Origin of the sequence: Rahnella sp. WP5 (genome assembly GCF_000745615.1) — a bacterium.
GTDB classification, from domain to species: domain Bacteria; phylum Pseudomonadota; class Gammaproteobacteria; order Enterobacterales; family Enterobacteriaceae; genus Rahnella; species Rahnella aceris.
Map to the genome: position 1 here is coordinate 173,014 of NZ_JQJR01000007.1, position 57,671 is coordinate 230,684.

The 57,671-nt window shown below is 53.0% G+C and carries 51 protein-coding genes (2 of these 51 only partly in view); 25 read left to right on the forward strand and 26 right to left on the reverse strand.

What is annotated here, in order from left to right:
• Positions 1-809, forward strand: the 3' portion of a protein-coding gene (gorA, locus tag EX31_RS05175) for a glutathione-disulfide reductase (RefSeq protein WP_037033742.1). Its footprint begins 544 nt before the window's first position; only the last 809 of its 1,353 coding nucleotides appear in the window; the start codon falls outside the window, past its left edge; the stop codon is at positions 807-809.
• 66 nt (positions 810-875) lie between these two features.
• Here gorA and cho read toward each other — a convergent pair whose 3' ends face one another.
• Together cho and EX31_RS05185 are read right to left on the reverse strand one after the other, a co-directional pair.
• Positions 876-1,727 carry an excinuclease Cho gene (gene cho, locus EX31_RS05180; RefSeq protein WP_037033743.1) on the reverse strand — a complete coding sequence of 284 codons (852 nt, stop codon included), beginning with the start codon at positions 1,725-1,727 and terminating at the stop codon, positions 876-878.
• A 120-nt stretch (positions 1,728-1,847) separates the two neighbouring features.
• Complete coding sequence (locus EX31_RS05185) at positions 1,848-2,156, reverse strand: antibiotic biosynthesis monooxygenase (RefSeq protein WP_037033745.1); 309 nt, start codon at positions 2,154-2,156, stop codon at positions 1,848-1,850.
• A 138-nt stretch (positions 2,157-2,294) separates the two neighbouring features.
• Between EX31_RS05185 and EX31_RS05190 the strand changes: the two genes are divergently transcribed.
• Positions 2,295-3,203 carry a LysR family transcriptional regulator gene (locus tag EX31_RS05190; protein ID WP_013573516.1) on the forward strand — a complete coding sequence of 303 codons (909 nt, stop codon included), beginning with the start codon at positions 2,295-2,297 and terminating at the stop codon, positions 3,201-3,203.
• 37 nt (positions 3,204-3,240) lie between these two features.
• Here the strand turns inward: EX31_RS05190 and EX31_RS05195 are convergent, their stop codons facing one another.
• From EX31_RS05195 to EX31_RS05205, 3 genes are all read right to left on the reverse strand, one after another.
• The gene (locus EX31_RS05195) at positions 3,241-4,827 is read right to left on the reverse strand and encodes an MFS transporter (protein WP_037033747.1); all 1,587 of its coding nucleotides are present in this window, start codon (positions 4,825-4,827) and stop codon (positions 3,241-3,243) included.
• The gene (locus EX31_RS05200) at positions 4,824-5,243 is read right to left on the reverse strand and encodes a DoxX family protein (RefSeq protein ID WP_037033748.1); all 420 of its coding nucleotides are present in this window, start codon (positions 5,241-5,243) and stop codon (positions 4,824-4,826) included. Before EX31_RS05200 ends, EX31_RS05195 begins: the two co-directional genes overlap by 4 nt.
• A 62-nt stretch (positions 5,244-5,305) precedes the next feature.
• Positions 5,306-5,947 carry a hydrolase gene (locus EX31_RS05205; protein ID WP_013573513.1) on the reverse strand — a complete coding sequence of 214 codons (642 nt, stop codon included), beginning with the start codon at positions 5,945-5,947 and terminating at the stop codon, positions 5,306-5,308.
• Positions 5,948-6,274: 327 nt separating this feature from the next.
• Between EX31_RS05205 and EX31_RS05210 the strand changes: the two genes are divergently transcribed.
• The gene (locus EX31_RS05210) at positions 6,275-7,096 is read left to right on the forward strand and encodes an alpha/beta fold hydrolase (protein ID WP_037033750.1); all 822 of its coding nucleotides are present in this window, start codon (positions 6,275-6,277) and stop codon (positions 7,094-7,096) included.
• A 66-nt stretch (positions 7,097-7,162) separates the two neighbouring features.
• Here the strand turns inward: EX31_RS05210 and EX31_RS26275 are convergent, their stop codons facing one another.
• The 4 genes from EX31_RS26275 to EX31_RS05225 form a co-directional block, all read right to left on the reverse strand.
• Positions 7,163-8,089 carry an FKBP-type peptidyl-prolyl cis-trans isomerase N-terminal domain-containing protein gene (locus EX31_RS26275; RefSeq protein WP_231576032.1) on the reverse strand — a complete coding sequence of 309 codons (927 nt, stop codon included), beginning with the start codon at positions 8,087-8,089 and terminating at the stop codon, positions 7,163-7,165.
• A gap of 57 nt (positions 8,090-8,146) precedes the next feature.
• Positions 8,147-10,003 carry a coiled-coil domain-containing protein gene (locus tag EX31_RS26280; RefSeq protein WP_231576033.1) on the reverse strand — a complete coding sequence of 619 codons (1,857 nt, stop codon included), beginning with the start codon at positions 10,001-10,003 and terminating at the stop codon, positions 8,147-8,149.
• Between the two features lie 71 nt (positions 10,004-10,074).
• On the reverse strand, positions 10,075-10,443 hold the full coding sequence (locus tag EX31_RS05220) for a hypothetical protein (RefSeq protein WP_037033751.1): 369 nt from the start codon (positions 10,441-10,443) through the stop codon (positions 10,075-10,077).
• Positions 10,444-10,997: 554 nt separating this feature from the next.
• Entirely contained in the window at positions 10,998-11,930 is a 933-nt protein-coding gene (locus EX31_RS05225; protein WP_013573509.1) for a sugar-binding transcriptional regulator, read from the reverse strand.
• 233 nt (positions 11,931-12,163) lie between these two features.
• Between EX31_RS05225 and EX31_RS05230 the strand changes: the two genes are divergently transcribed.
• The 7 genes from EX31_RS05230 (at position 12,164) to EX31_RS05260 (ending at position 16,672) form a co-directional block, all read left to right on the forward strand.
• Complete coding sequence (locus tag EX31_RS05230) at positions 12,164-13,099, forward strand: tagatose-bisphosphate aldolase (protein WP_037033753.1); 936 nt, start codon at positions 12,164-12,166, stop codon at positions 13,097-13,099.
• On the forward strand, positions 13,092-13,688 hold the full coding sequence (locus tag EX31_RS05235) for a P-loop nucleotide/nucleoside kinase family protein (protein ID WP_013573507.1): 597 nt from the start codon (positions 13,092-13,094) through the stop codon (positions 13,686-13,688). Before EX31_RS05230 ends, EX31_RS05235 begins: the two co-directional genes overlap by 8 nt.
• Positions 13,689-13,894: 206 nt before the next feature.
• Positions 13,895-14,338 (forward strand): PTS sugar transporter subunit IIA, encoded by a 444-nt coding sequence (locus EX31_RS05240; RefSeq protein ID WP_013573506.1) that lies wholly within the window; start codon positions 13,895-13,897, stop codon positions 14,336-14,338.
• Between the two features lie 65 nt (positions 14,339-14,403).
• Positions 14,404-14,706 carry a PTS sugar transporter subunit IIB gene (locus tag EX31_RS05245; protein WP_013573505.1) on the forward strand — a complete coding sequence of 101 codons (303 nt, stop codon included), beginning with the start codon at positions 14,404-14,406 and terminating at the stop codon, positions 14,704-14,706.
• Between the two features lie 72 nt (positions 14,707-14,778).
• Positions 14,779-16,044: a PTS sugar transporter subunit IIC gene (locus tag EX31_RS05250; protein WP_013573504.1), complete on the forward strand. Its 1,266-nt coding sequence runs from the start codon at positions 14,779-14,781 to the stop codon at positions 16,042-16,044.
• A 20-nt stretch (positions 16,045-16,064) separates the two neighbouring features.
• Positions 16,065-16,370 carry a hypothetical protein gene (locus tag EX31_RS05255; RefSeq protein WP_037033755.1) on the forward strand — a complete coding sequence of 102 codons (306 nt, stop codon included), beginning with the start codon at positions 16,065-16,067 and terminating at the stop codon, positions 16,368-16,370.
• Between the two features lie 119 nt (positions 16,371-16,489).
• Positions 16,490-16,672, forward strand: coding sequence for a 4-oxalocrotonate tautomerase (locus EX31_RS05260; RefSeq protein WP_013573502.1), 183 nt, complete (start codon positions 16,490-16,492; stop codon positions 16,670-16,672).
• 69 nt (positions 16,673-16,741) lie between these two features.
• Here EX31_RS05260 and msrA read toward each other — a convergent pair whose 3' ends face one another.
• Positions 16,742-17,284 carry a peptide-methionine (S)-S-oxide reductase MsrA gene (msrA, locus tag EX31_RS05265; protein WP_013573501.1) on the reverse strand — a complete coding sequence of 181 codons (543 nt, stop codon included), beginning with the start codon at positions 17,282-17,284 and terminating at the stop codon, positions 16,742-16,744.
• A 221-nt stretch (positions 17,285-17,505) separates the two neighbouring features.
• Here msrA and EX31_RS05270 point away from each other — a divergent pair, with 221 nt between their 5' ends.
• Positions 17,506-18,141 carry a carbonic anhydrase gene (locus tag EX31_RS05270; RefSeq protein WP_037033757.1) on the forward strand — a complete coding sequence of 212 codons (636 nt, stop codon included), beginning with the start codon at positions 17,506-17,508 and terminating at the stop codon, positions 18,139-18,141.
• Between the two features lie 163 nt (positions 18,142-18,304).
• Positions 18,305-19,432 (forward strand): GNAT family N-acetyltransferase, encoded by a 1,128-nt coding sequence (locus tag EX31_RS05275; protein ID WP_037033759.1) that lies wholly within the window; start codon positions 18,305-18,307, stop codon positions 19,430-19,432.
• A 9-nt stretch (positions 19,433-19,441) separates the two neighbouring features.
• On the opposite strand, the gene EX31_RS05280 is transcribed toward EX31_RS05275, so the two are convergent.
• On the reverse strand, positions 19,442-21,289 hold the full coding sequence (locus EX31_RS05280) for an ABC transporter ATP-binding protein (protein ID WP_037033761.1): 1,848 nt from the start codon (positions 21,287-21,289) through the stop codon (positions 19,442-19,444).
• Positions 21,290-21,391: 102 nt separating this feature from the next.
• Complete coding sequence (locus EX31_RS05285; RefSeq protein WP_037033763.1) at positions 21,392-22,891, reverse strand: MDR family MFS transporter; 1,500 nt, start codon at positions 22,889-22,891, stop codon at positions 21,392-21,394.
• Between the two features lie 84 nt (positions 22,892-22,975).
• On the opposite strand from EX31_RS05285, the gene EX31_RS05290 reads away from it, so the two are divergent.
• A complete protein-coding gene (locus tag EX31_RS05290; protein WP_037033765.1) occupies positions 22,976-23,677 on the forward strand; it encodes a TetR/AcrR family transcriptional regulator in 702 nt (233 codons plus the stop codon).
• A 132-nt stretch (positions 23,678-23,809) separates the two neighbouring features.
• A complete protein-coding gene (locus EX31_RS05295) occupies positions 23,810-25,024 on the forward strand; it encodes an MFS transporter (RefSeq protein ID WP_013573493.1) in 1,215 nt (404 codons plus the stop codon).
• On the opposite strand, the gene EX31_RS05300 is transcribed toward EX31_RS05295, so the two are convergent.
• From EX31_RS05300 to dcp, 3 genes are all read right to left on the reverse strand, one after another.
• Positions 24,996-25,748 (reverse strand): isocitrate lyase/PEP mutase family protein, encoded by a 753-nt coding sequence (locus tag EX31_RS05300; RefSeq protein ID WP_037033767.1) that lies wholly within the window; start codon positions 25,746-25,748, stop codon positions 24,996-24,998. The two genes, EX31_RS05295 and EX31_RS05300, sit on opposite strands and share 29 nt — an antisense overlap.
• Before the next feature lie 14 nt (positions 25,749-25,762).
• Positions 25,763-26,821, reverse strand: coding sequence for a bifunctional transcriptional activator/DNA repair enzyme AdaA (locus EX31_RS05305; protein WP_037033769.1), 1,059 nt, complete (start codon positions 26,819-26,821; stop codon positions 25,763-25,765).
• A gap of 137 nt (positions 26,822-26,958) precedes the next feature.
• Positions 26,959-29,112: a peptidyl-dipeptidase Dcp gene (gene dcp / locus EX31_RS05310; RefSeq protein ID WP_037033771.1), complete on the reverse strand. Its 2,154-nt coding sequence runs from the start codon at positions 29,110-29,112 to the stop codon at positions 26,959-26,961.
• 187 nt (positions 29,113-29,299) lie between these two features.
• Between dcp and EX31_RS05315 the strand changes: the two genes are divergently transcribed.
• Positions 29,300-29,956, forward strand: coding sequence for a Qnr family pentapeptide repeat protein (locus tag EX31_RS05315; RefSeq protein ID WP_013573489.1), 657 nt, complete (start codon positions 29,300-29,302; stop codon positions 29,954-29,956).
• A 156-nt stretch (positions 29,957-30,112) separates the two neighbouring features.
• The gene (gene cytX, locus EX31_RS05320; protein WP_037033773.1) at positions 30,113-31,366 is read left to right on the forward strand and encodes a putative hydroxymethylpyrimidine transporter CytX; all 1,254 of its coding nucleotides are present in this window, start codon (positions 30,113-30,115) and stop codon (positions 31,364-31,366) included.
• A 531-nt stretch (positions 31,367-31,897) separates the two neighbouring features.
• On the opposite strand, the gene ygjK is transcribed toward cytX, so the two are convergent.
• Both ygjK and ygjJ read right to left on the reverse strand, forming a co-directional pair.
• On the reverse strand, positions 31,898-34,279 hold the full coding sequence (gene ygjK, locus EX31_RS05325; RefSeq protein ID WP_037033775.1) for an alpha-glucosidase: 2,382 nt from the start codon (positions 34,277-34,279) through the stop codon (positions 31,898-31,900).
• Positions 34,279-35,361, reverse strand: a complete 1,083-nt coding sequence (gene ygjJ / locus EX31_RS05330; RefSeq protein WP_037033777.1) for a protein YgjJ — start codon at positions 35,359-35,361, stop codon at positions 34,279-34,281. Before ygjJ ends, ygjK begins: the two co-directional genes overlap by 1 nt.
• A gap of 210 nt (positions 35,362-35,571) precedes the next feature.
• Here ygjJ and ebgR point away from each other — a divergent pair, with 210 nt between their 5' ends.
• From ebgR to EX31_RS05350, 4 genes are all read left to right on the forward strand, one after another.
• Entirely contained in the window at positions 35,572-36,552 is a 981-nt protein-coding gene (gene ebgR / locus EX31_RS05335) for a transcriptional regulator EbgR (protein WP_037033902.1), read from the forward strand.
• Positions 36,553-36,686: 134 nt separating this feature from the next.
• Complete coding sequence (gene ebgA, locus EX31_RS05340) at positions 36,687-39,743, forward strand: beta-galactosidase subunit alpha (protein ID WP_037033779.1); 3,057 nt, start codon at positions 36,687-36,689, stop codon at positions 39,741-39,743.
• Positions 39,743-40,195, forward strand: a complete 453-nt coding sequence (locus EX31_RS05345; RefSeq protein WP_037033781.1) for a beta-galactosidase subunit beta — start codon at positions 39,743-39,745, stop codon at positions 40,193-40,195. Before ebgA ends, EX31_RS05345 begins: the two co-directional genes overlap by 1 nt.
• Before the next feature lie 51 nt (positions 40,196-40,246).
• The gene (locus EX31_RS05350) at positions 40,247-41,746 is read left to right on the forward strand and encodes an amino acid permease (RefSeq protein ID WP_037033783.1); all 1,500 of its coding nucleotides are present in this window, start codon (positions 40,247-40,249) and stop codon (positions 41,744-41,746) included.
• A gap of 92 nt (positions 41,747-41,838) precedes the next feature.
• On the opposite strand, the gene mqo is transcribed toward EX31_RS05350, so the two are convergent.
• The 6 genes from mqo to EX31_RS05385 form a co-directional block, all read right to left on the reverse strand.
• Positions 41,839-43,491, reverse strand: coding sequence for a malate dehydrogenase (quinone) (gene mqo / locus EX31_RS05355; RefSeq protein ID WP_037033785.1), 1,653 nt, complete (start codon positions 43,489-43,491; stop codon positions 41,839-41,841).
• A 376-nt stretch (positions 43,492-43,867) separates the two neighbouring features.
• The gene (locus EX31_RS05365; protein ID WP_037033788.1) at positions 43,868-45,517 is read right to left on the reverse strand and encodes a malate:quinone oxidoreductase; all 1,650 of its coding nucleotides are present in this window, start codon (positions 45,515-45,517) and stop codon (positions 43,868-43,870) included.
• 306 nt (positions 45,518-45,823) lie between these two features.
• Positions 45,824-46,600, reverse strand: a complete 777-nt coding sequence (locus EX31_RS05370) for an anti-sigma factor family protein (protein WP_037033789.1) — start codon at positions 46,598-46,600, stop codon at positions 45,824-45,826.
• Positions 46,597-47,052, reverse strand: coding sequence for a sigma-70 family RNA polymerase sigma factor (locus tag EX31_RS05375; protein WP_037033790.1), 456 nt, complete (start codon positions 47,050-47,052; stop codon positions 46,597-46,599). The genes EX31_RS05370 and EX31_RS05375 overlap by 4 nt, the downstream gene beginning before the upstream one ends.
• An 80-nt stretch (positions 47,053-47,132) precedes the next feature.
• Positions 47,133-47,675 (reverse strand): tetratricopeptide repeat protein, encoded by a 543-nt coding sequence (locus EX31_RS05380; protein ID WP_013573473.1) that lies wholly within the window; start codon positions 47,673-47,675, stop codon positions 47,133-47,135.
• A 31-nt stretch (positions 47,676-47,706) separates the two neighbouring features.
• A complete protein-coding gene (locus EX31_RS05385) occupies positions 47,707-48,285 on the reverse strand; it encodes a cytochrome b (protein WP_037033793.1) in 579 nt (192 codons plus the stop codon).
• Between the two features lie 329 nt (positions 48,286-48,614).
• Here EX31_RS05385 and EX31_RS05390 point away from each other — a divergent pair, with 329 nt between their 5' ends.
• Entirely contained in the window at positions 48,615-49,361 is a 747-nt protein-coding gene (locus EX31_RS05390) for a flagellar brake protein (RefSeq protein WP_013573471.1), read from the forward strand.
• Between the two features lie 3 nt (positions 49,362-49,364).
• Here EX31_RS05390 and EX31_RS05395 read toward each other — a convergent pair whose 3' ends face one another.
• On the reverse strand, positions 49,365-50,123 hold the full coding sequence (locus EX31_RS05395; RefSeq protein ID WP_037033794.1) for an SDR family NAD(P)-dependent oxidoreductase: 759 nt from the start codon (positions 50,121-50,123) through the stop codon (positions 49,365-49,367).
• Positions 50,124-50,249: 126 nt separating this feature from the next.
• Between EX31_RS05395 and EX31_RS05400 the strand changes: the two genes are divergently transcribed.
• The 4 genes from EX31_RS05400 to EX31_RS05415 all read left to right on the forward strand — a co-directional run bounded on the left by EX31_RS05400 (position 50,250) and on the right by EX31_RS05415 (position 54,798).
• A complete protein-coding gene (locus EX31_RS05400) occupies positions 50,250-51,149 on the forward strand; it encodes a LysR family transcriptional regulator (RefSeq protein ID WP_037033795.1) in 900 nt (299 codons plus the stop codon).
• Positions 51,150-51,233: 84 nt separating this feature from the next.
• A complete protein-coding gene (yhjD, locus tag EX31_RS05405) occupies positions 51,234-52,358 on the forward strand; it encodes an inner membrane protein YhjD (RefSeq protein ID WP_037033796.1) in 1,125 nt (374 codons plus the stop codon).
• 287 nt (positions 52,359-52,645) lie between these two features.
• A complete protein-coding gene (locus tag EX31_RS05410) occupies positions 52,646-53,968 on the forward strand; it encodes an MFS transporter (protein WP_013573467.1) in 1,323 nt (440 codons plus the stop codon).
• A gap of 59 nt (positions 53,969-54,027) precedes the next feature.
• Positions 54,028-54,798: a CDP-diacylglycerol diphosphatase gene (locus tag EX31_RS05415; RefSeq protein ID WP_013573466.1), complete on the forward strand. Its 771-nt coding sequence runs from the start codon at positions 54,028-54,030 to the stop codon at positions 54,796-54,798.
• Positions 54,799-54,847: 49 nt separating this feature from the next.
• On the opposite strand, the gene EX31_RS05420 is transcribed toward EX31_RS05415, so the two are convergent.
• Positions 54,848-56,902, reverse strand: coding sequence for an AsmA family protein (locus EX31_RS05420; RefSeq protein WP_013573465.1), 2,055 nt, complete (start codon positions 56,900-56,902; stop codon positions 54,848-54,850).
• A gap of 211 nt (positions 56,903-57,113) precedes the next feature.
• Positions 57,114-57,671, reverse strand: the 3' portion of a protein-coding gene (pdeH, locus tag EX31_RS05425) for a cyclic-guanylate-specific phosphodiesterase (RefSeq protein ID WP_013573464.1). It continues 219 nt past the right edge of the window; only the last 558 of its 777 coding nucleotides appear in the window; its start codon lies off the right edge, out of view — the gene reads right to left on this strand; the stop codon is at positions 57,114-57,116.

Below are 57,671 nucleotides of genomic sequence, written 5' to 3' on the forward strand. Positions count from 1 at the left end.
TCGCCGGTGTGATGAACGCGCTGGGTGCTGAAACTCACCTGTTCGTGCGTAAACACGCGCCGCTGCGGACTTTCGATCCGCTGATCGTCGAGACGCTGGTGGAAGTGATGGAAACCGAAGGCCCGGCGCTGCATAAAGAATCCATTCCGAAAGAAGTGGTGAAAAATGCCGACGGCAGCCTGACGCTGAAGCTGGAAAACGGTCAGGAATTTGAAGTCGACAGCCTGGTCTGGGCAATTGGCCGCGAACCGGAAACCGATAACTTCAATCTGAAAGCGACCGGCGTGAAAACCAACGAAAAAGGTTACATCGTCGTCGATAAGTTCCAGAACACCAGCGTAAACGGGATTTACGCCGTTGGCGATAATACCGGTGCCGTTGAACTGACTCCGGTTGCCGTTGCTGCGGGTCGTCGTCTGTCTGAGCGTCTGTTTAACAACAAACCTGACGAACATCTGGATTACAGCAACATTGCGACCGTGGTATTCAGCCACCCGCCAATCGGTACGGTCGGTCTGACCGAGCCACAGGCGAAAGAGCAGTTCGGCGAAGATAACGTCAAAGTCTACAAATCTGCTTTCACCGCCATGTACACCGCCGTCACTCAACACCGCCAGCCGTGCCGCATGAAACTGGTGTGCGTCGGTGCTGAAGAGAAAATCGTCGGTATCCACGGCATCGGCTACGGTATGGATGAAATGTTGCAGGGCTTTGCGGTCGCACTGAAAATGGGCGCGACCAAGAAAGACTTCGACAACACCGTCGCCATCCACCCGACCGGTGCGGAAGAGTTTGTGACTATGCGTTAATTCGCGGGGCTTGCGCTGAGTCGCAATGCACTGAAAGGCTGCCGATCGGCAGCTTTTTTGTTGCCGTCAGTCCAGCAAAATCACTTTCGAACTCTCGGTCTCGAATAGCGGCTTACAGAGTATTTTATAACTGTCGCGGTCAAAGTGCGGCACAGCGATATCGAAGGCTTTGGCGTCTTCCAGAGTTTTGACCGTTCCCAGATAGAACCAGTGATTAATGACGTGATAATCGGTCAGCCCGTTGGCTTCTTCGGCGATGGCAATGCGCCCCGGATACGGCCAGCTGCGGATTTTCAGGGTGCTGAGTGCATTTCTGAGGCGCGCCTGATGGACGTCGGGCGTCTCTTTACCGCAACAGACACCGGCACATTTGCCGAGTGAAAAGCGGAAACACGCACGATTTTTTGCCAGTTTTTCCAGCCCCAGCGCGCCGTAACACAGCTTTTCCTGATCGGCGATATCCCGGATTTTTTCGACTGCCGACATTTTAGTTTTAAACAGGCCAAATAAATCTTCGCTGTGAGAAAAATCCACGTCATCGCTGAACACGATACTGGCCGTCAGCCCCTGAAGCCGGATCGAACACAGCTTGCGGGCGGTGCGCAGTCGCTTATTAAACAGCGGTCGTCGGGTTTTAATCAGATCCGATTCCAGCAGTAACGCCCCCACTTCACCGATCGTCTCAATGAATTCAATATCGCGGGTCATATGCAGAAGTTTGGCTTCGGCAGGATTGCGAAAATGCGACATCACGCGGCTGCGGATATTCACGCTTTTACCGATATAAAGCGGAAAGGCATTATCGTCGCCGTAAAAAATATAGACGCCGCTGCCGTTGGGTAAGTTTTCTAAGGTATGGCGAAGATGTTCAGGGTACTGATAAAGCTCGGTAAAAAACTCTATTTCGGGATTCCACAAAATAACTGACCTGCTTTAACCGGATAAACGTCGTATAGAAAACAGACGAATAATACTGGCGATTTATACAGTCTTCAACCTTTATGGAAAAAACCTTGTGTAAATGTTGGACGTCAGGATTTACGCCTGCGTACGCAGCTCAATATATTCCTGTCCGCTCAGTAAGTTGGCTAATGCCGCCTCACGGATTTCGCGCTGATCGGATTGTATCCAGAGATACAAATTATCGACGTTATCAAACCGCACCAGCACGGTATAGATAGTTTCGCCATGCACCGGGCGCAGAATATTCACATTCTGATAACCTGGAAACCGGGCCGCATCGGTCTTCAGCTGTTCCAGCCAGCGTTCATATTCCGTCAGCTTATCCCGCTGTACGCCGTGGGTGATCACCAGAGTAATGTGGTCAGGTTGATGAGGATAAGTCACAGGATGTTCCTTCTGATTAACCGTTGTTCTGGTTAACTGAATGTTGCGTTATATTCATGAACGATACGAAATCAACACGGCCATTCATAACGGAAATATTTTGGGTTGTTGTTAACAATTTTTGGGGTGGGGAAAATAATGCGATTAAGCCTTGAAGCGCTGCTGATCCTGGATGCGCTGGACAGACACGGCACTTTTGCCGCAGCGGCCGCCAGACTGTTTAAAACCGCTTCTGCACTGAGTTATACCGTGCAGAAAATGGAAAGTGACCTGAACATCAAACTTCTGGACCGCTCAGGCCATCGCGCGACATTCACACCAACAGGCCGTCTGATGCTGGAAAAAGGCCGTGTGCTGCTGCGTGCCGTCAGTGAGCTGGAACAACAAGCGCAGTACGTCGAAAGCGGCTGGGAAAGCAAACTGACCATCAGCGTCGATGCTTCCGTCCCCTTCGCGCTGCTTGCGCCGCTGATTGACCGTTTTTACGCAGAACATCAGCACACGCAGTTATTGTTCCGCCACGATGTACTGGCCGGTTGCTGGGAAGCGCTGAGTTATGGCGAAGCCGACATCGTATTTGGTGCCGTGCAGGAACCGGTGACGCGCAGCGGCATTGAATACCGTCCGATCGGCTGGCTGGAATATGTGTTTGCTGTCGCGCCGCATCACCCGCTCGCCTCGCTGCCGGAACCGCTGGTGCGTGAGCAAATCCGTCAGTATCGCGCCGTGGTGGTTCACGACACGTCCCGCCATGGCACAGGTGCGGATTTGCGCGTGCTCGATGAGCAGAAAATGCTCAGCGTTCATGATTTTAACGCCAAAGTTCACGCACAAATTGCCGGGCTGGGTTGTGGCTATCTGCCGCGTTATCTGGCCGCCCCCCATCTCGAAAGCGGTGCGCTGGTTGAACGTCGTCTGGATACCGAAACCCGCCGCGATCAGGCTTTTATGGCCTGGAACGAAAACGCGACCGGCAACGCTGCCATGTGGTGGCGCGAAAATTTACAGGATTTCGAGGGCATTGCGGCGGTGTACAGCCAGGCCTGAAAAACAAAAAGCCGCACAATGCGGCTTTTTACTGCGACTAACGCACCGACAGATAATGATGCACCTGAGGTTTATTTTCGCCACGGTGATAACGCGTCACTTCGCTTTGTAAATCGGCATCGGCATGTGACACACGCTGATGCTGACGCAAATGCTCATGCCAGGACTCCACCAGGAACCATTCCACCAGACGCGACGGGTCATCGCTGTGTTCGGTGATCCCCCACGCATAAGCACCGTCACGGCGGCGCGCCAGCGAAAGTTTCCGAATTTCCGCCAGAAACGCCGGGCGATCTTCTTGTGCAATCATGTATTCAATCTGGATCATCACCGGACCGCGGTCGCCCTGCACATCGCCTTCGACGACCGGATTTTCCCAGTGACCGGCAGGCTGTAAATCCGCCTCGCCTGCGGGCAGTTTCAGCCGCCAGCATACCAGCGCGGCGATCACCAGGCCGCTACCGGCGAGTAATAACGCCCCGACCAGACCGGTTTCCTGTGCGATTAACCCCCAGAACAGGCTGCCCGCCGCCATCGCGCCGTTAAATACCATCAGGTACACCGCCAGCCCGCGGCCACGTACCCAGTCAGGCAGCACCGCCTGCGCCACGCCGTTCATGGATGTCAGCGCGATAATCCAGCCAATCCCTAATACCACCATCAGCACCACGGCCAGCCATTTTGCCGGTGAGGTCGCCAGCAGTAACATCACGGCGGCGGACAGTAAGGCGGAAAGCAACACCAGCCCGTCAACACTCAGTTTCTGACGTAAACGGGGCAGCAACAGTGCACCGCAAATCGCGCCGACGCCCACTGCACCGAGCAGGATGCCGTAAAATCCGGCGGTACCGTGCAGCATATTGCGGGCAATCAGCGGCAACATCGCCCAGATCGCACTGGCGAAAGCGAAGTAAATCGCGGCACGCAGCAGCACACGATGAAGTTCCCGGCTGGCTTTGACATATCGCAGCCCGGCACGGAACGCGCCAAGAAAGTGTTCTGATAACTCATTTTTCGCTTTGACCGGACGCTTCCACCACAGTAATGCGCCAATCACAAAAACATAGCTCATCACATCTGCGCCATAAGCCGCACCGGCACCGAGACTGGCTAACAGCAAGCCACCGCCCGCAGGCCCTACTGCGCGGGCAATATTAATCCCAAGCGAGTTCAGGGCAACGGCATTTCGCAAATCAGAACGGGGCACCAGTTCCGGCACAATCGCCTGCCAGGCTGGCCCCATCAGCGCCGCACCGATACCGCCGATAAAGGTCAGCGCGACCAGATATTCCACGGTCAGCAAATTATTGTGCGACAACAGAAGCAAGGTTCCGCTGACGCCCGCCAGTAACAACTGAACAAAAATCAGCAGGCGGCGACGGTCAAGAATATCGGACAGCACACCCGCGGGGATCGCCAGCAAAAAAATCGGCAACGTTGCTGCGGTTTGCATCAGCGCCACCGCCGCAGGGTTTGATGACAGCCCGGTGACTAACCATGAGCTGGCCACATCACGCATAAAACTGCCGGTATTGCCGAGAATGGTTGCCACCCAAATCGTGGCAAACAGCCCCTGTTTGAGCGGCGAAAAAGCGCCGCCTGCCGCAGCATTATTCTGGCTCATGCCCGCTCCTTAAGGTCATTCCAGGCGACATAGATAAAAGCGCCGACCAGCCCGATGTGCTCGAAGAAACCGTTCATCATCATGGCGCGTTCATGGCCGGAAACCTGCCAGTACGCATTCGCCATAAAGTTGGCGCTGAAAGTGAACAGCGCCAGTGCCAGCGCGCCAGTCCAGCGAAAGCGCCCGGAAAGAATCAGCGCTGAAGCGCCCAGTTCCAGCACAATCACGGCCACGGCCATGGGCGCCGCGGGCGATAAGCCGAAATGCTGCATCTCAGCAATCGCGCCGGGAAAATCGAACAGTTTGACGATACCGCCCTGCAAATACGCGGCACACAAGGCCAGCAGGGCCAACCAGCGGATAACCGCGAAAGGGATAACAGGTGCCGACAGGCGGGAAACAGGGGCATGACGCATGATGTCTCTCCTGCCGGAACCCGCCTGAGCACGGTTCCGGCTTAATGGATAAATGAAGAAGGTTACGCTTTGCGCTGAGGGGCTTTGTGCACCATGGTGTAGGCATAATCGACGCCCATACCGTACGCACCGCTGTGCTCGCGAACCAGATTCATCACATCGTCGTAAGTCTCTTTGCGTGACCAGTCGCGCTGGTATTCGAGCAGAACTTGCTGCCAGGTCACCGGCACCGCACCGGCCTGCACCATACGGTCAATGGAACGTTCGTGTGCATCCACGCTGGTGCCGCCGGAAGTGTCGGTCACCACATACACTTCATACCCTTCTTTCAGCGCCATCAGTGCCGGGAATGTCAGACACACTTCAGTCCACAGGGCCGAGATAATCAGTTTCTTACGGCCAGTGGCTTCAACAGCTTTCACGAATGCCGCGTCTTCCCAGGAGTTCATTGAGGTACGCTCAATCGGTTTCACATCCGGATGTACCGCCAGTAATTCCGGCCAGATATAGCCGCTGAAGCTTTCCGTTTCAACCGAGGTGTAAATCACCGGCACGTTAAAAACTTTGCCCGCTTTAGCGAGAGCGACCGTATTATTTTTAAGCTGCTGGCGATCGATATTCGCAACGCCGAATGACATTTGTGGCTGATGGTCGATGAAAATCAGGGTGGAGTTCTGTGGGTCCAGCAGATCGAATTTAGACATTTTCATTTCCTCTCAGAGTGCATTGTTGGGTTGTGTGTTTGTATTTCACGTTGTGTTGTTGTGCTGCTGGAATTAACAATAGGTCAGGACATCAAAAGCGGATAGCGGAAAGAATTTGGCAACTTGTTCAGATTTTTTTGACAGGCATTTCCCTCTCTATACCGTCGTAAATCCCTATTAATTTCAGACTGATAGAAGCAACAAAATCTTTTAACGACTTGTCAAAAATAACCCATTATCAATATTTCTCTGCCATGCCTAATGTTGTTTGCAACACAACACACAACCTGTTTAAAACCTGCAAATAACCGCTGAGGAAATATAAAAATGAGCACATTTAATACCCAAGACGGCACTCAAATTTATTTTAAAGACTGGGGTAAAGGTAAGCCGGTGTTATTCAGCCACGGCTGGCCGCTGGATGCCGATATGTGGGACAGCCAGATGAATTTCCTGGCCGATCGTGGCTACCGCGTTATCGCTTTTGACCGTCGTGGTTTTGGCCGTTCAGAGCAGCCCTGGGAAGGTTACAACTACGACACTTTCGCCTCTGACATCAACGATCTGATTGAACATCTCGACCTGCACGACGTTACACTGGTCGGCTTCTCGATGGGCGGCGGCGACGTCACCCGCTACATCAGCCGTTACGGTTCAGAACGCGTCACCAGCCTGGTATTGCTCGGCGCGGTCACCCCGCTGTTTATTAAAACGGATGATCATCCGCAGGGCGTGGATAAATCAGTATTTGACGGCATCCGGGCCGGTTTACTGAAAGACCGCGCACAGTTCATCAGCGACTTTGCGACGCCGTTCTACGGCACTAACCAGGGGATGACCGTTTCCGACGGCGTGATGACCCAGACGCTGAACATCGCGCTGATGGCATCGCTGAAAGGCACCGTCGATTGTGTCACGGCCTTCTCTGAAACAGATTTCCGCCCGGATATGGCGAAAATTACCGTGCCGACGCTGGTGATCCACGGCAGCGCGGATCAGATAGTGCCGTTCGAAGCCACCGGCAAGCTGGCGGCGGAAATGATTAAAAATGCAGAACTGAAAATCTATGAAGGCGCACCGCACGGTTTTGCCGTCACGCATCAGGATCAACTGAACGACGATTTGCTGGCATTCCTGGGCGGAAAATAAATCAGGCCGCAGAAATAAAAAAGGCAGGTGATCTGACAATCGCCTGCCTTTTTTATGCGGCCACTCTTACTTGTCTTTCATACCTAATATTTTGATATTCATGATGGAAAGTGAATTCGGCGGAATTTTACCCGGAATGCCGTCTTTGCCATACGCCAGTTCAGGTGGAATATACAGTGTCGCTTCGCCTTGCAAACCCAGCTTCAGCACGACTTCCTGAAGCACTGCCGGGATTTCTGTTACGGACGCGCTGATCACATTATTGTCTTTTTCGCTGGCAATGACTTTACCGTCGCCCAACGTCTCAATAATCTGCAAACGAATGCCCTTATCCATCGTCACTTTAGGTGCAGAACCTGGCTTAGTAATCTGGTAAATAAAGCCAGACTTGGCTTTCACCGCGCCTTTAGCCTTGCCCGCTTTATCGAGGATTTTCTGGTTATTCTCTACATTTGACGTTTTTTGCTTTTCCTGACGAGAGCGGATATCACTGTCCAGACTGTTCAGCGACTCCCGCATGTCTTCAGTCGACATGCTGGACAGCTCATTCATCCGGTCAACAAAGCCTTTAACAATCACATTGCGATCAATTTTCTCACCGGCGGATACCACCTGCTCGATTTTTGAATTCGCTGCCTGCCCCAGCAAATACCCGACAGAATAAGAACGCCCGGTTTTCTTGCTTTCTTTCGCCTGCAACGTTTTAAGTTCTGCATCACTGATCAACTCTCCGCCAGATTGCGTCACGGCAGCAATACTGTGTGAGGCCAGGTCTTTCTTCGTTTTATCCAGTTCGGCTGTCAGCTTATTTTTTTCTTCAGTGACTTTGGTCGCCGCCAGCTGACTCTCGCTGAGCTGGGCTGTCAGACGTTTCACATCCTCAGAAGATTTTGATAATGCCGTTTGTGACGCCTGATAATCACTTTGCGACTTTTTGTTCGCGGCCTCAGACGCCACCAGTTTTTCCGCCTGCGCTGCGCTCTGTTTCTGCAAATCTGCCAGTTGAGTACTCAGTTGCGCTTTATCATCCGTGGCTTGTTTCAGGGTTTTCTACAAGGCCAGATAATCTGCCTGAGATTTCTTATTGGCGGCTTGTGAAACGGACAACTTTTCATTTTGTGCCGCGCCTTGTTTCTGCAACTCCGCCAGTTGGGTTTTCATTTGCGCATTTTCATCAGCGGCTTGTTTCACGCTTTTCTGCAAGACCAGATAGTCAGCCTGTGACTTTTTGATGGTCGCCTCATACACGGACAGTTTGCCATTCTGTGCGGTGCCCTGTTTTTGCAAGTCTGCCAATTGAGTTTTCATTTGCACATTCTCATCAGCGGCCTGTTTCAGGATTTTCTGCAGAGCGACATAGTCGGCCTGAGATTTTTTAACCGCCGTCTCTGACACTGACAATTTTCCGGTCTGCGCAGCAGTTTCTTTTTGCGATGCCGCCAGTTGGTTTTTCAACCCGGCATTTTCATCGGTCGCCTGTTTGAGGGTTTTCTGCAAAGCCACGTAGTCAGCCTGAGATTTCTTATTCACAGCATCTGAAACTGACAGTTTGTCATTACGTACAGCATCCTGTTTCTGCAAGTCTGCAAGCTGCGATTTCAATTGCGCATTCTCATCAGTGGCCTGTTTAAGGGACTTTTGCAGTAGCTGATTTTCATTGAGGGATTTGTTATTGGCCTCGACAGCGAACGCTATTTTTTCATTCTGGCTGGCGCCTTGCTTTTGCAGGCTGGCCAGCTGCGTTTTCAGTTGAACATTTTCAGCAGCAGCTTGTTTTGCCGTCGTCTGCAACTCAACCACATTAGCCTGAGATTTATTGCCCGTGCTTTGTAAAGCCTGCAATTTATCGGCCTGTGCAGTCGACTGCTTTTGTAGTGTCTCAAACTGCGTTTTAAGCTTATGATTTTCTTCTGTCGCCTGCTGTAATGTCGCATTCAGCACGGCGAATTCTGCCAGAGATTTACCGTTAGCGTGTTCGGATGAGACCAGTTGTTCGATGCGTGCCGAGGATTGCTTTTTCACGGTATCGAGTTGCGTTTTGAGCTGTGTATTCTCACTGCTTAATTTTTTAAAGCTCGCCTCCAGAGCAGCGAATTCTTTCTGGGCTTTTTTAGTCGCCAATTGAGAGGCAGCTACCTGTTCGGAGGATTTTTTGACTGAGCCGTCCTGACTGGTTTTGAATGCGGTTAACTGTGCTTTCAACCGGGCATTTTCACCCATAGTCTTTTTCAAAGATTGCTGAATATCTGCCACTTCGTCCTGGTATTTTTTTGTCGCCGTCTGCGCCACGGAAAGTTTTTCCGTCAGACTTTCAGCGTGTTTCTGGCTGCTCTTTAGCTTCTGCAACTGAGTGGTAATCTGCTGGTTTTCTTGTTGTGTATTTTTCAGCGAATTTTGCAGTTTTTTCAGTTCATCCTGCGTTTTTTTCTGCGCAAGTTTTTGATCTGCCGACGGCGGGATGACCACAGGTTTGGCTTTTAACGCCGCGATCTGCGTTTGTAGTTGTTGATTTTCTTTTTGTGTATCCGCATAAGATTTTTGCAAAGCCGCGTATTGATCACGGGATTTTTCTGCCGTGGATTTTGCTGTCTCAAGGGATTTTTTGAGCTGCTCATTGGCCTTTTTCTGGGTGTCGCTGACATTCGCAGTAGCAGGCACCGCAGGTGCAGACTGAGTGCTCGCAGGCTGAAGCGCTTTAGGGGCTTTCCTGACTGGCGCTGGCGTCGGTTTAGGTCGCGGTTTTTGCGCTACCGGTTTTTCAACAAGGGCTTTCGGCACGACGATATTTTTTGGAGGCTGGATCAGCGGAGAGGAAGTCTTATCTTTTTCCGCAAAAACAGACGGTTCTGGAGCAGAAATTAAATTTTCACTCTGCAACTGATCCAAAAGACCCAGGTTAGCATCCACCGGCTCTTCAGCATGAGCTCCCTGTATATTGATCAGGAGCAGAATTAAGAAGAAAGACTTCACTCGCGCCATCATATTTTATTCACTTCCTGAGAGCGCTCGTCCATGCTCTTAAAGGCCGCCCCTTTAACTCTTGCGCAAATAAGTTTTAATTTAGAATCCAGCTCTATGTTCAGGATCTCCTGAGCATCTTTATTTATCAAACCTTTATTGGTTTTATAGACATCATAAGATTTTGTCAGTTGATTAAACTGCTTCTGATATAGATCAAAATCGTGAGGAGAGAGACGTTGCAATGCTTTGAATTCATTAACGCACGTATTATTCGAGCTTTTATTTACTGATACCTCTTTTATCGTAGCCACATTATTTTTAGTGCTACAAGCAGTCAATGCGATTAACGCAATGAGAGTCAAAGACATTAAGCAAGGCTTATTCATGGGGATTATCCTGTAGGGTTTTACTGCTAGAACACATTATTTTCCCAGCAAAGTACCCCGTGGAACACCCACTTTTACTGAAATGATCATTTAGCAAACACCACATAAAATAAAAACAAAATAAAATCAATAAGTTAAATTAATAAAAATGAAGAAAACTTTTCTTTTTTATGCGTAAAAGAAAATAATTCGTCGTTGTAACGATGTCTTAATGGATAAATAATTTGTGAAAATTGACATATATCATTATTTATTTTTCAGAAATCCCGCGAAATCCTCAAATATCAATTAACATTTCTGGATAAAACGGAATGCTCCTCAATCACGATTAGGATTATTGGTAGCTTTAATTTTCAAACCACCTTCCCTGCATCCAAACGTTCAACAAGAAAATCAATCATACTACGGGGAAACTGCAATGCTCATCAGGGCACGGTATTTCCGACGGTGCGGTGTGATAGCATAGATGCAGAAACGAAAAGGCATTCCCGCAAAGGAATGCCTTTTTCTTTTAAGCATATTTTTTAAGCACTGCTTTTTTAAGCAAGCAGGCGTCAGACCACCGGCAGTTTATCCAGAATCGCCTGTGCAGTATTCACGTCTGTCACTAATGAATTAATCATGCCTGAACGCACGGCACCGATAATCCCTGCCGCTTTTTCCGGCGTTGCCGCCACGCCGATGGTCAGCGGCGTATTGCGTAGCTGTTCAACCGAGGCCGCAATCATTCGCTCCTCGCCTTCCCAGTGCAATAACTCGCCGGTTCCCGTGAAGTAATGGCGCAGCACATCGCCTGCGGCATCGCTCAATGCCTGTTCACCGGGCGTCGCGGTAGTGGATTCACTCGGTTTCGGGGTATGCGTCAGACCCACACCAACAATCGCCGCATCGAGTTTGTCCCACAGTGAAATGATTTCCTGCACGCTCGGGTCCGAGAGAAACGCATCACGCAGTTCCGCCGAAGAAAGATAAGGGGCATGAAGAAAATAGGGTGTGCCTTCCATCTGTTCTGCCGCACGGCGCACGAACTCGGTTATCTGAAAATGCGGCGCAGATTGTTGCATCCCGCCGTTGAGCGCCACGGTCATGATCCCCGGCAGACGGGGCATACCGGCCAGCGTGACTTCGCGCACTGCTCTTCCCCAGCCAATACCGAGCACCGATCCCGCGCCTAAACCGGCTTCCTGTAACAGAGAAGCCAGCGGCGTCGCCAGCGCGCCGAGCACATTGCCCGGCGGTGCATCCACGACATACGCATGTTTCAGCCCGAGACGTTTTATCAGGTCTGCTGTCATGTCTTCCGGTGACGATAATCCCACCACTTCGATGCGCACAATCCCCGCCGCGCGGGCTTTATTCAACAACCGGGAAATGGTTGCCGTCGACACATCCAGCTTGCGTGCAATCTCCACCTGAGACATATCAGACTCGTAATGCAGCTTCGCCACCAGATGCATCATGGCACGCGTTGCTGCAATATCTTGCAAAATTGGCTCTTTCAGCTTGAAATTCCTTTCAGTAATGAATTACACTCAAATCGTCGATTGAGGGATTATTGCGCAACACCTGTAAAAATGCAATGTGCCGGATCGGGCTTCAACCCTTGTAATACGGCATGTTACGCGATTTTCCGCCCCGTTTTTTCAGGGGGGAAAGACAGAACGTCCAGTGTAATCGAGATTTTTTAATCTGTAATAAATTTCACGCAAAGGAGAGTTCCATGTCAAAGATGTCTACCTCAGAACTACGCAGCTACCAGCAGATTTGCGGCAAAAATGGCGCGATGCTGGTGATCGCCTGTGACCAGCGCGGTGCCATGCGCAGCCTGCTCGCCAGCGACCCGCAACAGCAATCTGCCATTTCAGAACACGAACTCGGGCTGATTAAAGCCGACATCACGCAATATCTTGCCAGCAAAGCCTCCTGCGTACTGGTCGATCCGGTCTGTGCCGTTCCGCAACTGGTGGACAACGGCATTATTGCCCGCGACACCGCGCTGCTGATTGGCCTGGATGCGTCGGGCTGGGACAGTTCGCCGGAAGGCTACCGCCTGTCACGGCTGGTGGAGAATGTCGATGCACGTCGTGTGCGTGAACTCGGTGCGACCGGCGGCAAAATCATGGTGTATCTGCGTTCAGACCTGGAAGCAGCAAACCGTCATAACATTGATATTCTGCGCCAGAGCATTGAGGATTTCGCCCGCGAAGACCTGCTGCTGGTGGTGGAGTTTCTGACCTATAAACTCGACAACGAAACCGAGGAAGAATATAAAGAAAAAGTCCCGTCTCTGATTTATGGCGGCACCAAGATTTGTCTGGAATGCGGCGCGAAGGTGCTGAAACTGCCTTATCCTGGCTCAAAACAAGCCTGTGCTGACATCACAAAACTCGCTGGCGACGTGCCGTGGGCCGTACTTTCTGCCGGGGTTGACCATTCCACCTTCCTCAAACAAGTGGCAGATGCCATGAGCGAAGGCGCATCAGGCGTTATCGCAGGCCGTTCATTATGGAAAGACTGCATCTCACTGGACCGCAACGCGACGAAATCCCGTCTTGAATCGCTGGCGGTACCGCGTCTGAACGAACTTCAGGCCGTCATTGAACAGTATTTCCATGCACCGTCACACAACCAGACACAACAGGTGGAACATGTCTGAAAACAGAAATGCCTCACGAAATGGCTCAACCGGCAAACGCGTCATCCTGGTGAACGGGATCCCGGCGTCAGGTAAAAGCCGGCTCGCCGTTGAGCTTTCTGCATACAGCGGCTGGCTGCAACTGTCGCTTGATGGCATTAAAAATCCGTTTCTTCAGCGATTAGAGAATGTTGACCGCCCTTTTAACCGCGTACTCGGGCTGGCAAGTTATCAGGTTATCTGGGACATCATCGGCGGCGCGCCCGAAGGCAGCACCTTTATTGTCGATGCCTGGTTTGGTTTTCAGCCCAAAGAGGTATTGCAGGATTATCTGCAACGGGCGGGCATATCGCAGGTGGTGGAAATCTGGTGCCAGATTGATGCTGAACTGGCGGCCGAACGATTTTCCTCACGGCTGGGCGAGCGTTTACCGGGACATGTCGGGGCAGAATATATTCCCGAATTAAAAATTCTCGCAGGAAAAGCACGACCAATAACCCCGGGACCAGTTTATTCTGTTGACCAGAATGTTATCGGCCAAAATAAGCCTGTAAATATTGTTGATATTCATGCGTGGATAATCAATTCATTCAATACGCAAATTCAATAAATACTGAGCGGAGGAAATATTCATTTACTGAAAAAGTAAGTTAATTCTGATATCAGGACCTTGTTAAACCTCTACTATCATTCATTCTTTCAGGTCTTTTGAAATTATTATCTTTCATTGATGGCTAATAGGATTGGATAGATCACAGTTTTTATTTTAATTAAATATCATACTGAGAAAAGACCCTATTCATATGAAGAGGTATTATGTTAAGCGACTGGATTAATGAAAACAACACGCAAATCATTAGCAAAATAGATGACTGGAAAAGTGCCGTGGCATTTGCCGTGCAACCATTAATTGATTCGGGCGCAGCGGAAAGTCGTTATCTTCAGGCTATATATGATATGCACCGGGAAATCGGGCCTTATTATGTTTTGGGCGAAGGTATTGCGATGCCGCACGCCCGGCCGGAAGAAGGGGTTAACCGAACGGCACTGTCTTTGGTCATTGTTTCAGAAGGCGTTGAGTTTGGCAGTGAAGATAATGATCCGGTTTACGTTATCTTCGCGCTGGCCGCGGTGGACAGCCATTCACACATCGAAATGATTGCCAGCCTTTCCCATCTGTTCTGTGATGACGAGGCAGCGGAACGATTAAAACGCAGTAAAAACAAGCAGGAAGCATTAGAGATTATCCGACAGTTTTAGACGTGAAGTGAAAAAAGATAAACATAACCCTTTATGAACACCTACAAAGAACGTAAGGAAAAATGATGAAAAAGCTATCAATCCTGGCGGTATGCGGTGCGGGTCTGGGCAGCAGTTTTGCCTGTGAAATGAGTATCGAAGCGGCACTGAAGGATCTGGGTGTGGAAGCCGATTTATCACATTGTGATATTTCAAGCGCCACGTCTTCAAGAGCCGACATTATTATGACCGGCGAAAATTTCAGATCGCAATTCCAGCATTACACCATCAACGCCAATATTATTTACCTGAAAAGACTGGTCGATAAAAATGAAATAAAGAGCAAGCTGACGCCTATTCTTCAGGAGATGGGTCACCTGGCCACTTAATAACAGACCCACTCAATTCACAATACTTATAAATCGATAAAACAATTACCGTGAACTCTACAGGGGACGCTTATGTCTTTCCTTCACTTTATTGTCAATGATGTATTAGGCCAGGCATCAATTTTAATCTCACTGATCGCCATGATTGGTCTGATCGCATTAAAGAAAAGCACCGGCCAGATCATTACCGGTACATTAAAAACGCTGCTGGGTTTTCTGGTTCTGCTTTCCGGGGCCAGCATTATTGTTAATGCCCTGACCTTTCTGGGTGAAATATTCCAGAAAGGGTTTCATATGCGCGGGATTGTTACCGACGTCGGTTCTATTGCCGGTATCGCACAACAAACTCTCGGCCGTGAAACCGCATTAATTATGGTCCTGGCGTTTATCGTTAATATCCTGATTGCCCGCCTGACCCGTTTCAAATATATCTTTCTCACCGGACAAGCATCGCTGTGGATGGCCACGGTGTGTTCCGTTATCGGTTATATGGGCGGCTTGCGCGGCACGGAACTGATCCTGACTGGCGGCATTATTGCGGGTGTCATGGCCGTCGGGATGCCGGTGCTGGCTCAGCCGATTGTGCGTAAAATCACCGGGTCCGATGATATTGCACTCGGCCATTTTTGCACCATCGGCTATATCGTGCAGGCAGGCGTGGCGAAAATCACCGGCGATGTCAGTAAAAGCACCGAAGATTTCGAGCTGCCGCAATCTTTCTCTTTCCTGCAGGACACCTACCTGTCGATGATGGTGGTGATGATCCCGATTTACCTGATCCCGGCGATTGCCGCAGGCCCGGAAGTCGTCGCGCCTTACGCCAACAGCGTTAATTATCTGGTCTATTCGTTCCTGCAATCCATTCAGTTTGTGGTCGGTGTTTACGTTCTGCTGTCGGGTGTGCGCCTGTTGCTGGCGGAAATCGTACCGGCATTTCGCGGCATCGCCCTGCGCATCGTCCCGAATGCCATTCCGGCACTCGATTGTCCGGTGCTTTTCCCGTACGCACCGAACGCCGTCATTATCGGTTTCATCTCTACCACCATTGGCTCCATCATCGGTATGTTCCTGTTCCCGAGTCTCGGGCTGGCGATGATTTTACCGGGCATGCTGACCAACTTCTTCGCGGGCGGCACGGCGGGAATCTTCGGCAATGCAGTCGGCGGACGACGCGGCGCGATTATCGGCGGTATCTTCCACGGCCTGTTTATCACCCTGCTGCCTGCGCTGTTGCTGCCGCTGCTGGGCAAGTTCGGCTTCTCGAACGTGACATTCAGTGACTCAGACGTGATCAGCGTCGGGCTGGTATTCGGCCATATTCTCAACTTCTTCCACTAAGCAAGCCGGAGGTCATGGTTATGGACACACGCATTGAGCAAATTCTGGCGCAGCAACTGCCGCCGCAGGAGTCGGCGAAAGCGCTGAATGAGCTGGGAAAACAGTATCAGGAAAAGCAGGATCTGGACGCGGCCATTGCCTGCTGGGAGCAAAGCATGGCCTGTTACGGCAAGCCGGGTTTTGCACAGGCACAGCTGATGAAAGCCTACAATGCGCGACGGCGGCAGTGCTCTGAAGCCGGTGACGGCAAAGGGCTGGAGCGATTTTCCGAAAAAATCGATGCACTGATGCAGCAAAGTAAGGATGCAATCCGCTACGGATTCTGAGGCAATTAAAAGCCAGAACAGAGGTTCTGGCTTTTGTTTTGCACGTCTTTATTCTTCCCAATCCTTACGTAGAATAGAGGCTGCCCCCGCCGTGAGGGCCTAATCACTAAGGATTTACTATGCCGATGATCCGTCTGGAAATGTTTCCTGGCCGTACCCCCGAACAAAAACGTGACTTTGTCCGCGAAGTGACCCGCCTGGCAGCAGAAACCCTGAAATGTAAACCTGAAAGTGTGGATGTAGTGATCACTGAAATACCGAAATCACATTGGGCAAAAGGGGGAGTGTTGCCGGAAGAATAACAGGCGGAGATGAATCGTCGTCAGCCAGCACGCATTAATGTGCTGGCTGCGCAACGGATAAGGGTGTTTTTACTGCTGTAACGATTTCGTCCGCTGCGCAAAACTCTTGCGCAACTTTTGCAGTTTCGGCGGGATCACCGCCATGCAATAACGGTTCTGCTGCCCCGCACCATCCCAGTAGTTCTGGTGATAGCCTTCGGCCACATACACTTCGCCGAGTGGTTCGATGCTGGTCACAATCGGATCACTGTGATCGTGCTGCGCGCGCAGTATCGCCGCTTCCGCCTCTGCTTTTTGCTGTTCATTGGCCGGGAAAATCGCCGAACGGTATTGCGTGCCGACGTCATTCCCCTGGCGGTTAAGCTGGGTCGGATCGTGCGTCACAAAGTGAATATCCAGCAAATCGCCGTAAGTCAGTTTTTCCGGGTCAAACCCCACGCGGATGGCTTCCGCATGACCGGTCGTGCCGGTACAGACCTGCTCATAATTTGGGTTCGGGCGACGCCCGCCGGTGTAGACACTTTCCACCGACTCCACGCCAATGACGTCTTTGAACACCGCTTCTGTACACCAGAAACAGCCGCCACCGAAAATAGCGTATTCGATTGTCATACAGACTCCTTCACTGAGGGGGTAGAGGAAATATGGGGACGAATAATGCTGAGATAAAGGTATGGCATTAAAAAAACAGAATGTGAAATTCTTATCGCCGGTAAATGATATTATTTTGTGCCTGCTTATTTCCCTGTAAATAGTGTTGATATTGTGTCTGATTGATCTGACTTTTTTTTCGTGGCAGACTCACTGGCATTGAAATACATGGAATTCCCCCTATGAAAGATGTCATTGAAGGTTTCCTCAGATTCCAGAAAGAGGCGTTCCCACAGCGTTCTAAGTTATTCAAAGAACTGGCGTTAAACCAAAATCCTAAGACCCTGTTTATATCCTGTTCTGACAGCCGGTTAGTGCCGGAATTAGTCACGCAGCGTGAACCGGGCGAACTGTTTGTTATCCGTAATGCCGGTAATATTGTGCCGCCATTCGGGCCGGAACCGGGCGGCGTTTCCGCCACGGTGGAGTACGCCGTCATGGCGCTGGGCGTAAAAGATATCGTCATCTGCGGGCACTCCAACTGCGGCGCAATGAGCGCGATTGCCAACTGCACCTGTCTGGATCACATGCCAGCGGTCGCACACTGGCTGCGTTATTCCGATGCCGCAAAAGCCATCAATGAATCCGTCGAACACGAAAACCCAGAGGCACGCGTCAACGGCATGGTGCACCAGAACGTCGTGGCCCAGCTGAGTAATCTGCGCACGCATCCTTGCGTAGCGGTCGCCCTGGCGAAAGGGGAAATTACCTTGCACGGCTGGGTGTATGATATTGAATCGGGTTGCATCGAAGCCTTTGATGCGAAAAGCGGAACCTTTATTTCGCTGTCCGATAACCCGGAAGTACGCGCCAGTTAATTGCCAGCTAAATAAAACATCCGGAACATTTTTAAATAATGTTCCGGATGATAAATCAGCGACTTAAGTCTTATTATATTGTTATCTTAACCTCTGCCGTAATATCCCCCTGCCTGCACGACAGTTAACTGATTTCTCTTTTACGCCACAGCGAGAATAATTGATGCCTGTTATCACGTTAAACCGTCTGGCTGATTTGCCAGCCGCACAGTGGGATGCGCTGGTGCCTGCGCAGCAGCCTTTCCTCAGCTATGCATTTTTATCCGCGCTGGAAGACAGCGGCAGCCTCGGGCCGCATTCCGGCTGGCATCCGCAGCATCTTCTCTGGCAGGAAAACGGGGAAATCCGCGCCGCCATTCCCGGCTATCGCAAACGCCATTCTTACGGTGAATACGTGTTTGATCAGGGCTGGGCGGATGCCTGCCAGCGTTCAGGTATTGCCTATTACCCGAAATGGCTGGGCGCGGTGCCGTTCAGCCCGGTGACCGGCGCACGGCTGCTGGGCGATGAACCGGCGGCAGTCAGTCTGTTGCAGGCACTGCCGGATTTTCTGCAAGAAAATGGCCTGACCGGCGCACACATCAATTTTACCGATGAACGCGCCAACCGGATTATCGGGGCGGAACCCGTCTGGCAGCACCGGCAGGGCCTGCAATATCACTGGCAGAACCGCGGTTATCGCGATTTTCAGGATTACCTCGACGCACTCACCTCACGCAAGCGCAAACAGTTTCGCAAAGAGCGCGAACAGGTGGCCGCGCAGGGCATTGATTTTGTCTGGCTGAAAGGCGCGCAGGTGACTGAAGCGCAATGGGATTTCGTTTATTCCTGCTACAGCAATACCTATGCGGTACGCGGCCAGTCACCGTATCTGACCCGCGCATTTTTCAGCCTGCTGGCGGAAAGAATGCCGGAGGCGATCCGCGTGGTATTCGCGCAGCAAAATGGCCGTGATGTCGCCATGGCGTTCAGTTTAATCAGCGGTGATACGTTTTATGGCCGCTACTGGGGATGCGTGGCGGAATTCGACCGGCTGCATTTTGAAACCTGTTTTTATCAGGGAATGGAATACGCGATTGCCAGCGGCCTCAAACGGTTTGATGCGGGCGCACAGGGCGAACACAAACTGCTGCGTGGCTTTGAGCCGGTGATCACCGACTCATGGCACTATTTACGGCATCCGGGTTTGCGTGACGCCGTGGAAGATTTTTTAGTGGAAGAGCGTGCCGCCGTGCAGCGCTGGGCGGACGAAGCCCGCGAAGTGCTGCCCTACCGGCACGACGTCTGTTAAGTTCGGGCCCTAATCCATGCCGACAAATCCACCGGTCTGGTGTTGCCACAAGCGCGCATAAAGCCCGCCGTGCGCCAGCAGCTCGGCGTGATTGCCCGTCTCAACAATCTGCCCTTTTTCCAGCACCACCAGGCGGTCCATTTTGGCAATCGTCGATAAGCGGTGCGCAATGGCAATCACCGTTTTACCGCCCATCAGCGTCTCCAGACTTTCCTGAATCGCCGCTTCCACTTCGGAATCCAGCGCCGACGTGGCTTCATCCATGATCAGGATCGGTGCGTTTTTCAGTAATACGCGGGCAATCGCAATACGCTGACGCTGGCCGCCGGAAAGTTTGACGCCGCGCTCACCGACATGCGCATCCAGCCCGGTACGGCCCAGCGAATCATAAAGTTGCGGAATGAATTCATCGGCACGCGCCTGACGAATTGCCAGTTGCAACGCCTCTTCCGTCGCGCCCGGCCTGCCGTACAGCAGGTTGTCGCGGATGGAACGATGTAGCAGCGAGGTGTCCTGGGTAATCATACCGATTTGCGCGCGCAGGCTTTCCTGCGTGACGTCGGCAATATTTTGCTGATCAATCAGAATGCGACCGCTGTCGATGTCATACAGACGCAGCAGCAGATTCACCAGCGTGGATTTCCCCGCGCCGGAAGGCCCGATCAGGCCGATCTTCTCGCCGGGACGGATTGCCAGATCCAGATTGGGGATCACCCTGCCGCCTTCTCCGGAATTCTCTTTGCCGTAATTAAACTGAATGTGATCAAAGTGGATCGCCCCCTGATCCACTTTCAGCGCTTTCGCCTGCGGGATATCCGTTACCGTCAATGGCCGCGCAATGGTGTGCAGGCCGTCCTGCACCATGCCGATATTTTCGAAAATACCGTTCACCACCCACATGATCCAGCCGGACATATTCACAATACGAATAACCAGACCCGTCGCCAGCGCGATAGCCCCGACGCTTATCAGCGACTGGGTCCACAGCCACAAGGCCAGACCGGTGGTGCTGACAATCAGCAACCCGTTCAGCGTGGTGACCGACACGTCCATGCCGGTGACCAGACGCCCTGCCAGTTGGGTTTTCTCGGTCTGTTCGCTAATCGCTTCGCGCGCGTATTTTTGCTCGAGATCGGTATGCGCAAACAGTTTCAGCGTCGTGATGTTGGTGTAACCGTCGACGATGCAGCCCATCAGTTTTGAGCGCGCTTCCGATGACTGCACCGAGCGTTGTTTCACACGCGGCACGAAATAACGCAGGCAAACGCCGTAACCGAAGATCCAGATAATCAGCGGGATCATCAGCCGCCAGTCCGCCTCGGCAAACAGGAACAGCGCACTGGCGGCGTAAATCACCACATGCCAGATGGCATCCACCGCCTGCACCGCCGAATCGCGCAACGAGTTACCGGTCTGCATAATGCGCTGGGCAATGCGCCCGGCGAAATCGCTCTGGAAAAAGTTCAGGCTCTGTTTGAGGACATACTTATGATTCTGCCAGCGGATCATGCTGGTCATGCCGGGGCTGATAGCCTGGTGAACCAGCAAATCATGCAACCCGATAAACACCGGCCGCAGGATCATCGCCACCGCCGCCATCCATAAAAGCTCGCCCATATGGTCGGTGAAAAAACTGCCCGGCGGTGTGTCTTTGGTCAGGTCGATAATCTGGCTGAGATAGCTGAACAGCGAAACCTCAATCAGCGCACCGATCAGTCCCACCACCAGTAAAACGGCGAAACTCGGCCAGACCTGACGCAGATAATAAAGATAGAAAGGCAGAACCTGATCCGGCGGCTCAGCAGCCGGTGCCTCACGGAAGATGTCGATCATTCGCTCGAAACGGCGAAACAGCATAGCGATCCCCTTTATGATATCCCTGCCGGCGTTGCTGGTTTCCATGCCATTTCAACGCCGTAAAGGGGAAAGCTTAGTGCAAATCGCCGGAATTGCGGCCGGTTATTTCTTCAGCACCGCATCTTTTTGCAGCAGCGACAGGACAAACGCCAGCACCATCACGCACGCGGCAATCAGATATACCGAGTGCAGCGCCGAGCCAAATGCCTGCAAATAATCAGCGCGGATGGCGGCCGGTAATTCCTGCACCGCCTGCGCGCTGAGTGAGCGGGGAAGCACCGTGCCTTCGGGGATCAGCGCCACCAGTTGATCACGCAGAACGTGGGTGAAAATCGCCCCAAACATTGCCACGCCGATGGAACCCCCAATCGAACGAAACAGTGTCACACCGGAGGTCGCCACGCCCATTTGTTTCATCGATACCGAGTTTTGTACCGCCAGCACCAGCACCTGCATCACCATCCCCAGGCCGAAACCGAGCACGCCGATGTAGAGATACAGCATATGTACCGGCGTGCTGACTTTCAGAAAGCCCAGCAGCACCATACCGGCGAAACTCAGTAAGGTGCCGATAATCGGAAAAATACGATAACGGCCAATACGGCTGATCAGACGCCCGCTGACGATCGAACTGAACAGCAATGCGCCCATCAGCGGCAGCAATTGCATCCCCGCTTCTGACGGCGACGAGCCTTTCACCACCTGCAGATACAGCGGCAGGAAGGTCATCGACCCCATCAGTGACATGCCGATAATAAAACTGATTGCGCAACTGAGCAGGAAGGTGCGGTCGCGGAACAGACCCAGCGGAATGATCGGCTCGGCCGCCAGCGTTTCTTCATAAATAAAGCCACCAAGGGTCACCAGCCCGAACGCCAGAATGCACCACAGTTGCGGATCCGACCACTGATACACCGTGCCGCCTTCGCTGGTGAACAAGATGATGCAGGTCAGCGCCGCCGCGAGATAACCCGCGCCGAGAAAATCGATTTCATGGCGGATGCGTGCAGTCTGCGATTTCAGCGCCACGCCAATCACCAGCAGGGCGAAAATCCCCAGCGGCAGATTGATGTAGAAAATCCAGCGCCAGGAAATATGTTCAACCAGAAAACCACCGATCAGCGGCCCGATAACCGTCGCCAGACCAAATACCCCGCCGAACAGCCCCTGATATTTTCCGCGCTCGGACGGCGGAATAACGTCGCCGACGGCAGCCATACTGACCACCATCAGCCCGCCGCCGCCCAGCCCCTGCAGGGCGCGCATCAGAATCAGCTGCGTCATGTTCTGCGCCAGCCCGCACAATACTGAACCGAGCAGGAACACAATAATCGCCGTTTGCAGCACGATTTTGCGACCGAGCAGATCACCAAACTTACCGTAGAGCGGCACCACAATGGTGGAGGCCAGCAGATAAGAGGTCACCACCCACGAAAGCTGATCCAGGCCACCGAGCTCGCTGACGATAGTCGGCAGCGCGGTGGACACAATCGTCTGGTCGAGGGCGGCCAGCAGCATCACCAGCATCAGCGCGGAGAACAGCAGCTTTATCGAAGGCTTCTGTTCCGCCGCCTCGCTCTGTGCCGAATTTATTGTCGTCATGAATGACATCCTGACTTGTAATTAATTAACTGTATAATTAATATTGAAGCATCAAATTCATCTGGTCAATGGATCGCTCTCCTTATGGCAGACAGAAAAATCTCAGAAACGCCAGGATCCGCACAAAAGGATCAAAACGAAGCCAATACGCCCGTGCGTCGTCCGGGTCGTCCGCGCAGTGCAAAATCCGGAACGGATAAGCGTGAACTGCTGCTGGACGCCGCCCTGAAACTGTTTGCCCAATACGGCATCGCCGAAACGCCGCTGAGCATGATCGCCAAAGAAGCAGGCGTCACTACTGCCATGCTGCATTACTATTTCAAGACCCGCGAACAACTGCTGGACGTGATGATCGACGAACGTTTTCAGCCAGTCCGTGCCGGGTTTACTGATATTTTCCAAACACATGCCGACGATCCGCTTCTGGCGATCACTAATATGGCGCAGTGCATGATTGATGCGGCAGAAAAATACCCGTGGGTGGCACCGCTGTGGGTGCGGGAAGTCATCAGCGAAAGCGGTATGCTGAAAAAACGCATGGAAGAACGTAACGGCGACAAAAACCGCAAAATCGTACAGGAATGCATTACCCGCTGGCAGGCGGAAGGAAAACTGAATCCGGATCTCAATCCGGCATTGCTGTTCATTTCCCTGTTCGGTCTGACGCTGTTCCCGATGGCATCAATGAAAATGAGACGGGAAGGCGCGTCGCCCATTTCCCCCGATATGTTGCGTAAACACGTCGCCCTTTTGCTGTTCCACGGTGTTGCGCCGCAGAAGTTATAAGCCGGGCCACGACCTGTGCGGGTTATCCCGTGCAACTCTCTTAAATCCCTCTTTTTTGTAATGAAAAATACTGTGCAGACTCCTTTATGATGTAACGAAAATGTTGCTGTTACTCAGGGAATGCCATTCAACATGAAGGGAATGCCGCCATTAATTCTCGCGCTGTTAGCCAGTTCGTTAGTACTCACTATCGGACGTGGCGTCACACTGCCGTTTATCACTATTTATCTGACTGAGCACTATCATCTGCTGCCCAAAAGCGTCGGGATCATTCTCGGTGCCAGCCTGGCAATCGGGATTCTCAGTAGTCTGTACGGCGGCTATCTGGTGGATAAATTCAATCACCGGACGCTGATTACCGTCTCCATCAGCCTGTTCGGGCTGAGCTTTTTACTGTTGCCGTTTCTGCCGAATGTGACCGGCGTGCTGCTGGTACTGGCGCTGCTCAATGCCGCTTACGCCCTGCTCAGCATCACGCTCAAAGCCTGTATCGCCAGCTGGTTGCCGGTAGAAAAAAGGGTGAAGGCATTTTCGATGAATTACACGCTGGTGAATGTCGGCTGGGCGGTGGGCTCGTCGCTGGGCGTGTGGCTGGCGGGTTTCAGCCCGCTGCTGCCGTTCGTGATTTCCGGCGTACTGGCGCTCGGTACCGTGATTTCCCTGACCTGGGGATTGCGCAATATCCCGCATAAACCGCCGCAAACAGAACAGGAACAGAAACCCCTGCCAAAACCGAACCTTCGCCAGACACTGAGCATTCTGGCCCATGACCGTCGTCTGATTTACTTCACGCTGGGCAGCACGCTGGGTTCGGTGGTGTTCGGGCAATTCGCCGGTTATCTTTCTCAGTACCTGATTCTGGTCTCAAACGCCGCTTTTGCGTACAAAATCATCGGCGCAGTGATGATCACCAACGCCGTGATTGTTATCACCTTCCAGTACGTATTAAGCAGCCGGATGAAACAAAACAGCCTGCTGAAATGGCTGCTTCTCGGCACGATTTTCTTCATCATCGGCCTGATCGGCTTTATGACCGCCGGACAATCGGTGTTGCTTTGGGTGATCGCGATGGCGATTTTCAGCTTTGGCGAACTGATTGTTATCCCGGTGGAATACATGTTTATCGACTTTATCGCGCCGGAAAATATGAAGGGCAGCTATTACGGCATGCAGAACCTGAGCAATCTGGGTGGCGCGATAAACCCGGTCATGTGTGGTTTTCTGCTCAGTTACACCGCTCCGCCGGTGATGTTTATCGCGCTGATTGCCGCCTCGGTTGGCGGCCTGCTGTTCTTCTGGATGGGGCACCGTCTGGCGGCTAATACAGCACAGCCGCGTGCTGTTTAAGGGTTTCCATCAGCCCGATATAAGGATGCGGACCATAGCTTATCCGGCTGACACCCGCCGCAGTGAGTTCAGCCAGCGGCGGCGTCAGGCTGCTGGCCATAATGTTCACCGGCAGCGCTGATACCTCACAGAGTTCGGCAATCAGTGTCAGGTCACTCAAACCGGGGGCAAAAAAACCGCTGGCTCCCGCATCCTTATAGGCAGTCAGCCGCTTTTTAGCTTCCGCCATCAGCACCGGATGCCGCGTGGCGTCGGGTTCCTGTAAAAAGACATCGGTGCGCGCATTGATAAATAACGCCATTCCCTGAGTTTCCGCCACCTGACGAAGCGAGTTCAGAATCTCGCATTGTTCACGGACGCCGTTCAGCGCGGATAATCCCATTTGCTGATCCTCAACATTAATACCCACGACACCCGCCTGCAAAAGTGCGCTCAGGTTGTCGCGGCGATCCGCACCATAACCGGTCTCGAAATCCACCGTGAGCGGCAGACTGATCACAGAGGCAATGCGTTGCACCGTCCGTAACAGGCTGGAAAAAGGCATGGCTTCGCCATCCTGATACCCCTGCGCCGCCGCACACGACCAGCTTCCGGTAGCGATGGCTTTTGCCCCCGACTGCGCCACCGCCAGCGCGCTGCCCGCATCCCAGATGTTGTATAAAATGACCGGATTGTGCTTCTGGTGAAGTTGTGAAAATGCCAGTGCCCGACTTTGCTGATTCATACCCTGCTCCTCGTTTAGCGGCTCAACGCCATTCTTCGTTCGTGTTCAATCAGCCACCGCTTGCGCCATAATCCGCCGCCGTAACCGGTCAGCGAACCATCAGCACCAATGACGCGATGACAAGGGATCAGGATTGAAATCTGGTTAGCCCCGTTGGCACGGGCGACTGCGCGGGAAGCCGTGGCCTGCCCGATATCCGCCGCCAGCGCGGAGTAACTGCGCAGTTCACCCGCCGGAATAGCCCTGAGCGCATCCCAGACTTTACGGGTAAACAATGAACCGAATTCCGCCAGTGGCGTGATAAATGTGTGCTTTTCGCCCGCGAAATACGCCGCCAGTTCCAGTTCGAGCTGATCAATCAGCGGCGTTCGTCCAAAAATAATTTCAGAGGACGTCAGCTGTTTCAGCCACTCAATTTCATTAGGTAATGCCGGACGATCAATAAACTCCAGCAGATACAGTGCGTCGTGGCTGGCGATCGCCAGCATGGAACCGATCGGCGTATCCAGCCAGTCAGCCTTCAGAAACTGATGCTTTCTGGCCTGGCTCGGGTTCAGCCCGATTTGACGGGTGATCGCCGCTCGAAATCCGCTGCCGGATTCAAAACTCGCATCCAGTTGGGCATCAATTACCGGCCCTCCCCCGGCCAGCGCATCGACACCCTTGCCGATTCTGCGTAAGCGCGCCATTTCCAGAAAAGTGATGCCAAACTGTCGTTTAAAGGCGCGGCGGACAGTGGAAGGATCAACGTTCATCGCCTGCACATCGCCCTCGCTCCACTTTTTGTCTGGCTCGTTTTCCAGCGCAGCCAGCAATTTCAGCACCAGCGGGTCTTTTTCTCCGCCCTGCATCAGCGGCCGGCAGCGTTTACAGGGCCGGAATCCGGCTTCCATCGCGCTGACCATCGACGGATAAAATACCGAGTTCTCGCGCTTAGGTTTTCGTGCCGGGCAGGTCAGGCGGCAAAAAATACCGGTGCTTTTGACGCCGACAAAAGCAAAGCCGTCATAGGCCGGATCACGGGCAATCAGCGCAGCATAAAGCACATCATCGTCAGGTAAATCGAACAGCATGATTTCACTCGCAGACCGGAAACATGGGGAAAAGCATAGGGGAATTTCAGCGGGAGAAGCGACGTTTTTCGGGCGTTGATTTTAAATATTCACAGCAAGAGTGTCCGTGCCCGGCGTGATACCGGGCACGGCTATTTTTACTCCTCCAGTCCGCGGTTTTTTAGCATCGGCTCAATTGACGGGGCCTTGCCACGCCAGGTTTCGTAGAGTTTTTCCAGATCTTCGCTGTTACCGCGCGAGAGGATCTGATCACGGAATTTCTGACCGTTCTCCCGCGTCAGCCCGCCCTGCTCAGTGATACCGGCAAAGGCATCATCAGCCAGCATTTCGGTCCACAGATAGGCGTAATATCCGGCGGCATAGCCGTTACCCCAGATGTGCTGGAAATAGCTGGAACGGTAGCGCGGCGGCACATACGCCAGATTCACTTTATCTTTCACCAGCGACTCCGCTTCAAACTTATCAACATCCTGCTGCGGTGCGTCCGCGCTCAGGCTGTGCCAGTGCATATCCAGTAACGCAGCCGCCAGCAGTTCGGTCATGTCATAGCCTTTGTTGAACTTGCTGGCCTTCTCGATTTTGTCCTGCAAAGCCTGCGGCATCACTTCACCGGTCTGATAATGTTTGGCGAAGTGAGTAAACACTTTCGGATCGCTCGCCCAGTGCTCGTTAAACTGCGACGGGAATTCGACAAAATCACGCGGCGTCGCGGTACCGGAAAGACCCGGATATTCCTGATCGGCAAACAGGCCATGCAGCGTGTGACCAAATTCGTGGAACATAGTGATAACGTCGTCCCACGACAGCAGCGCCGGTTGCCCCGCCGCCGGTTTCTGGAAATTCGCCACGTTGTAAATCACCGGTTTCGTGCCCAGCAATTTCGACTGATCGACGTAGTTGCTCATCCATGCGCCGCCGCCTTTATTATCGCGCTGATAATAATCGGCGTAGAACAGCGCCATCGATTTACCGTCTTTATCGAACACCTCAAAAACCCGCACATCAGGATTGTAAACCGGCAGGTCTTTGCGTTCTTTAAAGGTGATGCCATACAGCAAGTTAGCGGCATAAAACACGCCGTTTTCCAGCACATTATTCAGCTCGAAATAGGGTTTGATCTGCGCGTCGTCCAGATCATATTTCTCTTTGCGAACCTGCTGGGCGTAGTGCTGCCAGTCCCAGGCAGTCACTTTGAAGCCGCCCTTCTGTTTATCGATTTCTGCCTGAATATCCTGCGCTTCACGCTGCGCGCGGGCGGTCGCGGCTGGCACAATTTTGTGCATGAAATCCAGTGCAACCTGCGGCGTTTTCGCCATCTGATCTTCCAGTTTCCACGCGGCATAACTCGGGAAACCCAGCACCTGAGCCTGCTGCGCGCGGACCTTTGCCAGCTTCGCAATCAGCTCACGGGTGTCGTTGGCATCGCCTTTTTCAGCGCGATTGATTGAGGCCTCATACAGTGCCTGGCGCGTGTCGCGGTCATCCAGTGACTGTAACAACGGCTGCTGCGTGGTGTTTTGCAACACCAGAAGCCAGGCATTATCCAGCTTGCGGTCTTTGGCGGCCTGCGCGGCTGCCGATAATTCGGCGTCACTCAGCCCGGCAAGCTGCGCTTTATCTTTCACCGTCAGCCCGCCCGCTTTGGTGGCGGCCAGCAATTTATTAGTGAACTGCGTGCTGAGCGTCGCCGCCTGTTGATTCAGCGCTTTGAGTTTGTCTTTATCCGCATCCGAAAGATTGGCACCTGACAGCTCGAAATCCTTAAAAGTCACCTCAATCAGGCGCTGTGATTCGGGGGAAATTTTCAGGCTGCTGCGCTGGTCATAGACCGCTTTCAGCCGCGCAAACAGCTTGCTGTTGAGATGAATGCTGTCATCCATCGCCGCCAGTTTTGGCGAGGTATCTTCGTCAATTTTTTGCAGCGTATCGTTGGTATTCGCGCCGGTCATCGCGCCAAAAACGTTTTGCACGCGTTGCAGCATGACGCCAGATTTTTCCAGGGCCACATAAGTATTTTCAAAGGTTGGCGGCGCGCTGTCGCTGGCAATTTTATCGACTTCAGCCAGTTTCTGGCGGATGCCTTCGAGGATCGCCGGTTCATAATCGCTGTCTTTATAGAGATTAAATTGCGGCGCCTGATATTCCAGCGGGCTGGGTTTCAGAAATGGGTTATCGGCATTAATAGCGTGATTCATGACGTGCTCCTGAGTGGCGGGCTGTGCGGTTTCCGCAGCCCCTGCAAACTGGCTGACAGCCAGGCTGGTTGCCAAAAAGAGAGATGACAAACGCATTCCAGTCTTCCTTATCTGAGTGAGAGAAGTGCTCCGTTAAGTCATTGAGAATAGACCTCACTCAGCGATCCGGCAAAAGGCAAACGTAGGTAAATCGTGTTATTACGAGGCGGATTCCATATTTTCGATAAAACTTTTCTGTCAGGATACCGGCCTTAGCAGGGCATAAAAGATGACAGAGGTTCCGATGATCAAAGACCAGACTTTCAGTGACCAGCGTTTTAGCGTGAAGCAGTTTACCGGCGAGACACTGGAGAACTGCCGCTTTTACCGCTGCCGTTTTGACAGCACCGATCTGTCAGAAACGGCGTTCGTCGATTGTCTGTTTTACGATGATGGGGAACAAAAAGGCTGCTCTTTCCAGCATGCAAAATTGCAGGATGCCAGCTTTAAACGCTGTGATCTGACGATGGCTGATTTCAAAAACATTCAGGCACTGGGTTGTGAAATCCGTGAATGCAAAGCCACTGGCGCAGATTTCAGCGGCGCGAGTTTTATGAATATGATCACTTCACGCACCTGGTTTTGCAGCGCCTTCATGACCAAAAATAACTTCAGCTACGCGAACTTCAGCAAAGTCATTCTGGAGAAATGCGAGTTATGGGAAAACCGCTGGACCGGCGCGAACGTGCAGGGCGCAAACTTCAGCGGCTCCGACCTTTCCGGCGGCGAATTCACCGAGTTCGACTGGAATAACGTCAACATTACCCATTGCGACCTGACGAACTCCGATCTGGGTGAGCTGAATATCCGTAAAGTCGATCTCGATGGCGTGAAAATCGACGACTGGCAGCAAAGCCATTTGCTGGAAAAATTGGGGATGATTGTGATCCACTCGAAATGACAGGATACGATATAAAAAACCGCTCTCTGAAGCGGCTTTTTTGTGCCTGAAATCCCCAGGCTGCCCGCCGGAAAGTGCGCTTCCGCTCCGCCCTTCATCAGAATCTCACCGCAATATGCTATAACAGACCTTCGCTTTAGCCACGAAATTAACCTCATGAAAGATAATAGTATTTATTCGCCTCAGGCGTCTGTACCGGAAAAATCACGGGTGCTGGGCTGGTCTGATTTATTCTCGCTGTGGTTCTCGCTCGGTATGGGTCTGATGGTATTGCAGGCCGGTGCCATTCTGGCTCCGGGCCTCGGGCTGGCGGGCTCGCTGGCAGCCATTGTGCTGGGGTCTGCCGTCGGCGTTGCGCTGCTGGCGCTGGTCGGGGTGACCGGCGGGCAGACGGGCATGTCGTCGATGGCATCGCTGAGGCTGAGCCTCGGCAAACGCGGCGTGGCACTGCCGGTGCTGTTCAATCTGATCCAGTTGATCGGCTGGGGCGCGTTCGAAATTGTGGTGATGCGCGATGCGGCCAGTCTGCTGGCAAAACGCGCCTGGGGCGACGACAGTTTTTGGGCGAATCCGACCCTCTGGACGTTTATTTTCGGCGTCGTTGCCACCTTGCTGGCGGCCAGCGGGCCGCTGGCGTTTATCCGCCTGGTACTGCGCCGCTGGGGGATCTGGCTGTTGCTGGCGAGCTGTGCGTGGCTGACCGGTTATCTGTTCCTGCACGCCGATTTATCCACACTGTGGCATAAAGCCGGGGACGGTTCGATGCCGTTCGCGCTGGCCTGCGATATTGTGGTGTCGATGGCATTTTCGTGGCTGCCACTGGTGTCGGATTACACCCGTTTTGGCAAATCTGCGCGGCAAAACTTCTGGGGAACGGCCTGCGGATATTTCCTCGGCAGCGTGTGGATGATGGCGCTCGGCGTGGCGTATACGCTGGCGTTTGTCAGCACCTCGACCGATGCCAATGCGCTGCTGCTGGCGCTTTCCGGGATCGCACTGGGTATTCCGCTGTTACTGATTCTGGTGGATGAGCATGAAAATGCCTTTGCGGATATTCACTCAGCGGCGGTGTCGGCGGGGACTTCCCTGCCGGTCAGCGTGGGTAAACTGACGCTGGGTATCGGCCTGCTGTGTACGCTGATCGCCTGGGCCGTTCCGCTGACGCAATACGAAAACTTCCTGCTGCTGATTGGCTCCGTGTTTGCGCCGCTGTTTGGTGTGGTGCTGACGCATCATTTTGTTCTGCGCAGGCAGACACAAAAAGACCTGAATATACGTTCCCTCGCAGCCTGGATTACCGGCATTGTGGTTTATCATCTGATGGCAAATCTGCTGCCGGATATCGGTGCGACAATTCCGTCGCTGCTGGTGGCGGGGCTGGTGTGCTGGGGATTAGGGCGTAAAGCCTGAGATAAAAAAACCGCCCCGAAGGGCGGTTTCTCTACTGCTACAAACCCGGGCCCGTGCTGACATTGATGTTGATATGAGAAACATTAACGTTCCATCCATCACCAGCAGTTGTCATCAAAGAACCCAGTACAACGATCAGTGCATAAATACACTTATTCATTGATGCGGCCTTTTACAACCGCGTTTCACCAATAAGCACCGGGACCGACTGGAGAAGGACAAGCAGTGTTTGGGTTGCCTGTCCGCGCGGTACTCAAGTGCTAATTTCAAGCCCGGTGACCCGTCGCTAAACGGGCAAACTAGCCCCGCGCAGATGCTACCACCAAGACCATAAAAACAATAAGGATATGTGTATAGAATTTAAACTTGCTGCCTTCCCACCCCTGGTGTAAGTTAGTGGCGTTTGGGTTGCCTGATCCCGCTTATTATTAAAGCGTGAAACTGGGTTGATTTAGCGCTAACTGAATCACCCAACAAAAAAACCGCTCTCTGAAGCGGTTTTTTTGTGCCTGAAATTCAGCCCTTACCGTCTCATTTCCCCTGGCCGAAAAAGTCGTTGTACAGCATGTAAAGATGCGCCGCACTCCATGAGAAGTTAGGTGCGCCCTGCTGCTGGCCGTTGAGCGGATTGTAGTTTTCCCGGATAGGCGCATCCGAAACCAGACCATCGGCGTGATCAAAGAAGGCCTGTGCCATTTTCACAGCATCTTCGCGGTAACCGTATTGCTCCATGCCTTTCAGGCCGAAATATAACTGATCGACCCAGACCCTGCCGCGCCAGTAAATGTCTGCACCGAACGCCGGATTGGTCAGTGCGGCGGTGCCCAGTGGCACATAGGTGTTAAATTCGCGCACATCTTTCATCACTTTCACCACGGCGTCGGCATGCGCCTGCGTCGCTGCGCCGTTAAACAACGGTGACCAGCCTTCCGGGCCTTTGCCGCGTTCGACAATCGGTTTGCCCGCGCAGCCGTTGGCCAGCGGTTTGTCTTCAATGCGGATGTCATAGAAGAAGCCGCTGCGGCTGTCGAACATGCAGGTGTTGATGTATCCGGCCAGTTTGACGGCTTTCGCGCGGAAATCTGCGGCGGCTGTTTTCTTGCCCAAAATGTCGGCGATTTCGGCCATGTATTTGTTGTCGCTGTACATATAGCTGGCTTCATCGACGGATTCCTGTAACAGCGAATACCCCAGCAACGTTCCGTCATCCGAACGGTTTTCGGCGAATTTGACCTGCCAGTCCTGTTTTTTACCGCCATTTTTGATGTATTTCGTCAGCTGATCGGCATCGATAAAACCGAAGGCCGCCGCATCATCCCGCCCCGATTCCCACGAAGCCGCCACCTGCGCCGGGATTTCGATGCTGTCGTACTGACCGGATTTCACCACGCGGTCATAGTTTTTCAGCCCGGATTCGGTCTGTTCTTTCTGCCCTTCCCTGACGGTAAACAACATTTTGCCGTCAGCGGTGTTATGCGCTTTATCGCGCGTGGCGCCATATTCCGGCACGCCGTTATGGTTGTGGTCACGGTTGTGCAGCCACCAGTCGTGATAAGCGACCAGTTTAGGGTACATCTCCGCCAGCCATTGTTTATCACCGGTCGTTTTGTAGATTTCCATCACCGACCACGCCGCCAGACTCGGTTTCGTGTTGCGCTCATTCCAGTTGGTGCCATCGCCGCCACGTTCCGGACCCGGGTTATAGGCAATCAGATCAGGTACAAAACCGGCATCCCACGGACGAACCGGATCACCGGGCTGGATCTGAAAGGCAAACACGGCGCGGATATTGTTTTTCGCCACCTCGGGATTGAAATGCGCCATCGCATACGCCTGTTTCCAGGTGTCCCACGGCCAGGTCTGATTGCCGGAGAACCAGCGGCCAGTCACCGATGGCGTCACCGAATCAAACTTCATCGCACCTGCCGCCCCGCGCCAGTTACCGGTTAATGTTTCGATGGCTTTCACCGCCACACGTTCCTGATCTTTGGTTGCTTTCGGGTTTGTCAGACCGGCATTCAGGTAGCCTTCCCAGCGTTTTTGCGAGGCATCCAGATAAGGCTGGGGATGCGCCAGAATATCCTGGATTTTCGGCTGCTCTTTCTGAACCTCAGCGGCCGTCAGCAGATGCGAATAAGTGGTGTAAAACGTGGTGGAACCGGCGATTTTGGCTTTGCCGGTAAACTGATGGCCTGTAACCGTCATCTGCATCGGCAGGGATTTGTGGATCTGATATTCGGACTCGCCGGAGGTCATCAGGCTCGAGGCCTCGCGCACTTTGCCGAAAATCACGCGCAGGCCGTCAGCAACCGGCAGGATCTGGCGCGTATACCCCGGATATTCCTGCACGATGGTTTTATCCGATGGTGGTTTTCCTTCCTGAGCGCGGAGCTTTTCCAGCAGTTCGCCGTCCCAGACCAGTTCCAGCGGGGAATCCGTGGTGATTTTAGTTTCCAGCAAAGAAGTGCGGGACGTCACGAAACGCAGGGTCATGTCGATGCGGATGCCGGGCGCGGTCAGCGTCTGGATAAGCGCCCCGGGAATGCTGTAAGCGGTCATGCTCAGCGCGACTTTTTGTCCGGCTTTATACACCGTCAGCCGGTCAAAGTTATCGGCCATAAAGTTGATATATTCTTCGGTCAACAGCGCCGGTCCAGGGAATCCGCCCATACCTTGCGGGCCAGACGGCAGTAAATGCCCATGCCAGGCACCCTCATCAAATAAAGGATTAAAACGCTGATGCTCGTCGAAATCATAATCGAGCATATATTGCGGCGCGCCGGTACGGTTAATAACGTTTTTAAACGAATCAGCCCGCAAAGTATCGGCGTTTTCTGCCTGTGCGTGTGCAGAAATAAATAAAGCAGCGCAGATAATTAAACTGAGCGGCCGGTGCGGATTAATTTTTTTCATTATGATCTTCCCCAGTAGAAATATTGCATAAGAAATACCGAGTTGCTGGCGCCGGTATTGTCATTGCTCATATAGAATTTGCTGTCTAATGCGGTCGCGAACCGGCCACCGTAATATTCGTACCAGATACCGGCCTGTGCGTAAGACGTGGTGGTATCGAAAGTAGTATCCCGCGAATGTTCGGCATAACTGTACGCGGTGGATAAATACAGTCCGGTGACCGCTTCAACCATGGCGCTGACCATCATTCCTGATTCGTGGCCGGAATGGCTGCTGTCGCCTTTGCCGGTGTGATGCCAGACGCGCCCTGCCAGATTTTTACCCTGCAAACCCGCGAGGAATAGCTGCCCGGTGCCATCGGTCAGTTCCAGACCGTTGAGCAGCGTCAGCCCTTCCATCAGATCATATTGCGTGTAGCCGTTGACCATCGCCTGATAGGTGTATTTATCTGAATAACGGTCGTATTTTCCGAAATGGAGCAATGCAGTACTTTCATTAACACGGCTTTGCGGTGCGGCGGTCAGGCTGTAACGAAACTTGCCGGTCAGGTTTTGCACCTTCACTGCCTGCGTTAAATCGCGGGTATTAGGAATCACGTAGCCGTATTCCGGCGTGAAATCGCCCCACCATTGCAGGTCATCCAGCGAGGAATCGTTGCGCATACTGAGGATAAATTCGGTGCCCCGATCAGTACGATAACCACCGTAAAAACGGTTTAAGCCGCCTTCGAATCCGCCCCAGCGGTGATCAGGCACCCAGGCGTTTCCCTGATGATCGGCCTGTACCGTCCAGCCTTCGCCGTAAATAAGCCCGAACCAGTTACCGTGTTTTATTTCCAGACCACCTTCGATATAGGTTCCGTCGCTGTATTTATGCTGATCTTTGCCATTTAAATACACGCTGCCGCCGCCGCCCATTTCGCCATAAAAGCGATAAGCAGTGGCGTCACGGCTGACCGGCGTTATTTCCGGTGGTGCTGATTCATTATGTTCGGCGGGGACAACCGGTTCCTGCGCCCGCAAATTCATTGATAAGGAAAATAATAAAAGTACTAATATTTTATTTAATGATGTGTTCTTCATCGGTATGCGCTTCTTTGTTTGGTTATTATGAACAGGAAAGCAGAAGTAAAACGCATACTAGTAAATATTTTACTAAAATATACTTAAAATTAGGTAAAGCGTTAACTCTGTCACAGTGAGATTTTGCGGGCCGGAAGGCCGGTGAGCGGTGTACATAAGGCACTGATCACATTAAGCTACGGCTTTGGTTTACCTGATGATGAGACGCTGATGGCTACTTTGAAGGAAATCGCTGAGGCCGCGAACGTGTCCGTTGCGACGGTTTCACGTGTGCTCAATGACGATCCGAGCCTGAGCGTGAAAGCGCAGACCCGCCAGAAGATTTTAGAAACGGCGGAACGCCTGGAATACAAAGTCTCGCCTTCCCGCCGCAATGCCACGCAACGCATGACGTTTGCCGCATTGTTTACTTACCGGCAGGGGCTGGAAATAGACGATCCTTATTATCTTTCCATGCGCTATGGCATTGAAACACAATGCGAAAAACTGGGTATCACCCTGATTTCCGGCTATGACTTTACCGGCGAAAAAGCGCTGCCTCCGGCGGACGGTTTTCTGGTTATCGGACAACCTCAGGCCGCACTGCATACGCAGCTCGCACAACAATCCACGCCGGTCGTTTTCATTGATGGCGTAATGGAAGACCCGCAATCAGACTGCGTTAATGTGGATTTATTTAAGATCAGCCAGAAGGTCATCGACTTCTTTATCGGTCAGGGCTATTCGCGCATCGGCTTTATCGGCGGCCGCGATCACCCTGAATTCCCGGATCAGCGCGAGCAGGCCTTTGTGGAATATGGCCGTCTGAAAAACGTCGTCCAGCCGGACGATATCTGGTACGGCAATTTCACCAGCCAGTCCGGCTATCAGTGCGCCAGGAAAATGTTGCAGCAAAATGCGCCTTATCCCCCGGCGTTGCTGATTGCCACCGATACCATTGCGCTGGGCGTGACCCGTGCGCTACTGGAACACGGCGTTAAAATCCCCGAGCAAATCGCGCTGATCAGCGTTAATGACATTCCGACAGCCCGCTTTGTGTTCCCTTCTTTATCGACCGTTCGCATCCATTCCGAAACCATGGGCGCACAGGCGGTCAACCTGCTGACCGAACGTCTGCGCGATGAACGCACCGTACCGCTGTCGGTATTTGTGCCGGGATCGCTGCAACTCCGGGACACCACCCGCCGGTAAAATTTAACTGCATGATCCTCAAACCGATTTTTTATTTTTTGTGATCGCCCTGACAACCAGTAAAAATTTTTAGTTATTTTTACTAAATGTTTACTATCTTCTCTCCCATAGAAACACGTCTCAGGAGAGATCACGTGAATAATTGGGAAAATATCGAGAAGCAGTCGGAGAACCGTTTACCGCCACGCGCCTCCTTTTTCAGCTATGAAAATCCACAGGCGGCGCTGTGTTTCGATCGCGCAGCCAGTCACGGCTTTCAGTTGCTCAGCGGCCGCTGGCAGTTCCGCTTTTTCGAGCACCCGGCGTTAGTCCCGGATGAATTCTACAATCAGCCGATGACTGAATGGGGCCACATCACCGTCCCCGGCATGTGGCAGATGGAAGGCCACGGTCAGCTGCAATATACCGATGAAGGTTTCCCCTTCCCGATCGACGTTCCTTACGTTCCCACTAATAACCCGACCGGCGCGTATCAGCAGCGTTTTACCCTCGATGCAGCCTGGGCAGGCAAACAAACGCTGATCAAATTTGACGGCGTGGAAACCTATTTCGAGGTGTATGTGAACGGGCACTACGTCGGATTCAGCAAAGGCAGCCGCCTGTGCGCAGAGTTCGATATCAGCGCCAGCGTGAAACCGGGTGAAAACCTGCTGTCGGTGCGTGTTTTACAGTGGGCGGATTCAACATATATCGAAGATCAGGATATGTGGTGGATGGCGGGAATTTTCCGCGATGTGTATCTCATCGGTCAGGATCCGGTTCATCTTAACGATTTCACCGTAGTCACCACATTCGATGAAAACTACTGCGACGCCGTGCTCAATATTGATGCCGTGCTGGGTAATTTACACCACCCCGTCAGCGGTTATCGCCTGCACGCGCAGTTATTCGACGATGGCGTCTGCGTGGCACAGTTATCAGCAGATAACCTGAATATCGGCGATGAAACGCGCTGTCGCCTGGACATCCCGGTCACTCATCCGCGCCAGTGGAACGCGGAACATCCTGAGTTATATCAGCTGTTGCTGACGCTGTATGACGACACGGGACAGATGATTTCGGTGGTACCTCAGCGCGTTGGCTTTCGTGACATCGGCGTGCGCGACGGGCTGTTTTACGTCAACGGACGTTATCTCAAGCTGCACGGCGTAAACCGTCACGATCACGATCACCGCAAAGGGCGCGCGGTCGATATGGCGCGGGTGGAACGCGATATCATCCTGATGAAACAGCACAATATTAACTCGGTGCGCACCGCGCATTACCCGAATGATCCTCGCTTTTACGAGTTGTGCGATATCTACGGATTATTCGTGATGGCCGAAACGGATCTGGAAAGTCACGGTTTCGCGAACGTCGGCGATCTGAGCCGCATCTCCGACGATCCGCACTGGGAACACGCCTATGTGGAGCGTATCGGGCGTCACGTCATGGCGCAAAAAAACCACCCGTCGATCATTATGTGGTCGCTTGGCAACGAATCCGGTTATGGCTGCAATATCCGCGCCATGGCGAAACACTGTAAAGCCCTCGATCCGACGCGTCTTGTTCACTACGAAGAAGATCGCGACGCCGAAGTGACCGACGTCATCAGCACCATGTATTCCCGCGTACAGATGATGAATGCGTTCGGCGAATACCCGCACGCCAAACCGCGCATCATCTGCGAATACGCGCATGCAATGGGCAACGGTCCCGGCGGATTAGCCGAATATCAGGCCGTTCTGAATCGCCATGACAGCCTTCAGGGGCATTACATCTGGGAATGGTGCGATCACGGATTGCTGGAAACCGGTGAAAACGGCCAGATGCGTTATACCTACGGCGGCGATTACGGCGATTATCCAAACAATTACAACTTCTGCATGGACGGGCTGATTTACCCCGACCAGACGCCCGGCCCCGGCCTGCGCGAATATAAACAGGTGCTGTGCCCGGTCGGCGTCAGTCTCCGCGGCGGCGCGCTGCACATCAAAAATCGTTACTGGTTCAGCTCACTGGAAGACATCACGCTGTCGCTGACCGTTCAGGTCGCCGGACGCGGCCTCGAAACCCGCGAAATTTCCCTGCCGCACCTGCAACCCGGCGAAGGCGAAACGCTGGCGCTGCCAGAATTTCCCGCCAGCGGTCAGGAAGTTTTCCTGAATGTTGGCATTCGCAAAAACAGCCCGACGGTGTACAGCGAGGCGCAACATCCGCTCGGACAGTATCAGATGCTGTTGCAGCCAGCCCGCCCGTCAGCCATGAAACCTGCGCCGCAAAAGGCCGCAACGCTGTTATGTGATGAGCAAAAACATCAGCTTATTGTCAGCGGCGAGGGCTTCCGGCTGGCATTTTCCCGTCTGGACGGCGAACTGAAAAGCTGGCAAGTGGATGACGAAGAGATCACAGGCCGTGCGCCGAAACTCAATTTCTTTAAGCCGGTCATCGACAACCATAAACAGGAGTTCGAAGGCCTCTGGCAGCCCCATCATCTGCATATCATGCAACAGCATTTCCGGCAGATGCACTGGGCGCGCCAGCAGGACGACGTCGTCATTGAAGTGCAAAGCATCATTGCGCCGCCTGTTTTCGATTTCGGTATGCGCTGCACTTATCGCTGGCAGATATCGCCTCAGGGCGTCGTCACCCTCGATTTATCCGGCTCGCCTTACGGTAATTTCGATTCAATTATCCCGAAGATCGGCCTCGATTTTGGCGTCAGCCGTCGTTTCACGCAGGTGGAGTATTACGGGCGCGGGCCGGATGAAAACTATCAGGACAGCTGTCAGGCCAATCTCATCGGCCATTATCAGCAGCCGGTGAGCCGTTTATTTGAAAATTACCCGATGCCGCAGGACAACGGTAACCGGCAGGATATCCGCTGGCTGAGTCTGTGCGATGACGCTGGAAAAGGGATTTTCATTCAGCCACGCCAGCCGCTCAATTTCAGCCTGTGGCCATACAGTGCGCAGATGCTGCAACAGGCGCAGCATATTGATGAACTGACGCCGGACGGCTGCCTGACCCTCAATCTCGATCACAAAATTTCCGGTCTGGGCTCCAATTCCTGGGGTTCCGAAGTGCTCGATTCTTATCGCGTCTATTTCTCGGCATTCCGCTACGGCTTCACGATGGTGCCGTTCAGCCAGCATGACACCAACAGCCAGCAGCTCGCGGAATTCACCTTTCATCCCCGGGAGGAAAACTGATGATTATTCTCAACTGTTTAACCGAATTTCAGCGGCTCTACCGTAGCGGAAAAAAATGGCAGCGCTGCATGGAAGCCATTAATAACCTGGACAATATTCGTCCCGGCGTTTTCCATTCCGTCGGCGATTCGCTGGTTTACCGGCTCGCCAGCGGCAGCGAAAAACAGCGGGCGGAATTCGAGGGTCACCGCCGTTATTTCGATGTGCATTACTACCTTGAAGGCACGGAGGAAATCGAGTTTTCCGCGAAATCTGCCCTGCACCGCGTGTCGCCTTATGACGATGAAACGGATCGCGAATTTTTTACCGGTCAGGGTGAAACGATAAAGGTACCTAAAGGCCGCGTGATCATTTTTGAAAACCACGAAGCGTACCGGTTCAGACCGGAAAAAGACGTCAGAAAAGTCATTTTAAAAGTGACCGTCGAAGAGAGTTATTTCGTTAATAAATAATAAAAAAACAAGAACCACTTACCCTATAAACATCGCAGTTGGAGAGTATTTATGGCCGGGTCCAGTCGAAATACCATAGGCAAATTTGGATTGTTATCCATGACATTTGCCGCCGTTTTTAGCTTCAATAACGTCATCAACAATAACATCCAGTTAGGCATCGCCTCGGCACCGGTATTTCTGGTGGCGACCATCATCTACTTTATTCCGTTTTGTCTGATCATCGCCGAATTTGTCTCATTGAATAAGAGTTCGGAAGCCGGTGTGTATGCCTGGGTGAAAAGTGCCCTCGGCGGCCGCTGGGCGTTTATGACCGCCTATACTTACTGGTTCGTGAATTTGTTTTTCTTCACGGCGCTGCTTCCCCGCGTTATCGCTTATGCGTCTTACGCCTTTTTAGGGCACGATTATATTTTCACGCCCTTCACGACCGCGATTATCAGCATCTGTCTGTTTGCCTTTTCCACGATGATTTCCAACAGCGGTGCGAAACTACTCGGGCCGATGACCTCCGTCACCTCGACATTAATGCTGCTGCTGACGTTCTCTTATATCGTGCTGGCGGGTGCTGCGCTGATGGGCGGCGCAGAACCGGCGGATCCGATTAATGTTCAGGCGATGACGCCGCATTTTAACTGGGCATTCTTAGGCATTATTGCGTGGATATTCCAGGCAGCAGGCGGCGCAGAATCGGTCGCGGTATACGTGAATGACGTCAAAGGCGGCAGTCGTGCTTTCGTGAAAGTCATCATTATTTCCGGGCTGGTGATCGGCGTGCTGTATTCCATCGCCTCGCTGCTGATTAACGTGTTTGTGGCCAAATCCGCGCTGCATTTTACCGGCGGCACGGTACAGGTATTTGAAGGGTTATCCGCATACTTTGGATTACCGGCGGTGCTGATGAACCGCTTTGTCGGCGTGGTTTCCTTCACCGCCATGTTTGGCTCATTACTGATGTGGACGGCAGCGCCGGTAAAAATCTTCTTTACTGAGATTCCTAAGGGGATTTTTGGCGAGAAAACCATTCGTCTGAATAAACACGGTGTTCCGACCCGCGCGGCGTGGATCCAGTTCCTTATCGTTATCCCGCTGATGTTAATTCCGACATTAGGCTCAGACAGCGTGCAGGATTTAATGAATACGCTGATTAACATGACCGCTGCCGCGTCGATGCTGCCGCCGCTGTTTATTATGCTGGCGTACCTGAATCTGCGACTGAAATACGACAGCGTCGAGCGCGATTTTAAGATGGGTTCCAGAATGCAGGGGATCACTATCGTCGGTACGCTGATTGTGATTTTCACCGTCGGGTTCATCGCCTCAACCTTCCCGACCGGTGCCAGTATTATCACCATTGTGTTCTATAACGTCGGCGGACTGGTATTGTTCCTCGGCTATGCCTGGTGGAAATACAATAAATATTCCAAAGGACTGGACGATAAAACCCGTTATCACGAAGACACACCGCTGGCGAGAATTGTGCTGGAATCGCAGAATGAAACAGCGCGGGTGAAGAAAGAGAATATGGCAAAGTCACTTTCCGGGGCGTAAGACTGCGCCCTGCAAAGCGAAAATAAGGACATAAAAAAACCGCCTGAAGAGGCGGTTTTTATTTTTCTGCACCAGAACTTACAGCGCAGAACTTACAAAGCGATATCCGCAGGTTGTTTCGGCTCTTGTTTTGCCTGAACATCCAGCGGACGCAACTGAACCACCTCAGCCACAGGCGTGGTGATCATCGACGGCGTTTCCAGTTGCAGAATACGGCTGGTTTCCAGCAGCTCTTTCTCGGTCGCTTCGATATTGCCATTCAGTTTAGTGCCGTAAGACGGGATGATTTCCCGGAATTTGGCCTGCCATTCCGGGCTCGCGGCTTTTTCTTTAAAGACCGTTTCCAGCAGTTTCATCATGATCGGCGCTGCGGTTGACGCACCCGGTGATGCACCCAGCAACGCCGCAATACTGCCATCTTTTGCGCTCACCACTTCAGTGCCCAGACGCAATACGCCGCCGTGTTTGCCATCTTTTTTGATGACCTGCACACGTTGTCCGGCCACCCAGCGTTTCCAGTCTTTCTGCTCGGCTTCGGGGAAAAATTCCTTCAGCGCGGCGTGACGGTCTTCATCGCTGAGCATCACCTGCCCGACCAGATATTTCACCAGATCGAAGTTACCCATGCCGACATGCGTCATCGGCAACAGGTTGGAACTGTTCACACTGCCAAACAAATCCCACAGGGAACCGTTTTTCAGGAACTTACTGGAGAAAGTGGCGAACGGCCCGAACAGCAGAACCTGTTTGCCATCAATAATGCGGGTGTCGAGATGCGGAACGGACATCGGTGGCGCGCCCACGGCCGCTTTGCCGTAAACCTTCGCCAGATGGCGTTTCACCACATCCTGATTTTCTGTCACCAGGAATTCACCGCCGACCGGGAAACCGCCGTATTCACGCGCTTCAGGAATGCCGGATTTTTGCAGCAGCGTCAGGGACGCACCGCCCGCACCGATGAACACGAATTTCGCATTCACCACGCGATGTTTGTGGCTGTGTTTGAGATCGGTAATCGTCACGCGCCAGCTTTTATCCGGATTGCGCTGGATATCGCGCACTTCCTGACCGTTTGCCAGCGTGAAATTGGATTTTTTCTGCAACGCCTCGACAAGCTGTCGGGTCACTTCGCCGAAGTTCACGTCCGTACCTGCGGTGGTGCGGGTCGCGGCAACTTTTTGCTTCGGATCACGGCCATCCATGACTGCCGGGATCCATTGTCTGATTTGTTCCGGGTCTTCCGAATATTCCATCCCGCGGAACAACGTGCTTTCCTGCAACGCAGCAAAACGTTTGCGCAGGAAGTCGATATTCTCATCGCCCCAGACAAAGCTCATGTGCGGCACGCTGTTGATGAACGAGCGCGGGTTATTCAGCACGCCTTTCTGCACCTGATACGCCATAAACTGACGGGAAACCTGGAAGGCTTCGTTGATCGCCACGGCCTTGGTGATATCGACAGAACCGTCGGGCATCAGCGGGGTATAGTTCATTTCTGCCAGCGCGGAATGGCCGGTACCGGCGTTATTCCAGCCGTTGGAACTTTCCTGCGCCACGCCGTCCATGCGTTCAATCATATGGACTGACCAGTCCGGCTCGAGTTCCTGGAGATAGGTCCCCAGGGTAGCACTCATAATTCCGCCGCCGACCAGCAATACATCAACGGATTTTTCGTCTTCTGCGGCCGCAGGCTCGCTGGCACCCAGTGAGTCACGGTTGAGAAGCATACCAAGTATCTTTCTCATGACGTCTGTTTCTCTAAATGTTCAGTTCTGTTCTGTTATGAATCGTTGTTGTGACTATCGAACAAGAAATTAGCAAAAAAACACGCGGGATCGTTACTGAAACTTCATTTTTTCAAATGATGGCTACGAATATAACATTATCACTACAAAAATTAAAAAAGGATTTAACGTTTCAAAAAAACAGGCAAACGGGATACCGGACAGCGCTTCAGGCCGCGTCACCGCTGGATTTGAAGGGTTTTGCAAAGGCGTTTTGGAGGGCCTGGGGGCGGTCAAAGAACGAGCTATTCGTGCTAAATCGGGTTTTGTGGTGAAAGCGAGATGTTAAAAAGGCGCAGTTGCCCGCGCCTTTACGATCACTTTTTACGGAATCAGATTACAACGCGACGTCTGCCACTTGTTTCTGCTCTTCGCCCTTTTTAGGGGCTGAAGAATTGTCCGCCGCCGGAGCCGGTTCCGCCGCTTTCGGTTGCGGGTTGTCGAGCATCAGAACGCGGCTGGTGTCGCCCAGTTCTTTCTCGGTCGCCGCCACGTTGCCGTTCAGTTCAGTGCCGTATGAAGGGATGATTTCCTTCAGTTTGGCCTGCCACTCCGGTGTGGCGACTTTGTCTTTAAACACTTTTTCCATCAGGTACAGCATGATCGGAGCCGCAGTGGATGCGCCCGGAGAAGCGCCCAGCAGCGCGGTAATGCTGCCGTCTTTCGAGCTGACCACTTCGGTGCCGAGACGCAGAACGCCGCCTTCTTTCTCATCTTTTTTGATGATCTGCACGCGCTGGCCCGCTTCCCACAGACGCCAGTCTTCTTTCTTCGCATCCGGGAAGTATTCACGTAATGCATCGAAACGGTCGTCGTCGGAGAGCATCACCTGGCTGACCAGATATTTCACCAGATCAAAGTTGTCGATGCCCACGTGGGTCATCGGCATGATGTTGGAGAAATTCACGCTGCCGAACAGATCCCACAGGGAACCGTTTTTCAGGAATTTGCTGGAGAAGGTGGCGAACGGCCCGAACAGCAGAACCTGTTTGCCATCCAGAATACGGGTATCGAGGTGCGGAACGGACATCGGCGGTGAGCCGACAGACGCTTTCCCGTACACTTTCGCCAGATGACGTTTCACCACGTCCGGGTTTTCAGTCACCAGGAACTCGCCACCCACCGGGAAGCCGCCGTAGTTGTCCGCTTCAGGAATACCGGATTTTTGCAGCAGCGTCAGGGACGCACCGCCCGCACCGATAAACACGAATTTCGCTTTGATAACGCTTTCTTTGCCGTCGTTTTTCAGGTCGGCAACGGTCACGTTCCAGGTGTTATCCGGGTTACGTTTAATGTCGCGCACTTCATGACCGAGGCTCAGGGAGAAGTTAGGCTTCTTCTGCAACGAGGCCACCAGCTGACGGGTGATTTCGCCGAAGTTTACGTCGGTACCAATCGGAATGCGGGTCGCAGCGATTTTCTGCGCCGGATCACGCCCTTCCATCACCAGCGGGATCCACTGTTTGATTTGCGCCGGGTCTTCTGAATATTCCATGCCACGGAACAGCGTGCTTTGCTGCAGTGCCGCAAAACGTTTACGCAGGAAATTGATGTTGTCATCACCCCACACAAAACTCATGTGCGGCGTGCTGTTGATGAAGGAACGCGGGTTGTGCAGTACGCCGTTCTCAACCTGATAGGTCCAGAACTGACGGGAAATCTGGAAGGATTCGTTGATTTCAACCGCTTTGGAGATATCGATACTGCCGTCGGCTTTTTCCGGTGTGTAGTTCATTTCTGCCAGCGCAGAGTGGCCGGTACCGGCGTTGTTCCAGCCGTTGGAGCTTTCCAGCGCTACGCCGTCCAGGCGCTCAACCATGTCGATTGACCAGTCTGGCTCTAATTCCTGAAGGTATGTCCCCAGCGTCGCGCTCATAATGCCGCCGCCGATCAGTAACACATCAACGGGCTTTTCATCTTCTGCCAACGCTGACTGGCTGAAAGCAACCACGTTAAGGCAGAGGATCATGGCGAGTATCTTTCTCATGACGTCTGTTTCTCTGAATGTTTAGTTTTAGTTTTGCAGGTGAAAGCTATCCAGATTTCCTCTGGATAAACGAAATCAACAACCCGGCGGTGCGGTGGGAAATAAGCGATTATTTCCACAGAGTATGAAAGGACAATAATGGGGAGCAACGAAAACCGCGGCGAAGAACGACAAATCAACCACACAAATGTTACCGAATACTCATATTATCGAGATTTCGTAAACAATTTAACATTATCGTTACGTGCATTAAAAATAGTTTAATACTTTAAATAATTACATAAGTTAGTGACGTGACGAAATCATTCAGGCCAGATTCGCCTGTAAAGCCGCAGCATGCGCGGCCAGAGCCGGTGCCGGACTGTGGCCGATCAGCATGAAGTTGTAACCGGCATTGCGCCAGTAAACCACGTTCATTCCCCGGCGGATTTCTCGCTGCAATGCCGTATTGTCGCGGTGCTCGCTGCGCGTAATACACAGCGCCATCGGGCCGTACCGCGCGTCAAGATAGGTAATTTGCGCGATGTCATATTCGTCATAATGCAACATACGGGCATCTTTCAGATCCGCGCCCTGCACCGCCAGCGCCGCCGGGCTCAGTGCGATGCCTAAGGTGTTTTGCACCCGCGCAAGCTGGATTTTTTGCTGTCCGGCAGAATCATCCACATCCGCCAGCGTCTGCGCGGTATACAGCGACATGTAATCCGCCACGCGCGCGCGCCAGTTATCGTCAGAAGCAAAAAGCGTGGAATAACGTCCACCCAGCAGCCCGACGGCCAGAAAACTTAACGACGCGGCGAGCAGTGCGCGACGGCTGAATCCGGACGAACCGGCAATCCGTGCATCAGGGATAGCGTCGAGCGCAGCCTGTAATTTCCCGACCGGCGCTTCCTGCAACATCGCGCCAAAGGCGTCGTGGAACGGTAAATTGCTGCGTGACATCTGCGCCAGCCGCTGCGCCAGCACGTCGTCCTGCGCCAGTTGTGCATCAAATTTTGCACGCTGAGATTCGCTTAGCTGGTTATCGAGGTATGCCACCAGAACTTCATCGGCGTAAGGCGCAGCCGGGATTTCACGGGTCATTTTTTCTCTCCCTGCTGCGGTTGGGTGGCGGTACCGGCGTCTTTTGCCAGCGTCAGCCGGGCGGTCGCCAGACGGCTCATGATGGTACCGATGGGGACGGAAAGCGTCATTGCCGCCTCCTGATAGGTGAAACCTTCGACATACACCAGAAACACTGCGTTGCGCTGGGCTTCCGGCAGCCGGTTCACCCGCTGCATAACCTGCGTATGCCAGTGACGCTCCTCGAAAGACAGCGTATCGGCGGGCGCCTGCGTTTCATCAACATCAGCAAAACCCTGCCCCTGACGGACGTACTGCGCCCTGAGTTCGTTAACCCATATGGAGTGCAGGATAGAAAAGAGCCAGCGGTCCACACCGGTGCTGTCCTTAATCTGCGCGCAGCGTTCCAGCGCCCGCACGCAGGTGGATTGCACCAGATCGTCCGCCACATCATGCTTGCGCGACAGTACCATCGCGTAGCGCCACAGACGTGACAGGCACTGGCTCAGTTCAGAACGTAAGTCTGCCGGTGAGATTTATCGATTCTCCGTGATCAGGATTCCGGATGACCGTCGATGGCGGCGCTCAGGTCGCGGTATTCTTCGCAGCCGGTGCCGCACAAGCCTTTGATGGTCGCTAACTGGGCTTTGGCGAGATCAGGACGCCCTTTAATCATATAAGCCTCGCCGAGATATTCCCGGACTTTGGCATACTTCGCGTCAATCGCAATCGACTTCTGATAATAGCTGATACCTTCGTCGGTGCGCCCGAGTTTACGGGTGGCATAGCCGCGATAGTTCCAGGCTTCTTTGGTGTTCTGATCTTTCAGCGTATCCAGCACCGTCAGCGCTTCCTGATAACGACCGGTTTTCGCCAGATGATAAGCGTACTGCGTTTTATCCTGATCGGAAATCATGCTGCCTTTATCCACCATGCAGCTCTTAGTTTTGCTGTCGTAGATTTGCCCCTTCGGGCAGTCCGGCGTTTTTTTAGCGTCGGAATCATCACCCATCGCGTTAGCGGCGGCGCTGAAAAACAGCAGATTGCCCGCCAGACACACAACCGACAGCGCCTGTATTACCGTTTTTGTCTTCATAATGATGTCCTGTAGGGAATTAACTGATGACTTACGGGCGGCTTGTGCTGCCCGGTAACATGCGGCGCAAAATGCCGTCGCGGAGAACGTAATGGTGAAAAAGTGCCGCCAGCGCGTGCACGCCCGCAATAATGATCAGCGCCCAGGCAACGTTGTTGTGCAACGAACCGAAAGTTCTGGTCATCACACTGTCGAAATTGAACACGTCAGGAATGGGGAACAAACCAAAGAAGTAGAACGGTTCGGCCTGCGACCAGCGGAATAAAAAGCCCAGAATGATTTGCGCGACCAGCAATAAATAGAGCGCCAGATGGGTCAGGTGCGCGGCGGCTTTCATCAGCGTCGGCATGGCGACCGGTTGCTGTTTACTGCGACCGGTGCTGACGGTAAACAAACGCCATAAAAGACGCCCGATGATAATCGCCGCCAGCAATATCCCCACCGAGATGTGCACCGATTGCAGCCCTTTGCGCAGCGGCGTGCCGCGCTCCAGCACTTCCCAGATATGCGCGCTGGCAAACAGGAAGATGACGGCCAGCGCCGTCAGCCAGTGCAGCAAAATAGTCAGGCCGTCGTAACGGCTGCGAAGAACAGAAGATGAAGTTTGCATAAAAACCGTGCCCGTCAGTGTTCGATATAAAGGTAAACACCTGAGCAGCGATTTTTATTCGCCGTGAAGGGAAATAATTTTCTCCGGTGAGGTTTTAAATGAAAAAATTGAGGAGAAAATAGGCATCAGAACGCGAAAAGATAGCCTATATATAAATCAGAGACGCGCAAACAGCGCCCTGCGCGCCCGGAATGTCCCTTTTTGCGGGTCAAAATAGACGTTATTGCGCGATAAAGTTTTGCTCTGAGTGGCCGATAATCCGTATTGGGCGCCTTATACGTCAACGGCTGCGCCATAATTTTGCATTTATTTCTTATGAGGTGTGGCAGGTGAGCGAAGTATCGAAAGAGTCGTTTGCGAAGCGGAACACGCTGGCAATTTTGTCCGTTCTGCGAGACTTAAAGAAGAACCAGACCCTGGTCATGGTCAGCCATTCCCGCGGACAATTTATCAGTAAAATTCTGGACGTTGATGCTGACAACCATCAGTTCCTGTTCGATCTGGGCAGTTCAGATTACGAGAACACTCTGGCCGCTGAAGCCGGCACACTGACGTTTGTGGCGGAACCGGCCGGTGCCAAGGTTGAGTTTTCCTGCAGCAGAGTCCGCCAGGTCAGCTATGAAGGTTTGCCGACATTTACCTGCGATCTTCCGCCCGTGTTGTATTTCATTCAGCGCCGTGAGTATTTCCGCGTGAGTGTGCCGCGGATGTCGGATTTCCGTTGCAGCGGAATATTGCCTGATTCCTCTGAGTTTGCTTATCGCGTGCGTGATATCTCACTTGGCGGGCTGGGGCTGGAGATTGAAGGGGCTACACCGCCGGAAATCACCAGCGGGTCAATGCTGAAAGATTCGCTGATTCAGCTAGCGGAGCTGGGAACCTTTACATTAGATCTGCAGTATCTCGGCGCGATGGTGCGTAAATCGGTGAGCAATAAAGGCGAAACCGTGACGTCGCAGCGGCTGAGTTTTAAGTTTCCGAATTTATCACCCGCGCAGGAACGCGACCTGCAACGGGCGATTTTTGAGCTGGAAAAACAGCAGCATATGAAAGCGAAGCGTTTCCAGCACGATTAACGTTCAGATAAACATACCGCCTGAGGCCTCAACGCGCTGGGCGGTCATCCAGCCCGCTTCATCACTGAGCATCAGCGCCACCATATCACCGATATCATCCGGCAAACCGGCGCGGCCCAGCGCAGTATTGCTGGCAACCAGTCTGTTCACATCCGGATTATCGCGCACCATACCCCCGCTGAAATCCGTTTCAATTGCGCCAGGAGCCAGCACGTTGGCGGTAATCCCGCGTGCGCCGAGTTCTTTCGCCTGATAGCGGGTCAGCACTTCGATGGCCCCTTTCATCATGGCGTAAGCCGATGAGCCCGGCAGAGCAAAACGCGCCAGCCCGCTGGAGATATTCAGGATGCGGCCACCGTCGGCCATCAGCGGCAACAGTTTTTGCGTCAGGAAGAACGGCCCTTTCAGATGGACATTCATCATCAGATCAAACTGTTCTTCGGTAGTATCGGCAAAAGACTGATGTAAACCTACCCCGGCATTGTTGATCAGAAAATCAAAAGTATCGCGCTGCCAGACCTGTTGCAGTTGCGCTTTTACCTGCACAACAAAGCCATCAAAACTGCCGGACTCACCGGTATTGAGCTGCAACGCAACGGCCTTTCCACCCTGTGCTTCGACAGAAACCACCACTTCCTGTGCCGCAGCGGCCTGATTGTGGTAAGTCAGAATCACGTCAACGCCCTTTTTTGCCAGCTTTTCAATGGCATTCTTACCTAAACCACGGCTTCCGCCGGTCACTATTGCGATTTTACGGTTCATATCTGACCTCATTGGCTTTTTGTACCTTCTGCATCGGATGAAACACAGCCTATTGGATTACCGCAGAGTGATAAATGAGCCATAATGATTTTCACTGTCTCATTCTCAACAACAATCAGGCAAATTGTGGATAAAATTCAATCAATGCAGGTGTTTGTGCGCGTCGCTGAACTGAGTAATTTTACCCGCGCGGCTGAAAGCCTGGGATTGCCCAAAGGCAGTGTGTCGCGGCTGGTGCAACAACTGGAAACGCGGATGTCGGCACGTTTGCTGCACCGCTCAACGCGCCGCGTACAACTGACGCAGGACGGACAGGTGTTTTATCAGCGCTGCAAAGAGTTGCTGGCCAGCATGGATGAACTGGAATCGATGTTTCAGTCGAATCCGGCCAGTGTCAGCGGACGTTTGCGGGTTGATATGACCACCGGTATGGCGACGCATCTGGTGTTACCGCGTCTGGCGGAGTTTCTTAACCGTTATCCGGCGCTGGAAATTGAACTGAGCTGCACCGATCACCGCGTGGATGTGGTGCGGGAAGGGTTTGACTGTGTGATCCGCTCCGGCACCCTTAAAGATTCCGGGCTGATTGCGCGTCCGCTGGGGCATCTCAGCATGGTTAACTGCGCCAGCCCCGGTTATCTGCGCCGCTACGGCACGCCGGATCACCCTGACCAGCTGGCACATCACGCCATGGTGCATTATGAACAAATCCTCGGCAGCCATACGTCGGCCTTTGAATATCTCGACGGCAAACAGGTGAAAACGGTCAAAAGCGGCGGCGCGGTGACGGTTAACAGCACCGAAACCTACGTCAGCGCCTGTATCAACGGCCTGGGTATCATTCAGGTTCCGCTGATTGGTGTGCGCGACGCGCTGGCGGGTGGTCAGCTGATCAGTATTTTGCCGCAGTTCCGTGCACCGCCAATGCCGGTGACGCTGGTTTATCCGCATCGTCTGAATCTGTCACGCCGCGTTAAAGTGTTTATGGACTGGCTGACCGATATCACCCAAACGTTCATTGCCTGAGCTTTCAGACGCCTCTGGCTTAGCCCTCACCGCTCAGGCGTCTATACTTAAGGCCGGATGAATTTTTAAGGACAACATGGATCAATGCCCATCATTTCAAAACAAGAACCGGCCACACAGGAAAAACCGACCCCGCTGATCAACATCAAAACCGGCAATCAGACGGTGGATAAAAACATCAGCAGATTTTCACGACTCGTGGAATACGTGCAGTCCTGGGGCTGGGTGGCACATTTGCTGCGTGCCACGGAACGCTTTAACGATCGCCTTGGCAGCCAGTTTGGCGCGGCCATCACCTATTTCTCCTTTCTGTCGCTGATCCCGATTCTGATGGTGTCCTTCGCTGCGGTCGGTTTTGTGCTGGCCTCAAATCCTGATTTGCTGGCAGAACTGATCAACCGAATCGTCAACAGCATCAGCGACCCGAATCTGGCGAATACGTTGAAAAGCACGGTAAACACTGCCATCCAGCAGCGTACTGCCGTGGGGTTATCCGGTTTGCTGATTGCGCTTTACTCCGGCGTGAGCTGGATGGGGAATTTGCGCGAAGCGATCCGTGCCCAGTCGCGCGATGTCTGGGAGCGTAATCCGCAGGATCAGGAGAAAATTTACCGCCGCTATATTCGCGATTTTATTTCCCTGACCGGGCTGGTGCTGGCGCTGATTATCACGCTGTCGCTGACGTCGATTGCCGGTGCCGCGCAAAAAACCATTGTCGATGCGCTGGGTCTGGGTGGCATTGACTGGCTCCGCCCGGTGATGACCAGTATCACGCTGGTGATTTCCATTGCCGCTAACTATTTGCTGTTCCTGTGGATTTTCTGGATGTTGCCGCGCCACAAGCCACGCAAAAAAGCGCTGCTGCGCGGGACGTTGCTGGCGGCGATGGGTTTTGAGGTGATTAAATTCGTGATGACCATGACACTGCCGAAGCTGGCGACCTCACCTTCCGGCGCAGCCTTTGGTTCAGTGATCGGCCTGATGGCTTTCTTCTATTTCTTCGCCCGCCTGACGTTGTTTGTCGCCGCGTGGATAGCGACGGCGAAATACAAAGATGACCCGCCGATGCCGGATCCGAAGAAAAAAGCCGCCAAAAACGCGAAAAATGCCACGGAAAACGACAGTGAATACACGCCGGACAACCTCATCGTGCCAGACGAAATGCATATATCCACAGTTAATGCTGAAGATGAAGTTAAAAAGCAGTGAATAATGCTAAATCAGGCATAGCGCCGCCGTGAAAACCAGAATAACTGACTGAGAGCCGTACTTTTATTTTGCGGTTTTGCAGTCAGTTGCTCTGCCTTTTACCCATTCGCCAAACTTATGACTGGCGAAATCCTGCCCTGATAAAATAATCCCCCGATCCGGCTTTAAACGCCTTTTTTCGCGGCTTCCGCTGCGTTGAAATACCGCCGCGCTCTGCATAAGATGCCTTTTCGATATACATTTATTTACATTAGATCCCTCCCACTCATTACAAATAAGAAACACTTATGCAAGCCACTATCACTCCAGAATTAGAAGCTGACGCGCAATTGGTGAGTCAGAACTCCCGCAGCAAAGTCATCGTGGCATCGCTTATCGGTACGGCCATTGAATTCTTCGACTTTTATATCTATGCCACTGCTGCGGTGATTGTTTTCCCGCACATTTTCTTCCCGCAGGGTGACCCGACGGCGGCCACGCTACAGTCTCTCGCGACCTTTGCCATCGCCTTTGTCGCCAGGCCGATCGGTTCCGCGCTGTTCGGCCACTTCGGCGACCGCGTCGGACGTAAAGTTACGCTGGTGGCCTCTTTGCTGACGATGGGCGTGTCTACCGTGGTGATCGGCCTGCTGCCGACCTACGCAACCATTGGCGTTTTCGCACCGATGCTGCTGGCGCTGGCGCGTTTTGGTCAGGGTCTGGGCCTTGGCGGTGAATGGGGTGGCGCGGCGCTGCTCGCCACCGAGAACGCACCGGCGAAGAAACGCGCCCTTTACGGCTCTTTCCCGCAGCTTGGCGCACCGATTGGTTTCTTCTTCGCGAACGGCATGTTCCTGCTGCTGTCGTGGCTGCTGACCGACGAACAGTTTATTTCCTGGGGCTGGCGTGTGCCGTTCCTGCTTTCTGCGGTACTGGTGATCGTCGGTCTGTATGTGCGCGTTTCCCTGCACGAAACACCGGTATTTGCCAAAATTGCCAAAGCCGGTAAACAGGTGAAAGTGCCAATTGGCACGCTGTTCACTAAATATAAAAAGGCGACGATTCTCGGCACCTTTATCATGGTTGCGACTTACACGCTGTTCTACATCATGACCGTGTATTCACTGGGTTACGGCACAGCCGCAAAGCCGGTCGGGCTGGGCATTCCGCGCAATGAATTCCTGCTGATGCTGATGATCGGCGTGGTCGGTTTCGGCGTGATGGTGCCGGTTGCCGGTCAGCTGGCGGATAAGTTTGGCCGTCGCAAAACCATGATTTGTATTACGCTGCTGATGATCGTCTTCGCCCTGTGCTTCCCGACCATTCTGGGTGCCGGTTCACAGGCGCTGGTGATGGTATTCCTGCTGTGTGGTTTCATGGTGATGGGGCTGACTTTCGGTCCGATGGGTGCGCTGCTGCCGGAGCTGTTCCCGACAGAAGTTCGCTATACCGGCGCGTCCTTCTCCTATAATGTGTCTTCGATACTGGGCGCATCTGTCGCGCCGTACATCGCCACCTGGCTGGCAACCCATTACGGGTTGTTCTATGTGGGCGTTTATCTGGCCTCAATGGCAACGCTGACGCTGATCGCGCTGCTGCTGTCCAAAGAAACCGCCCATCAGTCATTGTAACTGACCCGGATACCGTGCCCGGTTTGCGCCCGGCACGGTGCCTTCTGCGAAGGTCTCTTATGCGCTTGCGTCGATTTATCCTGCCTGTTCTGATCCTGCTTATCCTTATTACTGCGGCCTTTTGGTATTTCTGGCCACACACCTCCAATCCCAACGCTCTGTGGAACATCATCAGCAAGAAATGCGTGCCGAATCAGCAAAGCACGGGCAAACCTGAGCCCTGCGCGCAGGTCGATGAACAACAGGGTTTTGTGGTGCTGAAAGATCTGAACGGCCCGCTGCAATATTTGCTGATGCCGACCGCGAGGATCACCGGTATGGAAAGCCCTGCGTTGCTGGAACCGTCAACGCCAAACTTTTTCAGTCAGGCATGGAATGCTCGGCATTTTATGGCGGATAAATACGGTAAACCGATTGATGACAGCAATGTCTCGCTGGCGATTAACTCGCAATACGGACGGTCGCAGAATCAGCTGCACATCCACATCTCCTGTCTTTTGCCACAGGTAAAAACCACGTTGAGCAAAGATGGCGGGCAGATGGGATATAACTGGCAGGAACTGCCGGATAAGCTGCTCGGACACACCTATCTGGCGCGTAAAGTGACGCAGGCCGAGCTGAATGAGAAAGGCGCTTTCCGGCTTCTGGCCGAAGGTGTGCCTGAAGCCGATAAAAAGATGGGACATTTCGGCATGGCGATGGTCAGCCTGCCGGGCGGCGATTTCCTGCTGCTCGCCAGCGAGCGTGACTTACTCAAACTCAATAACGCCTCCACCGAAGAAATCCAGGACCACAAATGTGCGGTACTGGATCCGGTGCCTCAGCCTTAAAGCCCCCTTCCGGCCTCCCCTTCGCAGGGGAGGCGTTAATCCAACAGGATTACTTCTGTTTCATCTGCTGCAAGATCGGGCCGCACTGGTTTTCTTCATTATCGCTTGGAGAGATCAACGCCAGCAGCGCGGCAGCCGGGGCAACGACAGCGCCAAGCGCGACGGCTGCGGCACCGCGGGCAATCAGCGGCCCTGGTTTCACGCCGGCATCCGGATTTTTATAGGTGCCACGAACATACAGCGGTGAACGTAAGGTCAGGATACGCACGCCCTTGCTTTCAGGGTTGATCGACAGATCCAGCCGTTCGGTTGCCATATTGGTGTTGCCGGTAATGTTAATCACCGCATTCTCAGTATCGAACACAAACAGCCGTGGCGTGACCAGTCCGTTCTTCACATTGACGTTGGCGGCCGCGCAGTTGATCGCCACTTCATCATCGCCGAACAGTTTACTCACCACGTAATTACCGACATTCAGCCCTGCCAGTTCCATCAGGCCACGGCTGATCACGCCATCGTTAATAAGGATTTTCATATCACCGTTGCTGGTACCGAGCAGCGCTGCGACCGAATTCCCGGTGCCGGTCAGCGTGGCGTCACCGTTCAGGTCGCCCAGACTGCGCTCCATTGACTGTACGTTTGGCAGCAATTGCTTGAGCTTCAGTTTGCGGGCATGGATATCGGCGCGCGCCTGCATCGGCGATTTGTCACCTTCGAGGCGGATGGTGGAATTCAGATTACCGCCAGCCAGACCGAAACGCAGCGGGTCGAGCAGGATCTCGCCGTCGGTCAGTTTCAGGTGAGTACTCAAATCGCTCAGCGGCAGGGATTTACCATGCTCGATACGTTTGGCGCTGAATTTCACATCAGCGTCCATTACCCGCCAGCTTTTGGTATCGAATTTCTCCACCGGCAATACTTTGTCGGCAGGCTGCCGGGTAGTTTCACCACGTTTGGCTTTGTCCTGGTTAGAATCGGCACCAATCAGCGGAGCCAGATCAGCAAAGCGCAGCTGTTTTGAAACTACCTCACCGGTCAGTTTAGGTCGCGGTTTAACGGCCTGATAAGTCAGTGAGCCGTGAATATCGCTGTCGCCGATTTCACCGTTAAAGTTCTGATAACGGTAAATTGCGCCGTCTTTATCATGCAACGTCGCCGATAAATGCCCGTCGGTGGAGTACGGTGGCGTTTGCGGCAGCAGCACGCCGGTCAGGCCATACAAGTCAGACAGCGTCTGGCCGGAGAATTTCAGACGTAAATCCAGCCCCCCGAGATTCATCGGATCCTGCAATGTCCCCGCGACGGCCACCCGCGTATTCCCGGAACGGACATCTGCCTGTAACGGGAACAGCACATCCGGGTCTTTCAGCGCCAGCATGCCACCGATTTTGCCGCTGCCGGAAAGCGATTCACCGTTGTATTTGCCGTCAACTTTCCAGCCAAACACATAAGGCGGGGTTTTGGTTTTCGGTGCATCTTTCTTATCACCGACCACTTCCGTGAACGGCAGCGGTTTGCCCAGCGGGTCAATCACGGCGCGGAAATCAGCTTTCAGTTTCGCGTCTTTATAGTCAATCTGCCCGCGATCAAACACGATATCATTGAGCGTAAATGACCAGGCAGACGGCGGCTGCGCCGGATCCTGCGTATCGCTGTTGGCGAGATTGAACGTCCAGTTATTTTTGCCATTATCCAGACGCAGCAATGAAGCATCAGGCTGTTTCAGCCAGATACGCGGGATCAGCACTTCTTTATGCAGTAAGGCGAGTGGCGCAATGCTGGCGTCAACGCGGGCGAGTTTCACCATCTGCGCGTCTTTTTCACCGGTTTGCACATCGGAAGGGTTACCGAGCACGATATCTTCAGCATGAATATGCGGCCACGGCACCCACGCGCGCCACCCCGCTTCGTCTTTCTGACGCGACCAGTCAACGCCTAAATCACCGCGGATCGCGAATGCGCGGTTCAGTTCGGTGCTGACTTTTTGATTGATGGTCGGTTTGAGGCGGTTCCAGTCGAATGTCGCAATGAAAATCACGACAGCAATCAACGCAATGATAATCACACCCACAACCCAGGAAATCACTTTACCTGTGCGCGTCATAAATCTGTTCCTTTCAGACAGTTAACCAATCCCAAGTTTTAACCATAGTAGAATTCTCAACAGCTTGCAGGAAGGGGCATTCGTGAAGGGGGCATATCAGGCAGGAAGTCGGAAGGTAATGCTTTTTAAATCAGTGAAATGAAAATGCATCACACCACAACGAGTCACCAGCAACTTTGAGAGTTTGCCTCAGCAGGTCAGGCGTGATCCATTATCCTTTGAAATGTATGGGCAGATTATCCAGATTATCGAAAATGGTGGGACGCGCCAGATAATAGCCTTGTGCCGCCAGCGCATCAGAATTGCAGACCATCGCCCATTCAGAGGCCGTTTCAACGCCTTCAATAATCACGCCTTTGCTATAGCGGTTCATCAGCGTCACCAGCGTGTAAAACAGCCGTGACCCCTCTTCACTCTGGCCAAGCAAAATAAACAGATCGCGGGCGATTTTGATGTATTCGTAATGCCAGGTGGTGAAGGAAGAGAAGTTAGCGATACCCTGACCAAAGTCATCGAGCCACAACCGGTCAGATTGCTCGATTTGCGACAGCGGGATACTCAGCGCATTTTCGGCGCTTTCAACCAGTTCAAAACGGACATACGGCATCGCGCTGATTTGCGCGCGCAGCGCCGAATCAGATTGCAGCATTTCCAGTACCTGACCATCTACGTTAATCGACGCCAGTAATTCGTTTTCAATGAACAGATGCTGCCAGCGCTGCAACAGGTCGAGCTGCTCCTGCACGATTTGCAAACGTTTGCCCACAGC

What these genes read in the sequence shown, in the direction of transcription:
- EX31_RS05190 (WP_013573516.1), top strand. Translation starts at nt 2,295, where the DNA reads ATGCGATTAAGCCTTGAAGCGCTGCTGATCCTGGATGCGCTGGACAGA.
- EX31_RS05195 (WP_037033747.1), bottom strand. Translation starts at nt 4,827, where the DNA reads ATGAGCCAGAATAATGCTGCGGCAGGCGGCGCTTTTTCGCCGCTCAAA.
- EX31_RS05200 (WP_037033748.1), bottom strand. Translation starts at nt 5,243, where the DNA reads ATGCGTCATGCCCCTGTTTCCCGCCTGTCGGCACCTGTTATCCCTTTC.
- EX31_RS05205 (WP_013573513.1), bottom strand. Translation starts at nt 5,947, where the DNA reads ATGTCTAAATTCGATCTGCTGGACCCACAGAACTCCACCCTGATTTTC.
- EX31_RS05210 (WP_037033750.1), top strand. Translation starts at nt 6,275, where the DNA reads ATGAGCACATTTAATACCCAAGACGGCACTCAAATTTATTTTAAAGAC.
- EX31_RS05220 (WP_037033751.1), bottom strand. Translation starts at nt 10,443, where the DNA reads ATGAATAAGCCTTGCTTAATGTCTTTGACTCTCATTGCGTTAATCGCA.
- EX31_RS05230 (WP_037033753.1), top strand. Translation starts at nt 12,164, where the DNA reads ATGTCAAAGATGTCTACCTCAGAACTACGCAGCTACCAGCAGATTTGC.
- EX31_RS05235 (WP_013573507.1), top strand. Translation starts at nt 13,092, where the DNA reads ATGTCTGAAAACAGAAATGCCTCACGAAATGGCTCAACCGGCAAACGC.
- EX31_RS05240 (WP_013573506.1), top strand. Translation starts at nt 13,895, where the DNA reads ATGTTAAGCGACTGGATTAATGAAAACAACACGCAAATCATTAGCAAA.
- EX31_RS05245 (WP_013573505.1), top strand. Translation starts at nt 14,404, where the DNA reads ATGAAAAAGCTATCAATCCTGGCGGTATGCGGTGCGGGTCTGGGCAGC.
- EX31_RS05250 (WP_013573504.1), top strand. Translation starts at nt 14,779, where the DNA reads ATGTCTTTCCTTCACTTTATTGTCAATGATGTATTAGGCCAGGCATCA.
- EX31_RS05255 (WP_037033755.1), top strand. Translation starts at nt 16,065, where the DNA reads ATGGACACACGCATTGAGCAAATTCTGGCGCAGCAACTGCCGCCGCAG.
- EX31_RS05260 (WP_013573502.1), top strand. Translation starts at nt 16,490, where the DNA reads ATGCCGATGATCCGTCTGGAAATGTTTCCTGGCCGTACCCCCGAACAA.
- msrA (WP_013573501.1), bottom strand. Translation starts at nt 17,284, where the DNA reads ATGACAATCGAATACGCTATTTTCGGTGGCGGCTGTTTCTGGTGTACA.
- EX31_RS05270 (WP_037033757.1), top strand. Translation starts at nt 17,506, where the DNA reads ATGAAAGATGTCATTGAAGGTTTCCTCAGATTCCAGAAAGAGGCGTTC.
- EX31_RS05275 (WP_037033759.1), top strand. Translation starts at nt 18,305, where the DNA reads ATGCCTGTTATCACGTTAAACCGTCTGGCTGATTTGCCAGCCGCACAG.
- EX31_RS05280 (WP_037033761.1), bottom strand. Translation starts at nt 21,289, where the DNA reads ATGCTGTTTCGCCGTTTCGAGCGAATGATCGACATCTTCCGTGAGGCA.
- EX31_RS05285 (WP_037033763.1), bottom strand. Translation starts at nt 22,891, where the DNA reads ATGACGACAATAAATTCGGCACAGAGCGAGGCGGCGGAACAGAAGCCT.
- EX31_RS05290 (WP_037033765.1), top strand. Translation starts at nt 22,976, where the DNA reads ATGGCAGACAGAAAAATCTCAGAAACGCCAGGATCCGCACAAAAGGAT.
- EX31_RS05295 (WP_013573493.1), top strand. Translation starts at nt 23,810, where the DNA reads ATGAAGGGAATGCCGCCATTAATTCTCGCGCTGTTAGCCAGTTCGTTA.
- EX31_RS05300 (WP_037033767.1), bottom strand. Translation starts at nt 25,748, where the DNA reads ATGAATCAGCAAAGTCGGGCACTGGCATTTTCACAACTTCACCAGAAG.
- EX31_RS05305 (WP_037033769.1), bottom strand. Translation starts at nt 26,821, where the DNA reads ATGCTGTTCGATTTACCTGACGATGATGTGCTTTATGCTGCGCTGATT.
- dcp (WP_037033771.1), bottom strand. Translation starts at nt 29,112, where the DNA reads ATGCGTTTGTCATCTCTCTTTTTGGCAACCAGCCTGGCTGTCAGCCAG.
- EX31_RS05315 (WP_013573489.1), top strand. Translation starts at nt 29,300, where the DNA reads ATGATCAAAGACCAGACTTTCAGTGACCAGCGTTTTAGCGTGAAGCAG.
- cytX (WP_037033773.1), top strand. Translation starts at nt 30,113, where the DNA reads ATGAAAGATAATAGTATTTATTCGCCTCAGGCGTCTGTACCGGAAAAA.
- ygjK (WP_037033775.1), bottom strand. Translation starts at nt 34,279, where the DNA reads ATGAAAAAAATTAATCCGCACCGGCCGCTCAGTTTAATTATCTGCGCT.
- ygjJ (WP_037033777.1), bottom strand. Translation starts at nt 35,361, where the DNA reads ATGAAGAACACATCATTAAATAAAATATTAGTACTTTTATTATTTTCC.
- ebgR (WP_037033902.1), top strand. Translation starts at nt 35,572, where the DNA reads ATGGCTACTTTGAAGGAAATCGCTGAGGCCGCGAACGTGTCCGTTGCG.
- EX31_RS05345 (WP_037033781.1), top strand. Translation starts at nt 39,743, where the DNA reads ATGATTATTCTCAACTGTTTAACCGAATTTCAGCGGCTCTACCGTAGC.
- EX31_RS05350 (WP_037033783.1), top strand. Translation starts at nt 40,247, where the DNA reads ATGGCCGGGTCCAGTCGAAATACCATAGGCAAATTTGGATTGTTATCC.
- mqo (WP_037033785.1), bottom strand. Translation starts at nt 43,491, where the DNA reads ATGAGAAAGATACTTGGTATGCTTCTCAACCGTGACTCACTGGGTGCC.
- EX31_RS05365 (WP_037033788.1), bottom strand. Translation starts at nt 45,517, where the DNA reads ATGAGAAAGATACTCGCCATGATCCTCTGCCTTAACGTGGTTGCTTTC.
- EX31_RS05370 (WP_037033789.1), bottom strand. Translation starts at nt 46,600, where the DNA reads ATGACCCGTGAAATCCCGGCTGCGCCTTACGCCGATGAAGTTCTGGTG.
- EX31_RS05375 (WP_037033790.1), bottom strand. Translation starts at nt 47,052, where the DNA reads ATGGTACTGTCGCGCAAGCATGATGTGGCGGACGATCTGGTGCAATCC.
- EX31_RS05380 (WP_013573473.1), bottom strand. Translation starts at nt 47,675, where the DNA reads ATGAAGACAAAAACGGTAATACAGGCGCTGTCGGTTGTGTGTCTGGCG.
- EX31_RS05385 (WP_037033793.1), bottom strand. Translation starts at nt 48,285, where the DNA reads ATGCAAACTTCATCTTCTGTTCTTCGCAGCCGTTACGACGGCCTGACT.
- EX31_RS05395 (WP_037033794.1), bottom strand. Translation starts at nt 50,123, where the DNA reads ATGAACCGTAAAATCGCAATAGTGACCGGCGGAAGCCGTGGTTTAGGT.
- yhjD (WP_037033796.1), top strand. Translation starts at nt 51,234, where the DNA reads ATGCCCATCATTTCAAAACAAGAACCGGCCACACAGGAAAAACCGACC.
- EX31_RS05410 (WP_013573467.1), top strand. Translation starts at nt 52,646, where the DNA reads ATGCAAGCCACTATCACTCCAGAATTAGAAGCTGACGCGCAATTGGTG.
- EX31_RS05415 (WP_013573466.1), top strand. Translation starts at nt 54,028, where the DNA reads ATGCGCTTGCGTCGATTTATCCTGCCTGTTCTGATCCTGCTTATCCTT.
- EX31_RS05420 (WP_013573465.1), bottom strand. Translation starts at nt 56,902, where the DNA reads ATGACGCGCACAGGTAAAGTGATTTCCTGGGTTGTGGGTGTGATTATC.